The organism is Pseudoalteromonas sp. S3785 (assembly GCF_005887365.1).
Lineage (GTDB): Bacteria > Pseudomonadota > Gammaproteobacteria > Enterobacterales > Alteromonadaceae > Pseudoalteromonas.
The window spans coordinates 1-57,671 of the sequence record NZ_PNCT01000001.1; the positions used below are offsets into that span (position 1 = coordinate 1).

A 57,671-nucleotide genomic window follows, 5' to 3' on the forward strand; every position below is an offset into this window, starting at 1 on the left:
CCTTCACCAATATCGGGTAATATAAAATCTTTAGCCATGGTATCCCCTAAAAATCCATTGATTGTTTAATTGCGGCCATTACTTTTAGCGCATCAGGTACATATTCTTTTTCAAGCGCAAGTGGATAAGGTGTATCTAAACCACAAACCCGCATAATGGGTGACTCTAGGTGTAAAAAGCATTCTTGCTGAATAGTCGCCGCAATTTCGGCGCCAAAACCATTGGTAATAGGCGCTTCGTGGCTTATCACTAAACGTCCTGTTTTAGTGACAGACTTAGCAATTGTCTCAACATCCCACGGTAATATGCTTCTAAGGTCAATCACCTCACAACTAATGCCTTGTTCATTGGCTTGTTCTGCAGCGCTTTCAACAATTTCCATTTGCGCACCCCAAGCAAGCACGGTGATATCTGTGCCTTCTTGTACGACTTCGGCTTTACCAAGCTCAATGCTGTAATCACCCTCTGGTACTTCGCCGGTAGAAGCGCGGTATAAGCGTTTAGGCTCAAAGAAAATGACGGGGTTATCGTCTTTAATGCAAGCGCGTAGTAACCCTTTTGCTTGGTAAGGGTTACGCGGCACCACTATTTTTAGCCCTGGCGTATGGGCAAAATAGGCCTCTGGTGATTGTGAGTGATATAAGCCCCCCGCAATACCGCCACCATACGGTGTGCGAATCGTTAAATTGCCCACATTAAATTCATTACCACTACGGTATCTAAATTTGGCAGACTCATTCACTATTTGGTCAAATGCCGGAAAAATATAATCAGCAAACTGTATTTCGGCAAGTGCAGGTGCGCCAAACGCAGCTAAGCCATTGGCAAAACCTAAAATACCTTGCTCTGTAAGCGGGGTGTTAAATACGCGGTGTTTACCGTACTTTTCTTGCAAACCTGAGGTCGCTCTAAAAACCCCCCCAAAATAGCCAACATCTTCACCAAAAATACACGCCTGAGGGTGCTCATTCATGGTGATATCGAGTGCAGAATTAATTGCGTGTAGCATGTTCATTTTAGCCATTACTTAATTCTCCCTGCTGTGATTGGGTACGCATCTGGGTGCTGCTTTATATGTGCTTTTAAATCGTTATATTGGCGCTCAAGTGAAGGAATTGGCGTATCGTAAACATCTGATATTAGCTCTTCAAGCGCTGGCTTTTGCACTTTTTCAGCACGTTTAAGGGCGGCTAAAATATCTTCTCGAATAACCTCTTTCGCTTTAGCATCGTCCTCTTCGTTTAACCACTCTTGTTTGATCAACCATTTTTTAAATTTATCAATTGGGCAAACTTTATGTGTAGCTTCTTCATCTTTTGAGCGATAGCCACTTGGATCATCTGAGGTTGAGTGAGCGCCTAATCTGTAGGCTATTGACTCAATTAATACCGGCTCACCTTGCGTTGCTGCAATGTCGCGAGCCTTTTGTGTTGCTGCAAACACAGCTAATGCGTCTGAACCATCAACACGTATGGTTTTAATACCATAGCCCACACCGCGAGAAGCAATGCCATCACCTTTAAATTGCTCATCAGCAGGCGTTGAAATAGCATAACCATTATTTCGTGCAAAAAATATCACAGGGGCTTTGTGCACCGCAGCCATATTTAACCCCGCATGAAAGTCTCCTTCAGATGCCGCGCCTTCACCAAAGTAACATATCGTTACATTATCTATGGTGCTTGCAAGCTCGCCGGTTTTTGCGTCAATGTGTTTTACTTTTTGGCCATAGGCATACCCTGTCGCTTGAGGGATTTGCGTACCGAGAGGCGATGATATGGTCATATAATTTAATTCTTTTGAACCATAATGAATCGGCATTTGGCGCCCTTTTCCTAAATCTAATTCATTAGAAAACATCTGATTCATAAATTGATCAAGCGTAAACCCGCGGTAATGCAAAGCGGCTTGTTCGCGGTATTGCGCCATAATCATATCGTTTTGGTCAAGTGCAGCAGCAGACGCTGTAACAGCAGCCTCTTCGCCTAAACACTGCATATAAAAGCTTACGCGGCCTTGGCGCTGCGCGCCTTGCATACGCTCATCAAGTAAGCGAATAAAACGCATTGTTTCATAGAGTTTAAGTGCTGTGTGTTTAGAAATAGTCGGTGCGGTAGCACTAGGATGAATGTCGCCGTCCTCAGTTAAAATACTAAGGGTTGGAATAGTTAGCGCATGACCGTCTATAAACTCGAGGTCGTGGTTAATATTCAGCGATACGTTATTTGGATTACTCATAACCTACCTTCTCTTGTTGTCTGTGATACAGCACCCCTTTTAAGTTTTTGTTATGGGTGAGGCTTGCGAATAAACTTTGCAGCATCTGCGCTGTATTTAATTAAAGCTGCCACCACCTTACGTTAACGTAAGCTGTTATTCAACACGTGTAAGACGAAACAAAAGTAAAATACGATTAAAAATATGGAAAGTTAACTGTACGCATTTATTAAACCAATAAAAACATACAGTTAAACATTTGAGGCGAGTGGTCTGATGAGCTTTATTAGACGAAATTACTATCTACTTGCATAGGAGTAACGGTAAGCAATGCCCTTTGCCCAAGCGCAACGTGCGCATTTGGAAAAATAATCGCTTCCCCTTCCACATCGGCATAATAAGGGGTATCGCCGTCTGTTGCTAGCAACTCACCTTTAGCAAACCCTGTGAAATTTTCTGCATCATCAGAAAACGGAAAGCTAAAGTCCTGCTGCGTTCTATTAATTGTGCGATGCACGGCAAACAGCTCAAAGTCACTTGCATTAAAATGTGGGTATTGCACTTCTTTTTGGCTAATTAATGCAGTTAGCGTTTGCTTAGTTTTTGCAAAGCGTGCCATGTCGTTTTCACCAAACGGTTTAACTTGACCTAATTCAACCGTAAATGAATCTGCGCCGTGCACATACGAAGAATAATAACTAAATGTGGTTGCTGGTGATTTCATCATCAATACGGTATTTACACCGCAGCTAAGTAAAAATTGTAACTGCGATTTTTTCCATGGTTTACCATGAAGATAAGGATACACAGCAAATTTTTCATTTTTTGAGCCACGAATAGCAGTATGCAAATCATAATGGTATCGAGCACTGCCATGCTGACCACGAGCAAAGAAGTCAGTTACATATTGCTCTAGTTTTGCCGCACGTTTGCGCTCGTCATTCATTGGCACACCTTCAACAGTGTGGTGCCCGTTAAACAAACGATTTAAGTTTTCTTCTACAAAACGCAGGCCAATATTTATTGATTTTGGGTTACCAAAAATAAAGAGCACACGCTGATTTAATTCAAGCTCACCTTTTATTATTGTTTTTATTAAATCGTCACATATTTCTATGGGTGCGGTTTCGTTACCATGTACCGCACTTGACAGTACTATATCTTTTGACGTTGTAACCTGTGGTTGAAACTCAATAACACCTGTATCGTGAACAGTAACGCCTGTGCCATTCTCTAACGTAAATTCACTTGCCTCTAAATGCCATTCATTATTACGACTAAGCGTTAAAAAATCACCGGTATTTTTTAAATCATTTAAATAATTTGGTTTGGCTAACATGATAAGCCCTTTTCTAATGTGAGAGATACAAACAAAAACGGCTGAATAAATCAGCCGTTTTAAACTAGTTTTACTTGTTTTAGCTGATCACAGAATCAACTAATTGTTTAGCTTCTTTTTCCAGTAGCGCCAAGTGTTCTTCACCTTTGAACGACTCAAGGTATATTTTATAAATATCTTCGGTTCCTGAAGGGCGAGCTGCAAACCAGCCATTTTCAGTCACTACTTTTAAGCCGCCGATCGCTGCATCATTACCTGGAGCATGCGTCAGTTTTTGTAAAATAGGTTCGCCAGCCAGCGTATCCGCTTTTACATCACTTGCACTAAGCGCTTTTAAGCGTGACTTTTGTTCACTGCTAGCAGGGGCATCTAAACGCTTGTATAGCGGAGAGCCAAATTCTTGCTCTAACTCTTTATAAAGCGCTGATGGTGTTTTACCCGTCACAGCTAGTATTTCAGCTGCAAGTAAACCCATAATAAAGCCGTCTTTGTCGGTACACCACACGCTACCATCGAAACGCAAAAATGCAGCGCCAGCACTTTCTTCTCCACCAAAAGCAAGTTTGCCTTTATTCAAGCCATCTACAAACCACTTAAAGCCAACCGGTACTTCTTTAACTTTGCGCTCGTTGCGAGCAACAACACGGTCAATCATAGAGCTAGAAACCAGCGTTTTACCAATTTCTACACTGCTGTCCCAGTCGCGGTGCTTTAATAAATAATCAATCGCTACAGCTAAAAAATGATTAGGGTTCATTAACCCATCTGGCGTAACAATACCGTGGCGGTCGTAATCTGGGTCATTGCCTATGGCAATATCAAAGTCGTCTTTTAACTTAATTAAATTTGCCATTGAATACGGTGATGAACAATCCATACGGATTTTGCCGTCTTTATCAAGGGGCATAAATGCAAAACGCGGATCAACACTGTCGTTTACTACGGTTAAATCTAAATTATATTTTTGCGCTATTACCGGCCAAAAGTTAATACCAGAGCCACCAAGCGGGTCAATACCCACTTTAATACCCGCATCGCTAACAGCTTTTAAATTAACAATATTTTCTAAGTCATTAATGTATGGCGTCATTAAATCTTCGTATTTAATAAAACCAGAGCGAGATGCTTTAGCAAATGGAAATAGCTCAACTTCGACTAAATCTTCTAATAGCAATTGATTTGCTCTATCTTCAATCCATTTAGTTACATCGGTATCTGCTGGGCCGCCGTTTGGTGGATTGTATTTAAAGCCACCGTCTTCTGGCGGGTTATGTGAAGGTGTTACCACAATACCATCGGCTAATTCGTTAGGGTTTAATTTGTTATGGCAAACAATCGCATGGCTAATAACAGGGGTCGGAGTGTAATCGTGATTTTGCTGGGTGATTACTTGCACCTCATTAGCGACTAATACTTCTATGGCAGAGTTAAAAGCAGCTTCACTTAACGCATGTGTATCTTTACCTAAGAAAAGCGGACCAAAAATATCGTTTTGCTTTCTGTAGTCACAAATAGCTTGTGTAATGGCTAAAATATGAGATTCGTTAAACTTAACATCGTAAGAGCAACCACGGTGACCCGACGTACCAAAAGCAACACAATGCTCTGGGTTTTGTTCTAAATCTGGCTCATTTAAGTAATAAGCCGATACCAATTTTGGTACGTTAACTAAAGATGATTGTGGCGCAGATTTCCCAGCACCTGAATGAATAGCCATGTTTATTTCCTTACAAGTAATCGCGAATTTCTTCTGCTTGCTCTGCTGAATAACCTAAGCACAGTGCAACCTCGTGTAGCATCATTTTTTTACGTGTTGTGTTTGAATTCGTCATAACCCAGTACTCACTGTCAGTAATATTTTTAGGATTCATACTACTGCCGCTATTAATTAAGTCTTCTTTGCTGGTGGCAAAGTAAACGCGGTCACGCCCTTTTATATCAAGCACAGCACTAAATTCTTTTTTATGTGTTCTATAAAAAGCACTTAAAATAAATAAAAACCTACCGACAACCCCTTTTTGCATTGCTAGTTCTTCTTTATTTAAGATATTAAATACATTAGCGTTTGTTTGCTTCACGGGTGTGACAACCTCTTGCTCTTGGCTGTCGTCGTTAGCTGGCGTGTCATCAAGTGGGGCTTGAGTCGTTGTTTGGTTGTTTTGATTGTTGTTAGCAACGGGCGTGTTGTCAGTGCCGTTTAGATTTAATAAACGACGTAAAATAGTGGATGCGCTTTCGCCAATACTTTGTGTATTGCTAGCAATATACTGATATAACTCGTCGTCTATGTCGATTTGTTTCATGTTGTTCCTGTCATTACGGGCCACATTTTTCTTTCCCCGTGATTATACCCAAACCAAATATAAATGCGAGTTACAACAAGCACTCGCATAAATATATCCGTTAAGCACGTGAATTAAAGTGTGTTGTTTATTTTTTCATAAACCCAATGTAGTAAATATCAGTCACTAAAAATTTAAAGTGTTTACTTTGTTTATTTATAAACCGCTTTGGACTGATATCTCTAAATAGCAAAAGTGGCGTAAAAATAAACTTTCTGTCGTTTAAAAACGCGTACAACAAAGTTAGCCGCTATATTTTTTGCTTTTTAAAGCAATGCTCGGCAAACTAAGCCAAAATTTGAGGAGACGGTCATGCTTTTAAACTATAAACAATATGGTGAAGGCCCTGATGTAGTGATTATTCATGGTTTATTTGGCTCTTTAGAAAACCTAAATGTGATTGCAAAACCATTAAGCGAGCACTTTAGGGTAACTAATGTGGACTTACGTAACCATGGCGCGTCACCGCATAGCGAAGAAATGAACTACCCTGCAATGGCGGCGGATATTGTTGAGCTGTTGAACGCATTAAATATTAATAATGCGCACCTGATTGGCCACTCAATGGGCGGTAAAGTGGCGATGGAAGTGGCGCTAATGCATAGCCAAAAAGTAAATAAACTGGTGGTACTTGATATAGCCCCTGTGAGTTACCCTGCCCGCCACACACAAATTATTAGCGCACTTAAGGACGTAGCAACCAATCATATTACTGATAGAAAACAAGCCGATGTAATTATGAGCGAGTACATTAATGAGCTAGGTGTTAGGCAGTTTTTGTTAAAAAGCTTGGTTAAAAACGAAGATGGTGAGTACCACTGGCGTTTTAATTTAGATGTACTTGATAAAAAATATTCGACGATCACAGCCAATGTTAATGAAAACAATTCTTGTTTGTGCGATACTTTATTTATCAAAGGGAATGACTCTGATTATATACTGCCAGAATACCGCGATGAAATAACAAAGCGCTTTAAAAATACTCGAGCAAAAATTATACACGGTGCAGGACATTGGCTTCATGCACAAAAACCTGTTGCGGTTAATAAAGCAATAAATGACTTTTTAACAGGGCTTTAATGCAATTTTAATCATGTGTTTTTGGTTATCCGTACTAAATTAATGCATATTTATATGCTATAGTACGCGCCGTTTAATTTAAAGGTTATACGTTGATGGTCAGTCAGTTTATTAACGAATTTGATACCCTAGGGTTGTACTTTGGCTTAGCCGGTATTTTTGTATTCATCGGCTTGGCAATTAAAGACGTACTTAATAGTGGTAATGTACCTAAGTTTGGTCGCTACATTGTGTGGGGCGTCCTCTTTTTAGGTTGTTCTGGCTTTATTGCGAAAGGGCTTATACAAGTTTTTTGGCAAGGTGCAGGTGTAGGTTAGGCATGGCGAAGTCAGAAACAGATAGAACAACTCCCGATTTATTTGAATACGAAAAGCGCCCTGGTAGGCCGAAAACAAACCCTTTACCAAGGGATATGCAGTTAAAGGTTAATAAACGTAATCAAATAAAACGAGATAAAGCACGTGGTTTAAAGCGTGTAGAATTTAAAGTTTCATCACAGTTATATCAGGCACTGAGTGATATGGCGGATGCACAAAATATTAGCCGTAGTGCGCTGATTGAAACAATTTTACAAGAAAGATTGGCTATTGATAGATAAAAGGTTTGAAGTCCATGGCAAGTGTAGGCATTTTTTTCGGAAGTGACACAGGTAATACAGAGCACGTAGCAAAAATGATCCAAAAAGAATTGGGTAAAAAGCTAGTGGCTGTTCACGACATTGCAAAAAGCTCTAAAGAAGAGATTGCAGAGTTCGATTTAATCTTATTCGGTATTCCTACTTGGTACTACGGTGAAGCACAATGTGATTGGGATGATTTTTTCCCTGAACTTGAAGAGGTAGACTTTGAAGGTAAGCTAGTGGCTATTTTTGGCTGTGGCGACCAAGAAGACTACGCTGAATACTTCTTAGATGCTATGGGAATGATTAACGATATCGTTACCGAGCGTGGCGCTATTGTTGTTGGACATTGGTCAACTGAAGGATACGATTTCGAAGCATCTAAAGGCATGGCCGATGACACCCATTTTGTAGGTTTAGGCATTGATGAAGACCGCCAACCAGAACTGACAGAGCAACGTGTTAAAGCATGGTGCGCGCAAGTGTATGACGAAATGTGCTTAAGCGAACTAGCAGACTAACCTCCCCCCCTTTTTATCGCTAACTGTTTAAATATTTATCAAACAGTTAGCGACTTTAGATTTAATAGCAAAATTGATCAATTGTTCTTTGCACTCAGTGCTTAGGCGCGTTATCCTTGTTATTGCTAATGTGTCGTGTGCATCTGTAAGAGATGTCTAGTATAACCAAACAAATTTGAGACAGATTTAATGACTGATCATAACTTGGAACTTAAAAAAGCCGGTCTAAAAGTAACTTTACCGCGTATTAAAATCTTAGAAATTTTACAATCTCCAGATAACCAACACATCAGCGCTGAAGATGTATACAAAATTCTATTAGATTTAGGTGAAGAAATTGGTCTTGCGACTGTTTACCGCGTACTAAACCAATTTGACGACGCAGGTATTGTAAGCCGTCACCATTTTGAAGGCGGAAAATCAGTATTCGAACTTTCTGGCAGCACTCACCACGACCACCTTGTGTGTTTGAAGTGTGGGAAGGTTGTTGAATTTGAAGATGACCTAATTGAGCGTCGCCAGTTAGAAATAGCCGAAGAAAACGGCATCACGTTGACGAACCACTCTTTATACCTATACGGTGAGTGTCAAGATAAAGTAGCGTGCAAAGCATTTAGCGATTCAAATAGCTAACAACAACGCTTAATGAATTATAAAAAAACCTGCAACTGCAGGTTTTTTTATGTTCTAAATTATGCACTTACACTATGTTAAATACCAATTTGCAATAATGATATATTATGCAAATTGGTATTTTAAAGCGTTACTGCTTCTCGATTTTAGCCCAAGAATCTCTAAGGCCAACCGTTTGGTTGAATACTAAATGTTCTGACTTAGTATCACGTGAGAAATAGCCGGTACGCTCAAACTGAAAACCTTGTGCTGGTTCGGCTTTAGAAAGCGACGCTTCTAGTTTTGCATTTTCAAGTACAACTAACGAATCAGGGTTTAATGTTGATTCGAACTCTTCAGCCGCAGCTGGGTTTGGCACATTAAATAAACGGTCATACAATCTAACTTCTGCATTAACCGATTCAGGCGCTGAAACCCAATGAATAACCCCTTTTACTTTACGGCCATCACTTGGGTTTTTACCTAAAGTTTCGCTGTCGTAAGTACAGTAAATAGTGGTGATTTCACCACTTTCGTCTTTTTCTACACGCTGAGCTTTAATTACATAAGCACCACGTAAGCGTACTTCTTTATCGAGTACTAAGCGTTTAAATTTATTATTCGCTTCTTCGCGGAAATCTTCACGCTCGATGTAAAGCTCACGAGTAAACGGTACTTCACGACGCCCCATTTCTTCTTTATTCGGGTGGTTAGCTACCGACAATGTTTCTACTTTATCTGCATCAAAGTTTTCTATTACCACTTTAACAGGATCGAGTACTGCCATTGCCCGTGGTGCATTTTCATTTAAGTCTTCACGGATACATGCTTCAAGCATGCCCATTTCAACCATGTTTTCTTGCTTAGTCACACCTATACGTAAACAAAACTCACGAATAGAAGCCGGTGTATAACCACGACGACGTAAACCAGCAATCGTTGGCATACGTGGGTCATCCCACCCTTCAACATAGTTATTCACAACTAAATCGTTTAGCTTTCGCTTAGACATAATTGTGTATTCAAGATTTAAGCGCGAAAACTCAATTTGTTGTGGGTGGCATTCAAGGCTAATGTTATCAAGTACCCAATCGTATAAACGGCGGTTATCTTGAAACTCAAGCGTACACAATGAATGGGTTATGCCCTCAAGTGCATCAGAAATACAGTGCGTAAAGTCATACATTGGGTATATGCACCACTTGTCACCTGTTTGATGGTGGTGAGCAAAACGAACGCGATAAATAATTGGATCGCGAAGCACCATAAATGAGCTTGCCATATCAATCTTAGCGCGCAGGACACACTCGCCTTCTTTGAATTCACCCGCACGCATTTTTTCAAATAATGCCAGGTTTTCTTCTACTGAAGTGTCTCTGTATGGGCTGTTTTTTCCTGGCTCTTTCAACGTACCGCGATACTCACGTGCTTGATCGGCAGTTAAAAAACACACATACGCTAAGCCTTTTTCAATAAGCTCAACTGCATAGCCGTATAGAGTATCAAAATAGTTTGACGAGTATTTTATCTCGCCACTCCAATTAAAGCCTAACCACTGTACGTCTTCTTTGATTGAATTAACGTAGTTAATATCTTCTTTTTCTGGATTTGTATCATCAAAGCGTAGGTTACATAAACCATCGTAATCTTTTGCAATGCCAAAATTCAAACAAATTGATTTTGCATGGCCAATATGTAAAAAGCCATTTGGTTCAGGTGGAAAACGTGTATGCGTAGTTGCATGTTTGCCACTTGCTAAATCTTCATCAATTCGAGTTCTTATAAAGTTACTTGGGCGATTCTCAATTTCCGCCATAGGAGTGCGATCCTCTGAATATTCGTGATAACAAAACTAATGCATTATTACAAAAACAAACACTAACATACAGCACTAGATGCGCCTTTATTCTAGTTATTATGGCAATGCTGCATTAGTTTATTACTTAAATTTGTTTTAGCGCAATATTTGAGTCATGAAAGCCATTTATAGTACCTAAACTTAAGCACCATAAAAGGATTCTAAAATGGCCAGTTCTACACAACACAGAGTTTATATTCCAACAAATGCGCGCGCTAATCACTATTTACTCGCTGAAATTACCCCCTCTGATGACTTTTATACTAGCTTTACAAACATTGATAGTTGCTATAACCGTATTGCTAAACAGCTATTCGCAAGCTGTGATGAATACGAGCTGCATAATGTACACTTACTGGCTAACGACAAGTTACCCGTTGTGAGATTTCATGATGAGTCGTATCAATTAGAAACAGCAAAGCAAATGTTATTTTTTTACAACCCGCGTTACCACGAAGCGCATAAACTACACTACACCCCTACTTTTAAAAGTAAAGAAATTCGCTTGTTATTTTTAGCTACTGGTGATGATTTACGTGCAAGCTCGGCACAGTTTCACGGCAAAGTGCAAAAAGTGTTAGATAATTTACAATCCCAATTATTTATTGAACAACCTCAGTTTAAACTTCGCGATCACCAACATTTAACCTATGACTTATTTGCTAAGAACAAAGGCTGCAACCAAAGTTACGGCTACAAGCTAAGAAGCCTGTATCCTCGCTATTTAGCTCGCCAATGTAAAATACCCGCAGAGCATGCAGAAATGACCTATGCAACATTTTCTATACCGGTTTCTCGGGGCATTAAAACACAGTTTCAAAGCTTAATAAATAAAAATAACTACACTGATTTTTACAATTACTTTGCCACATCTTTTAAAGACTGCTGTGAGCGATACGCTTTAACTCACGGTGCTATGGTTGCCAACGGTGCAAGGCCAATAGTGCGTAATAGCCAAATAGATAAAAATGATGGGAATGCAGAATTACAAAAAATAAGTTTTGATGTAAATGGTACAGCCACACAAATACATATTTTTTTCAATGCTGAAAAGTTAGTTGAGTCTCTACATTTTGTGATTGTTGCCACTCATAAATATAAACATGAAATGGGCTATGGCCGCTTTATGAATCAAGTAGAGAAAACAATACACGCTATGTGCTCAGAATTGGCAATAAATAAAGAACGGCAAGATTTATCAGTACGATTTTTTCAACACATTAGTTACCCGTACTAATTTTTTAACTAATAACAAAAAGGCTCGCATTCGCGAGCCTTTTTTAAAGATTAAGCAAACTGATTACCAGCCTGTTTTCTCTTTAAGTGCTTTACCAATATCAGCAAGTGAACGTACAGTTTGTACGCCAGCAGCTTCAAGTGCAGTAAATTTTTCATCAGCAGTACCTTTACCGCCTGCGATGATTGCGCCAGCGTGACCCATACGCTTACCTTCAGGTGCAGTTACACCCGCAATGTAAGAAACAACAGGCTTAGTTACGTTAGCTTTAATGTACTCTGCAGCTTCTTCTTCTGCAGTACCACCGATTTCACCAATCATCACGATTGCTTCAGTTTGTGGATCTTTTTCGAACATTTCTAGCACGTCGATAAAGTTAGTACCTGGGATTGGGTCGCCACCAATACCAACACACGTAGACTGACCAAAACCAGCGTCTGTAGTTTGTTTAACTGCTTCGTACGTTAAAGTACCAGAGCGAGAAACAATACCTACTTTACCAGGTTTGTGGATGTGACCAGGCATGATACCAATCTTAGTCTCGCCCGGAGTGATAACACCTGGACAGTTAGGACCGATCATACGAACACCCGAGTTATCAAGCTTAACTTTAACGTCAACCATGTCGAGTGTTGGGATACCTTCAGTGATACAAACAATTAGCTCGATGCCCGCATCGATAGCTTCTAAGATTGCATCTTTACAGAACGGTGCTGGTACGTAGATAACTGACGCTGTTGCGCCTGTTTCTTTAACTGCATCGCGTACTGTGTTGAATACTGGAAGACCAAGGTGCGTTTGACCGCCTTTACCTGGGCTTACACCACCAACCATTTGTGTACCGTACTCAAGCGCTTGCTCAGAGTGGAAAGTACCTTGACCACCAGTGAAACCTTGACAGATAACTTTTGTATCTTTATTGATTAATACAGACATTATTTGCCCTCCGCAGCAGCTACAACTTTCTCAGCAGCGTCTGTTAGTGATTCAGCAGCGATGATATCAAGGCCTGAGTTCTTAAGAACGTCACGACCTAGTTCAGCGTTAGTACCTTCTAAACGTACAACTACAGGCACGTTTACACCTACTTCTTTAACTGCGCCAATGATACCTTCAGCAATCATGTCACAACGTACGATACCACCAAAGATGTTAACTAAAACAGCTTTTACGTTATCGTCAGAAAGGATGATTTTGAATGCTTCAGAAACACGCTCTTTAGTTGCGCCGCCACCAACATCTAGGAAGTTAGCTGGCTTGCCGCCGTGTAGGTTTACGATGTCCATAGTACCCATCGCTAGGCCAGCACCGTTAACCATACAACCTACGTTACCATCTAGTGCTACGTAGTTAAGCTCGAAGCTTGCTGCGTGTGCTTCACGAGCATCTTCTTGAGATGGATCATGCATTTCACGGATTTTTGGTTGACGGTAAAGTGCATTACCATCGATACCGATTTTGCCGTCAAGACAGTGAAGGTTACCTTCGTCTGTGATTACTAGCGGGTTGATTTCAAGAAGTGCGAAATCAAAATCGTTGAACATGTTGCCAAGACCCATAAAGATCTTAACGAACTGCTTCATTTGTGTAGGGTTAAGACCCAGTTTAAAACCTAACTCACGTGCTTGGTAAGCTTGAGGACCCACTAATGGATCGATCTCTGCTTTGTGGATAAGTTCTGGAGTTTCTTCAGCAACCGTTTCAATTTCAACACCGCCTTCAGTAGACGCCATGAAAACAACTTTGCGAGAAGCACGGTCAACAACTGCACCTAAGTACAATTCGTTAGCGATATCTGTACAGCTTTCTACTAAAATTTTAGCAACAGGCTGACCATTTTCGTCTGTTTGGTAAGTAACTAAGTTTTTACCTAACCAGTTAGCAGCGAATTCTTTTACTTCTTCGATTGTTTTAACTAGCTTAACACCGCCAGCTTTACCACGGCCACCTGCGTGAACCTGAGTTTTAACAACCCACATATCACCGCCGATTTTTTCGGCAGCTGCTGCAGCTTCTTCAGGTGTATCGCAAGCGAAACCCTGAGAAACTGGTAAACCATATTCGGCAAAAAGTTGTTTTGCCTGATACTCATGCAAATTCATGATGCTTTATCCAATTTTTTATACTAAAAGAGCTGAATATTTATGCAAATAAACAGCTATCCCAAATTGCGCACCTAGTATAGATCCCAAGGCTTAACATGAAAACCCCAGTAAGACCAAAGGCGCAAAAAAAAAGCTGTGAATTGTCATTCACAGCTTATATTTCATACTACTCGATTAAACATCCAGTAATAAGCGAGTTGGATCTTCAAGTAACTCTTTAATAGTCACTAGGAAACCAACTGATTCTTTACCATCGATTTGGCGGTGATCGTAAGATAGTGCCAAATACATCATTGGAAGAATTTCAACTTTACCATTTACAGCCATAGGACGCTCTTGGATTTTGTGCATACCCAAAATTGATGACTGTGGTAAGTTGATAATAGGCGTAGAAAGTAACGAGCCAAATACACCACCGTTAGTAATGGTAAAGTTGCCACCTGTCATATCGTCAAGTGTTAGTTTACCGTCACGGCCTTTAAGGGCTAATTCACGAATACCTTTTTCGATTTCTGCAACAGACAGCTTGTCACAATCTTTAAGTACTGGTGTAACCAAACCACGTGGCGTAGATACAGCGATGCTGATATCAAAGTAATTGTGATAAACAATATCATCGCCATCAATTGATGCATTTACTTCAGGGAAGCGTTTAAGTGCTTCAGTTACTGCTTTCACGTAGAAAGACATAAAGCCTAAACGAATACCGTGACGCTTTTCAAATACTTCTTGGTACTGCTTACGAAGGTCCATAATAGGCTTCATGTTTACTTCGTTAAACGTAGTTAACATTGCTGTTGAGTTTTTCGCTTCTAATAAACGATTAGCAATGGTTTTACGTAAGCGCGTCATTGGTACACGTTTTTGTGTACGGTCACCCATAGGTGCAGCTGGTGCTGAAGTATCTTCTTTCTTAGCCGCTGGAGCAGGCGCTTTTAGGAAAGTATCAACGTCTTCTTTCGTTACGCGGCCATTTTTACCTGTGCCTTTAATTTTAGACGCATCAAGACCTTTTTCAGCAATTAAACGACGTACAGAAGGCGTTAACACATCTGAGCTATCGTTAGACTCACTTGCAGCAGGCGCTTCTTCTGCTTTAGCTGTAGGTGCTGCTGGAGCACCGCCCGCTTTAACGTTACCAATAACTTGTTCACCAAGTACAGTATCGCCTTCTGCGTTTAGTTGCTCGCCCATGATACCGTCTTCTTGAGCTACTACTTCAAGAACAACTTTATCAGTTTCAATATCTACCAAGTTTTGGTCGCGAGTTACCGCTTCACCTGGTTGTACATGCCATGTAGCAATTGTTGCGTCTGCAACTGATTCTGGAAGTACAGGTACTTTAATGTCCACTTCTTTACCTTCTGATGCTGGAGCTGATTGCGCCGCAGGCGCGTCTTCTGATTTTTCAGGTGCGGCTTCTTCTTTTGCCGGAGCACTGTCACTTGCTGGTGCTGCATCAGCATCACCAAGTAAACCGATAACTTGATCACCAAGTACCGTTGCACCTTCTTCTTGTGATATTTCAGTAATTACACCGTCATTTTGTGCAACCACTTCTAAAACCACTTTATCTGTTTCAATGTCTACTAAGTTTTGGTCACGGCTTACTTTGTCGCCTACACTTACATGCCATGTAGCAACGGTAGCATCTGCAACCGACTCAGGAAGAACAGGAACTTTAATTTCTGTGCTCATTGCTTATCCTTTCTTTTGTATAGTAAGCGCGTCTGCAACGAGCGCTTGTTGTTCTTTAGTATGTACTGACATGTAACCACACGCTGGAGATGCTGATGCCTTACGTCCCGCGTAAGTTAATTTAGCACCTTGTGGGATTGCATCAATAAAGTGATGTTGCGAACAGTACCAAGCACCTTGGTTTTGTGGCTCTTCTTGACACCAAACAAAATCAGTAACGTGCTGGTAACGCTCCATAATCGTGTCCATTTCTGCATGTGGGAACGGGTAAAGTTGCTCCACACGTACAATAGCAATGTTGTCTTGCTCAAGCTTACGACGCTCTTGTAATAGTTCGTAATAAACTTTACCACTACAAAATACCACGCGCTCTACTTTCTCAGGATTAATATCATCGATTTCGTCGATCATATTATGGAATACACCCTGTGAAAGTTCTTCGAGCGAAGATACCGCAAGTGGATGACGAAGTAATGATTTTGGTGTCATTACAATCAGTGGTCGACGAAGTGGTCTAACAGATTGACGACGTAGCATAGCGTAAACTTGTGCAGGTGTTGAAGGAACACACACTTGCATGTTGTGATCAGCACATAGTTGTAAAAAACGCTCTAAACGTGCAGAGCTATGCTCTGGACCTTGTCCCTCGTAGCCATGCGGCAGTAAACACGTTAGGCCACATAAACGACCCCACTTTTGTTCGCCAGAACTTAAGAATTGGTCAAATACTACCTGTGCACCATTAGCAAAGTCACCAAATTGGGCTTCCCACAGTACTAATGAAGTAGGTTCAGCTGTTGCATAACCATACTCAAAAGCAAGCACGGCTTCTTCAGATAATACTGAATCGTATACTTCAAACGTACCTTGTTCTTCACTTAAGTGCTGAAGAGGTAAGTACGTTGAACCATCTGATTGACTATGCACTACAGCATGGCGGTGGAAGAAAGTTCCACGGCCTGAATCTTGACCCGTTAGACGAATATCAGTGCCTTCATAGGCAATTGTTGCATATGCAAGTGTTTCTGCCATACCCCAATCTAGTGGTTTTTCGCCATTGGCCATAAGCTTACGGTCATCGTAAATCTTTTTAACACGAGACTGTGCTTTATATTCTTCAGGGAACTGCGCAACTTGTTCGCCAAGTGCTTTTAGCTTGTCTACCGGTACGCTTGCGTCGTAGTCAACGTTCCACTCGTGTCCTACATACTTAGCCCAATCAGATGAGTGTGAAGTCTCTGGCTGGATTTCTTCAACAACACAGTTACCTTCATCTAAGCCGTTACGATATTCATCGGCTAAAGCTTTCACCTCATTCTCTGTGAATGAACCTTCAGAAATAAGTTGATCAGCGTAGATAAGGCGAGGTACCGCATGTTTTTTAATTTTTTGATACATAAGAGGCTGTGTAGCATTAGGCTCATCAGCTTCGTTATGGCCATGGCGGCGGTAACATACTAAATCGATTACTACATCACGTTTAAACTGATTTCTGAAATCAAGTGCAAGTTGAGTAACAAATGCAACGGCTTCAGGATCATCAGAATTAACGTGGAAGATTGGCGACTGAACCATTTTTGCAATGTCAGTACAGTAATCAGTAGAACGTACGTCATCTTGTTTTGAAGTTGTAAAACCAACTTGGTTATTTACAACTATACGGATACTACCACCGCATGAGAAGGCGTTTGTTTGTGACAAGTTAAATGTTTCTTGTACAACACCTTGGCCTGTAATTGCCGAGTCACCGTGGATGGTAATTGGTAATGCTTTACTACCTGAGCTGTCACCTAAGCGATCTAAACGAGCTCTTACAGAACCCATAACCACAGGATTAACAATTTCTAGGTGAGATGGGTTGAACGCAAGCGCCATGTGAACATTGCCACCTTTGGTTGCAAAGTCAGAAGAATAACCCATATGGTATTTAACATCACCCGAGCCTAACGTATCGTTGTGTTTGCCAGCAAACTCATCAAACAACTCAGATGGGTTTTTACCTAACACGTTAACTAGTACGTTTAGACGCCCGCGGTGAGCCATACCAATAACAGCTTCTTTTTGCCCGCTTTCGCCAGCACGGTGAATAAGTTCTTTAAGCATAGGAACTAACGCATCACCACCTTCAAGTGAGAAACGCTTAGCACCAGGGAACTTTGCACCTAAATATTTTTCAAGACCATCTGCTGCGGTTAATCCTTTAAGGATACGCAATTTTTCTTCTTTAGAAAAAGTAGGTCGTGATTGAACAGACTCTAAACGCTGTTGTAACCAACGCTTTTCTTCTGTTGATGTGATGTGCATATACTCAGCACCGATAGAACCACAATAAGTAGTTTTTAGTGCTTGGTATAGTTCACCTAAAGGCATAGTATCGCGGCCTACGGCAAACGATCCTACATTAAATTCGCGGTCAAAATCAGCTTTAGATAAGTCGTGGTACTCTAGCTCTAAATCTCGAACACGCTCTCGTTGCCAAATGCCTAGCGGATCTAGGTTAGCATTTTGGTGTCCTCGAAAGCGGAAAGCATTAATAAGTTGTAGTACTTTGACCTGTTTAAGATCACCGCCACTACCCTCAGCTACCACTACCTCTCTATGCTTGTTTTTAGCAAGCGCCGCAAACTGTGAACGAACTTCTGAATGCTTTACTTCAACATCCACACCATCTACTTTTGGTAATTGTTCGAACACTTCTCGCCATTCTTCTGGCACAGAAGTCGCATCATCTAAATACGCTTCATAAAGCTCTTCTACATAAGCAACGTTGCCGCCGTTTAAATGTGAAGATTCTAGCCATGCCTTCATCACACCTTCGTGCATTTATAAGCCCTTTTCTTTAGCGCAGAAATTAATAGTTGTTATAACAAGATGGCTAATAAAAATATTAGCCATCTTACGTTACTAAGTGATTAAACCGCGCGGTTTAATAACATAGATTTGATTTGTCCAATTGCTTTGGTCGGGTTAAGACCCTTAGGACAAACGCTAACACAGTTCATGATACTGTGGCAACGGAACACACTGAACGCATCGTCTAAGTCTGCTAAACGCTCTTCAGTTGCCGTATCGCGGCTATCAGCCAAGAAACGGTAAGCATGAAGAAGGCCTGCTGGACCAATGAACTTGTCTGGATTCCACCAGAACGAAGGACACGATGTAGAACAACATGCACATAAAATACACTCGTAAAGCCCATCTAATTTATCACGTTCTTCAATAGATTGAAGACGTTCACCAGCCGCTGGCTGATCGTTAATTAAGTATGGTTTAACTTTTTCGTACTGAGTGTAGAACTGACTCATGTCAATAACAAGGTCACGTACCACAGGTAAGCCAGGTAAAGGACGAATTACAATAGTACCTTTGCCACCTTTTTGCAGCGTAGATAATGGTGTAATACATGCTAAACCATTTTTACCATTCATGTTAACGCCATCAGAACCACACACGCCTTCACGACATGAGCGACGGAATGATAAAGTAGGATCTTGCTCTTTTAATAATAAAAGTGCGTCCAATACCATCATGTCCTGACCTTCCTCTGTTTGCAAAGTGTATTCTTGCATTCGAGGTGCGTTATCAACGTCCGGATTGTAACGATAAACTGAAAATTGTACTTGTGCCATCGTCTCGCTCCTAGTAGGTACGTGCTTTAGGTGGGAACGCTTCACGCGTCTTAGGCGCGTAGTTTACTTCACGCTTGCTCATTTCATCCGTAACAGGATTGAATACTGAGTGACATAGCCAGTTTTCGTCATCACGATCTGGGTAGTCAAAGCGAGAGTGTGCACCACGGCTTTCAGTACGGAAGTTTGCAGCAACTGCAGTCGAGTATGCTGTTTCCATAAGGTTGTCTAGTTCAAGACATTCGATACGCTGCGTATTAAAGTCAGATGATTTATCATCAAGACGCGCATGTTGCAGACGTTCACGAATCTCTTTAAGCTCTTTAAGACCTGTCGCCATAGAGTCACCTTCACGGAATACCGAGAAGTTAAGCTGCATACATTGTTGTAAGTCTTTTTTGATTTGTACTGGGTCTTCACCTTGACCAGCCGTTGAATTTTCCCAACGATTAAAGCGAGCAAGCGAAGCATCTATATCAGATGCAGAAGGCGCTTTAGTAATTTCAACTTCGTTTAGGTATTTACCTAAGAAGTTACCAGCAGCACGACCAAATACAACTAAATCAAGTAATGAGTTACCACCTAGGCGGTTTGCACCATGCACAGATACACAGGCAATCTCACCAACTGCAAACAAGCCTTCTACTACTTTTTCGTTACCATTAGCATCGATTTGTAGCGCTTGACCATTTACGTTAGTTGGAACACCACCCATCATGTAATGACACGTAGGTATTACCGGAATTGGCTCTTTAGCAGGGTCAACGTGAGCAAATGTTTTAGCAAGATCACAAACACCTGGTAGGCGTAGATTAAGCGTCTCTTCACCTAAGTGGTCAAGTTTCAACTTAATATGTGGGCCCCACGGACCATCACAACCACGACCTTCACGGATTTCAGTCATCATTGAACGTGCAACTACATCACGAGACGCTAAGTCTTTTGCGTTTGGTGCATAACGTTCCATGAAGCGTTCGCCATCTTTATTTAAAAGATAACCCCCTTCACCACGACAACCTTCTGTTACAAGTGTACCAGCACCTGCTATACCCGTTGGGTGGAATTGCCACATTTCCATATCTTGCATAGCAACGCCAGCGCGGGCTGCCATACCAACACCATCACCCGTATTAATGTGGGCATTAGTTGTCGATGCGAAAATACGACCAGCACCGCCGGTTGCAAGCACAACAGCTTTTGATTTGAAGAAAGTGATTTCACCTGTTTCAATCTCAATTGCTGTACAACCTACTACATCACCATTATCGTTTTTAACTAAATCAAGTGCATACCATTCAGAGAATACATTGGTTTGGTTTTTTACGTTTTGTTGGTATAGAAGGTGTAATAAAGCATGACCAGTACGGTCAGCTGCTGCTGCAGTACGTGCAGCTTGTTCACCACCAAAGTTTTTCGATTGACCACCGAAAGGACGTTGGTAAACACGGCCATTTTCAAAACGCGAAAATGGTAAACCCATGTTTTCTAATTCAGTAATAGCTTCTGGGCCAGTTTGACACATGTATTCGATAGCGTCTTGGTCGCCGATAAAATCGGAACCTTTAACGGTATCGTACATATGCCATTCCCAGTTATCTTCGTGCGAATTACCTAGCGCTACTGTAATACCACCCTGTGCAGATACAGTGTGAGAGCGTGTTGGGAATACTTTAGATATTAACGCACACGTTTTGCCTGATTCAGTAATGGCAAGAGCGGCGCGCATACCTGCACCACCTGCACCAATTACAACGGCGTCAAATTCACGAACAGAATATTTCACTTAAACACCCCATAAAACGATTAGACCAATAGCTACGTAAGCAACGGCCATCAGGTTTAATACAAAGCCTAAAACAGCGCGTAGTTTAGCGTTTTTAACGTAATCCGTTAAAACTTGCCAAAGGCCAATGCGGGTATGAACCATCATGCATACTAGGGTAATTAGCGTAAAACCCTTCATAGCAAGATTAGAGAATAGGCCTGTCCAGGCTTCGAAAGTGACTTCTGGCATTGCTAAAAAATAGCCGATAATAAAAATCGCATATGCGGTGATTACTAGAGCCGTGGTACGTAAAGATACGAAATCTTGTACACCATCACGTTTAAGAGTTGCTTGATTTAAGACCATATCCACACCCCTGCCAGTACGGCAAATACAACGCCAAGTGCCATTGCAACTTTAGCGCTCAGGTTACCCGATTCAAGTTCTTCCCAGTGGCCCATATCCATAATGATGTGACGGATACCACCAATAAGGTGATAACCCAATACAGAAAGTGTGCCCCAAGCTATGAATTTGGCAATGAATCCGCTAAACAGACCCTTGACGAATTCAAAACCTTCAGCTGAAGAAAGAGACTCAGACCAAGCCCAAATGACAAACGTTAAAGCAAAAAATAATGCAACACCGGTGACGCGGTGAAAAATTGATGCTTTAGCCGTTGCCGGCATAGATATAGTTGTTAGATCTAGATTTACAGGTCTTTGCTTTTTCACAGTTACTTGCCCATCTTGCTCACATTGGAGCTCATCTACTTGTTTTTCTAAAACCCACCAAAATTTCTGGTGGAACTATCAAAGTAAACGTGTCAATACAGCAAAAGTTCACAAATCTGCAAAAATTACGCTGTAAAAATATGTTTACCTAAATACAAAGCGGTTTAAAACCTCCGATAGTATATATACCCAAAGGTTGTTTTACAATTCTTGTTTAGTTAGAGACGTTTGCGAATTAGCCGATAGTATAATATTTAATTGATGGCGAATATTTATTATACATATGTGCATAATGTTTATAAAAATTGACTTTAACCCCCTCTTTCACGTTAAAATGCGAAGATGTGCTTAAAACAAGATTTCAGAACTTTAAAAATCTAAAAATCAGAATAGATATCTTAATAGGAGATACATAGATGGCAGATAAAAAAGCCACAGTCCATATTGATGGACTAGATCCAATCGAACTTCCAATTTATCAAGGCACTGCTGGCCAAGATGTAATCGACGTACGTACGTTAGGTTCACACGGTCACTTTACTTATGACCCAGGTTTCATGTCGACTGGCTCTTGTGAATCTGCAATCACCTACATTGATGGTGGTAAAGGTGTATTACTTCACCGTGGTTACCCAATTGAGCAATTAGCTGAAGACTCTAACTACATCGAGCTTTGTTACTTACTATTAAACGGTGAGTTACCAACTAAAGAGCAATACGATTCATTTGCAAAAGAAATCACGCATAACACCATGCTTGATGAGAAAATTGCTAACTTTTTCCAAGGTTTCCGCTTCGATGCTCACCCAATGGCCATGCTATGTGGTGTAGTAGGCGCATTATCTTCTTTTTACCACGAAGATCTTGATATTACTGATGCAAGCCAACGTAAAACAAGCGCTATTAAACTTGTCGCTAAATTACCGACTATTGCAGCTATGGCGTACAAAACAAACATTGGTCAGCCGTTTGTTTACCCACGTAACGATTTAAGCTACGCAGAAAACTTCTTACACATGATGTTCTCTGTACCGGCTGAAGAATACAAAGTTAACCCTGTAACAGCTAAAGCAATGGACAAAATCTTCATGCTTCATGCTGATCACGAGCAAAACGCTTCAACGTCAACAGTACGTTTAGCCGGTTCTTCAGGCGCTAACCCATATGCATGTATTGCAGCGGGTATCGCATCTCTTTGGGGTCCTGCTCACGGTGGTGCTAACGAAGCATGTTTAAACATGTTAGAAGAGATTGGTTCTGTTGATCGTATTGATGAGTACGTTGCAAAAGCAAAAGATAAGTCTGACCCGTTCCGTCTTATGGGCTTTGGCCACCGTGTTTACAAAAACTTCGACCCACGCGCTACGGTAATGCGTCAAACATGTCATGAAGTTTTAGCAGAGCTTAACATTCAAGATCCACTTCTTGATATCGCTATGAAGCTTGAACAAATTGCCCTTGAAGACCCATACTTTGTAGAGAAGAAACTTTACCCTAACGTTGATTTCTACTCAGGTATTATCTTAAAAGCGATTGGTATTCCAACAAGCATGTTCACTGTAATTTTTGCAATGGCACGTACAGTTGGTTGGATCACTCACTGGGATGAGATGCTATCTCAACCTGGTCATAAGATCAGCCGCCCTCGTCAAATGTATACTGGTTACACGCAACGTGACTTCGTATCAACTGACAAGCGCTAAACTTAGTTAGTTAAAAAAGGCCGCTTTTGCGGCCTTTTTTGTGCGCTTTGCTTGTCAATTTTATGAAACCGATTACAATTCCTGCCTAAATTTATAGATGTTGAATAGCCATGCCTTCTCAAGAGTTTGATATAACAAAAATCCGCAATGACTTCCCTACTTTAAACCAAACCCTTAATGGCAACCCTTTAGTTTATTTAGACTCTGGCGCAACGTCGCAAAAGCCACAAAGCGTGATTGATGCAACCACTCGTTTTTATAATTTAAGCAACGCAAATGTTCACAGAGGCCGCCACACCTTAAGCGAGCGCGCTACTGAGCAGTATGAAGCAGCAAGATTAAAAATAGCAGATTACTTTAACATAAAGGCTAATGAAATAGTCTGGACAAAAGGTGCAACAGAGGCGCTAAATTTACTTGCTCATGGCCTACAAAGTCAAATTACTCACGAAGATACGGTATTAATTACGCCACTTGAGCACCATGCTAATATTGTTCCTTGGCAGGTATTAACGCAAAATACGGGGGCAACACTATCTGCACTCCCCCTTGAGCAAAACGCGACGTTTAATATAGCGTGCTGCATAGACTTTATCACACAGACTAAAGCAAAGGTGCTGTGTATCAGCCAAGCCTCTAACACATTAGGTAATATTACCAATTTAGCCCCATTAATAGCTGCAGCGAAAGCAGTCGGCACGTTAGTTGTTGTCGATGGCGCACAAGGAGCTATGCATTTACGCCCTAATTTAAAACAGCTCGGGTGCGATTTTTATGTTTTCTCAGCACATAAAATGCTTGGTCCTACGGGTATTGGGGGCTTATATGGTCGCTATGAATTACTCAATGAGCTTACCCCGTACCAAACGGGTGGTGAGATGATTGATACTGTTACCCTTGAAAAAAGCACCTACCGAGCCGCTCCTGCAAAATTTGAGACTGGCACCCCAAACATAGCCGGAGTAATTGGCTTTAGTGCAGCAATTGATTATTTATCAGCCCTAAACATACAACAATTACAGCGCTATGAGCGGACAATTTTTAATTATGCAGCGACACAGCTAAGCAAAATTGATGGGGTTACTATCTATAGTGACCTAAACAATAATATTGGTACCCTTAGTTTCAATTATAAAGCTGAACACCCTTACGATTTGGCAACTTTGCTTGACGGATTTGGCGTTGCAGTGCGCAGCGGTCACCATTGTACGCAACCATTAATGCATCATTTAGGGGTAAAAGGCACTGTTAGAGCAAGCTTTGCATTTTACAATACTCATCAAGATGTAGATAATTTCATCCATGCCTTGAAAGAATCGATTGATTTATTAGACTAATTTAGGATAACTCATGACAAATACGTTTAACAGCGTAATTAAACCTATACAACATGCGCAATCTTGGCAGCAAAAATATCGCGAAATAATGCTTTTGGGCAAAACACTTCCCGCTTTAGCGGATGTACTTAAAACCGATGACGCACTTGTTCCTGGGTGTGAGAGCAAAGTGTGGATGTTTATGGAGTTTGACGATAGCGAGAATCGTTTAGTGGTTATTGGCGATTCAGACACCCGCATTGTAAAAGGCTTATTAGCGATAATTTTAGCGCTTTATAATGGCTTAACACCTGAAGAAGTCGTGAATATTAATGCGTATGACGAATTTGAAAAGTTAGGCTTGATTAAACACCTTAGTGCATCTCGTGGGAACGGAATAAAAGCCATGGTAGAGGCAATTCAAAGCATGGCAGCAAACAAGCTCAATTAAACTATTGAGCTTGTTGTAAACGCTGTTTTTTATCTAAATATTTACGTACCGCTTTAGCCGCTACAAAAAAGCCAAAACTTCCTGTGATCATAGTGACCGAGCCAAACCCGTTATTACAATCCATATTCATTGTACCATCAGCATTTTGTTTAGCATGGCATACACTGCCATCACTGCCTGGGTAAACTAGTTGCTCAGTTGAGTACACACAATCAATATTAAATTTGCGTTTTGGGTTGTTACTAAAATTATATTGTTTGCGTAAAATATAACGCACTTTAGCAAGTAGCGGATCTTGCGTGGTTTTAGCCACATCGCCAAATGTTATTTGGCTAGGATCAGTTTGCCCGCCCGCGCCGCCTGTAGTAATAATAGGCATTTTATTGCGCTTACAATGAGCAATAAGCGCTGCTTTTTCCTTAACTGCATCAATACAGTCAATAACGTAATCAAAACCTTGAATATGCTCACGAATATTTTCAAGTGTAATAAAGTCATCTATCACAGTTACTTTACACTCTGGGTTTATCAGTACGCAGCGACTTTTCATTGCATCTACTTTGGCTTGGCCAATACTGCCGCTAAGCGCATGAATTTGCCTATTTACGTTCGTCGCGCAAATATCATCTAAGTCAATTAAAGTGATCTTACCCACGCCTGTACGTGCTAAAGCTTCGGCGGTCCAACTTCCTACACCGCCTATTCCCACTACACAAAAATGGGCTTGTTGTAGCCAATCAAATTGTTGGTTACCGTATAGGCGTTTAATTCCGCCAAAACGAATATCGGTTACTTTTTCGCTCATTTACCAATCCAGTTCCCACGGCGATTGCCATGCTTGAAATTCTTGATGATTAATTAATTGCTGGTACTCATCACCCTTAGTAGGCAGCAAAGTGCAATTAATTTGCTCCCCATGCCATACAAAACTTAACGCATAGGCATGAAGATACGCTCGCTCAGCTGCGCTACCGCTATAGAGTGAATCGCCTAAAATTGGCGTCCCTAAACTTTTTAATGCCACTCTAAGTTGGTGAGTTTTACCCGAATATGGCTTTAATATATACGCCCTAAACCCCGGCTTATAACTAAAAGAATAAAAGCGGGTAATGGCTGGGTTTTGCATGGTCGGTAAAAGCTTAAACATGCCCCTGCGAGACTTAGCCATATCACCTTTTATCCACCCTTGCTTTTTTTTAGGTTTAGCATTGCTTATTGCTAAATAAAACTTGTTTATTGCATGCTCAGTAAAAAGAGACGTAAATTTAGCAGCGGCTTCTTTATTGCGACTAAGAATAATAAGGCCAGAGGTCACTTTATCAAGGCGGTGAACAGCAAATAATTTTTCGCCCGTTTGCTGCTCAGCTAATACCACAAACCCTTTTTCACCTTCTGAGTGAAAATTAAGCCCCGCTGGTTTTTCAAATATGTAAAAATCAGCGTGGCTAAACACGATGGGTAATTCTCTTTTTACCATTATTAAGCTTGCTTAGCTTTTAGGTAGGCAATCACTTTTTCTAGATCCTCGGGCGTATCAACCCCAGCATGTGGCGTTACTTTAGCCTGCTCAATTTTGATAGCGTAACCATGGTACAACACCCTAAGTTGCTCTAGCGACTCAAGTACTTCAAGCGGCGATACACTTAGCTCAATATACTGCTTAATGAAGCCCGCGCGATAAGCATATATACCCACATGGCGATGAAAAGGCGTTATATCTAACACACTGTCGTTATTTAGCATTGCGCTTCTGTCAAACGGAATACTGGCACGTGAAAAGTACAACGCATTTTTATTAAAATCACTAACTACTTTCACTGCATTAGGATTAAATACTTCCTCTTGTTCTTCAATGGCTACACTTAATGTTGCCATTGGCGCGCTCGAATTATTGAGTAAAGTGGCAACTTGAGATACGTTTTCGCTGGCAAGTAATGGCTCATCGCCTTGTACATTTACCACCACGGTTTCAGCATCTAGCTTAAGTAAGTCAACCACCTCTGCCAAGCGCTCAGTACCCGATTGATGATCTTCTCTTGTCATGAGCACATCATTTGTGAACGATTTAACAGCATCAAACACTTTTTGATGATCGGTTGCAATAACCACTTTACTTGCACCTGACAAACACGCTTTTTCATACACATGTTGAATCATAGGTTTACCGCAAATGTCGGCTAATGGTTTGCCAGGTAAACGGGTAGACGCGTAACGTGCAGGTATTACAACTATGAATTCCACTTATCAACCTCATCTTGAGATAACTCGCGTGCTTCATTTTCTAAAAGTACTGGTATATCGTCGCGTACAGGGTATGCAAGTTTAGCTGCGGTGCTGATAAGTTCTGCATTGTCTTTATCAAAACGAAGCTTTCCTTTACACACAGGGCAAGCAATTATTTCAAGTAATTTTGTATCAAAGGCCATTGAGGATCCCTTTTTGTTTTAATAATAAATCTAATTTATGTATAACAGCGTCTGTAGGTTTTGCATTAACAGGTAGGTAGTACCAATTATCTTTTGCAAAGTCTCTACATTTTACCGCATCTTTTTCTGTCATTAATACGTTGTCGTCATTAAATTGAGTAAAATCAGCCAAGCTATAAGCATAGTGATCTCTAAAATGATGCGTTGAAAGCAGCTGAATATTTTGATCTTCTAGTGTATTTTCAAAACGCTTCGGGTTACCAATAGCACTGACCGCATGGCCTTGTTCAATTGTTTTATTCACTGGAGTATTGTCAGCAACGTGCCTGAGCCCACTCGTTTTTAAAACGTAGCTATGTGGTGCGCCTCCACCATTTTCAATCACTAAATCAACGCTATTTAATCTGTGTTTTGTTTCACGTAATGGTCCTGCGGGCATAACAAAGCCATTGCCAAACCGCCTTTGGCTATCAACAATGCAACACTCTATATCGCGCGCCATTTTATAATGTTGCATACCATCATCAGAAATAATGACATCCACACAAAATTGCTGCTCTAATAATGTAATATTGGCTTCTCTATCCGGCCCAACAACTAGAGGACACTTTAAACGATTAAATAAAAGTATTGGCTCATCACCGGCTTGCGCACTTGTTACACCGCGCTCTACCACCAGCGGGTAGCTTTTTGCTTTACCGCCGTAGCCACGGCTAATAATACCCACTTTTAGGCCTTGCTCTGACAAGTATTCGTACAGCCATAATACAAATGGGGTTTTGCCATTTCCACCTACACTTATATTGCCCACCACAATCACTTTAGATTTAGCTTTAAAAGATTTAGCAATACCACATTGATAAAACCCTTTTCTAATACTGGCAATTAACCAAAAAAGTGCAGCTAACGGCAATAAAAATAGTGTTATAAAACCAAATGGTTTATACCAGCTTTGCTCGATTTTACTCACCCGTGTTCACCAAATTGCATTTTGCAAAGCGCAGAATACGTGCCGTCTTTGGCAAGTAAACTTTGGTGATCACCACTTTCAATCACCCGACCGCCGTCGATAACGTATATTTTGTCGCTGTTTTCAATTGTTGATAAACGATGCGCAATAACAATCGACGTTTTGTCTTGCATAAGGGTATCTAGTGCTTGTTGAATAAGCTTTTCTGACTCGGTGTCTAGTGCTGATGTTGCTTCATCTAAGATCAAAATAGGCGCATCTTTTAATATAGCGCGCGCAATTGCGATACGTTGACGTTGACCACCAGAGAGCATCACCCCGTTTTCACCAACCATGGTATTGAGCTGTTCAGGTAGATCTTTAACAAATTCCCATACGTGGGCTTGTTTGACCACCTCTTCTAACTGCTGCGGTGTTATTTTACGGGTTAGTCCATAACAAATATTGTTAGCAATTGTGTCGTTAAATAACACCACTTGCTGAGATACCAAAGCAAACTGGCGGCGTAAATCTGCCAGTTTATATTTATCAAGTGCAACGCCGTCGAGTAATATTTCACTGGGTGCTTCTAAGTCATAATAACGTGGTAATAAATTAGAAATAGTTGACTTACCCGAGCCAGAACGCCCTACAAGTGCGATGCTTTCTCCGGCTTTTATACTCATTGATAGGTTATTTAAAACAGCTTCATCTTTAGTGGGGTATTTAAAGGTCACGTTTTTAACCTCAATTTCGCCCTTCACTTTATCTACGCTGTAAGTACCTTTATCTTTTTCTATTTCTTCATCTAAAACTAAAAAAATACTTTGCGCTGCAGAAATACCACGCTGCATATCACTGTTCACGTTTGCTAATTGTTTAAGCGGACGTAAAAGCATCATCATAGATGAAATAAGTACAACAAAATCGCCAGAGCTGATGGTATCTATCATAGAGGGCATAGAAACGACCCACAAAATAACAGCCATTGCACTGGCCGCTAGTACTTGAATGACCGACACGCTTAACGCTTTAGTGGCATCCATTTTTATACGTTGCTGGCGATTATGATTATTGATTTTTGAAAACTGGTCGACTTCCTGTTGTTGGCCACCAAACCCATGAATAACCTTATGGCCACTTAACATTTGCTCAGAGCTTCGGGTAACTTGGCCCATCGCAGACTGTATGTTCTTCGAAATATGGCGAAAACGTTTAGATACAAACGTAACAATGATTGCCACTAAAGGAATGATCACTAAAAATATCAGTGAAAGCTTCCAGCTGGTATAAAACATAACGCCAAGTAAAAAAACCACAAAAGCGCCTTCACGTACTACAATTAATAATGCTTTAGTAATTGCTTGCTGAACTTGTTCTGTGTCAAAGGTGATCTTTGAAATTAAATCACCTGTTGAGTTTTTATCATGAAACGACACAGGCAAATGTAATATGTGTTCAAATAACTGCTGGCGTAAAGCGCGTACTACTTGCGAGCCTACATAGCTTAAGCAATAAGAAGACATAAAATTAAACAGGCCACGCCCTATAACTAACGCAATAACTACAAAAGGAGCATAAGCTAACACTTCGTTATTTCGTTGATTTAAGCCTTCATCAATAAAAGGTTTCATTAATTGAATAAATAAAGCATCCATACCCGAGTAGCCGATCATTCCAATAATAGCAACGAAGGCAACGCTTTTATAATCACCGACGTAAGAAATCAACCGCTTATAGATTTGTGTAGTACTTTGACTCATATTACTCTCGTTATACAATTTCAGCCCTTATTGTATCCTTCAAACAGCCAAAACTAAACGTCAATCTTCTATAAACCAATAACTTTCGTGTTTGCGAGCCGTTGTCACTTCAAAGCCATCTTTATATATACTCACAGTAATTTGCCCATCACGTGCAGTCACATATTGTTTAGCATTTATTGCTTTGTAGCGCGAAACCACGCTTTCACTAGGAAATTGCCACTGTCCTTCAAAGGCTGTTGAGTGAATAACGGTGTGCGGATTAACATGGTCGATAAATTCCAGGCTAGAAGACGTATCACTGCCGTGATGAGGGCTTAAAATCACATCGGCTTGCAATGATTGAGTTTTAATAAGGCTCAGCTCACGCGCTTTAGAAATGTCACCCGTTAATAGCATCGTAAATTGTGGCGATTTAACTAATAACACACAGGAGTTATCGTTTTCATTATCATATTTATCACTCGAAAAACTACTGATATGCAAGTCATTAAAGTTATAGTCCAAAGAGTTACATCGCGTGGTAATGCCATGTGGATGAAACCGTTTAAAGCTATGACCAAACCCCGCTTTAATAAAATGCGCTGCCCCTCCTGCATGATCATTATCTTGATGGCTTATTATGGAATCACTAACAGTTAAATTGTGGGCTTTTAAATACGGAATTAACACACTGTATGTACGGCTAAATCGGTTGAAGTAGCTAGGTCCAAAGTCATAAACCAATGCTTGATTATCTTTTTCAAGTAATGTCATTAGCCCGTGCCCCACATCAAACACATGTAACTGCCAAAGCGGTTTAGGTAAAAACATGTAATCCACCAAGGCAACACACAAGGGAATAATTGCCAAGCGTTTAAACGGGCTAAACCACGCTATTAAAATAAATATATAAGCCGCAATTAAATACAGCGTGCTTGGTTTCGCTATATCTAACCACCTGTATTGCCAAGGTATAGTATCCATATAATCAAGTAAAATGCGCAGCATATTATCGAACAACACTATAACAGGCGTTATATCTACCACCGTACTAATAATCGTAATTAGTAGCAAACATGGCATAATTACTACGCTTAATAATGGAATGGCTACTAGGTTAATAATAAGCCCTACAATACTTACACCGCTAAAATAAATAAGGGTAATAGGCATAAGCGCAATAAACAAAGCAACCTGAATAATACACAGCGCCAATAGCACGTTAAGCCAATTATATTTCGTTTTAGGAAGTCGTTTTATAACTAGATAAATAATTGCTACAGCAATAAAAGAAAAATATAACCCGGGGTTTAAAACATTAAAGGGGTTAATAAGTAATACCGCGACCAGGGCATATAATATGCTTCTCCATCTTAATGGCTGTTTAGCCACAAAGTACAGCACCCAAGCGCATGTTAACATTATAAAAGCGCGAGTGGCTGAGAGTAAAAAATCACTTAAATACACATAAATAAATGCTGCAAACCAACCGGTAAAACTATAAAAAAATGTTAAGTTGATGGACTGTGCTACTCTAACTTTCAAAATGTATGCTGTGTACTTACATAATAAATAAAAACAGCTGAATATAAGCCCTATATGTAACCCTGAAATCGCTAATAAATGGCTCAAGCCTAAGCTTTGCATTGTTTGCTTATTTTCAAAGGACATAAGGGACTTGTCACCACTTAATAGCGCATAATAAAGCCAGTTAAGTGATGTTTTTTGAAATGTGCGTTTTAAAAATTCTCTATACTTAATAATTATTGAAGGGGAAGCCCCATGCGAAATACTGATTTGTTTATTCAGTACTTTCCCTTTAAATAGTATGCGCTGTTTAAATGCATGCACGTTGTTATCAAACACGTTGAAATTTTTTATTGTTCTAAATTCTTTCAACACTATTGCTGCATCAAAGGTATCACCGTGCTTAATGAGTTGCTCAGAATCGACACTTAACATCGCTTTTGGCGCTTTAAATTTATGTATTTCATCCCCATTAAGCTTTAATAACGTTGCTTTTATATACTGTGGTTGCTTTGCTGAGATGACTTCATCAACATAGATTGTGGCTGGATAAGCGTAGTTATTTTCAACATTTGGCAACTTATAGTTATAAAACAGGTAAAAGTGCACAACAATGCAGCAAATAGCTAAAATAAACCCTAACAAAACATTTAAAAACGGCTTAAAATAGGCGCTCGCAATAAGGACAGATATTGTGATGACTGTAAACTCAAGGGTTTGATAATAAAATACGGTTGAAATACAGCCAATTACAAATCCAAGACTAATCCACACTGAAGTAAATGGTTGCTTGAAATGCCTAAGAAAACGATTCAACGATTTTTACCTGATCCTAATAAAATTAGGCATCATAAAACACTTAGAATATTCGGCCGCCTATTACAAGACGCCAATCTATGGCATTTGAACAGACGCTCTGCAAGAGGCGCATTTGCAGTAGGTTTATTTTTTGCGTTCATCCCTGTTCCTTTTCAGATGGTTTTAGCAGCCGCAGCAGCTATCGTTTTTAGAGTAAACTTACCTATTTCTGTTGCATTAGTATGGCTTACCAACCCACTAACAATGCCGCCAATATTTTATGGCTCATACCTTGTAGGTACGCTCGTTTTAAACCAACCAGAGCAGCATTTTGCATTTGAAGCCAGTTGGGCATGGTTTTTAGAAAGCCTTTCTACCATAGGCCCTGCATTTTTAATTGGCTCATTGGTCTGTGCTTCTATCGCTTCTGTTATTGCTTATTTTAGTATTGATATTATTTGGCGCCGCTCTGTACGAAAAGCATGGCTTGCGCGTAATCAGTAAATTATAGCCGAAAAAAAACCAACTTTTATAAGTTGGTTTTTTTATCGACAGGCTTAAGCTTAAAATCTAAATACTCTTCGTAAGCCAAAAAGCGGTAACAACAGTAGTGTATACCATGGGAAGCTTGCAGAGCTTCTTTCATAAAGCTCTTCTTCAATAGCGGCACAGTCTTCTACTTCGCCATCAATAGGTGTAAGTTTTACTGCAACAGCAACACTTTCGTACTCGATATTACCTTCAAGATCAGTTTCTACATTACCAAAGGTATCGCGCTTTTCAACGGTTTTAGTAGCTACACCAAAGATTTCATTATCTTCATTAATAACCTTTGCTTCTGCCATCGTGTAGGCGTAGTCTGTTTCACCATCTGTTTCGTAACAAGGGAGCAAATCATTTAGGTTGGTAATCTTATCGTCACCAATTTTATAGATAAACGCTTCTTTACGGCGGCTGTTTTCAGATGTACCCACTTCGCCTTCACCAACAACATACCCTTGGTTATTAATGTCATTACCATAAGCACTTGAGCTATTAAAGTAACCAGTAGGGAAAACGGTATTGCCCGTACTTATATCATGATAGAAAAACTGATCACGAAGTGTGGTTTCAATGCGTTTTGATGCATAACCAACAATTATATCGTTGTCGTTTACTGCAAGTGCTTTACCTGAAAGCCAATCGTCTTCTTGGTCTATAAAATTAAACACGTCACCATTTTTAAAATACACAGGCATTGTTAAAATCGTGTCGTCATTTTTATAGTAGCGAGCATTAGACGAACCTACAATTGTGCCATTGTTATTAAGTGCAAGCGCAGTGCTTGTAAAGGCAAAATCGTCATCATCTTCTGGCGTTAAGGCCAAACCCAGTATTTCAGTAGAAGTGATATTAAATGCTTCATCAAGCTCCCACTTTACCGCACGCTCATCAAATACGCCTGTAGTAACACTCGAATTTAATAATTGTACACATGTAGAGGTTGGTTCGTCTTCGTTATCACAGTTATCTTCAATGTTATCAAGACGATCTTCAGGAATACCTGTAGAAACATAGCCAACTACCGTATAGCCGTCGTTTGTTTTTATAATATCGTTAGCGCGGCTAGTACCGCCGTAATCGTCAAAATCAGGAACTAGCTCAACCTTTTGCGTGCCATCTTCAGAAATAACAATACCGCGTTCTATAAAGTCATGAGTAAACCATGTTTCTTCTTCATCTTCACCATCTGGGGTAAATGAAACTTTATCGTATGGTGCTGCACTCCAGCCAACACTCACGCCATCTTCGCTTACCGCGTTATAAAAGTTACTAATAGAACGTGTTAAACCATCGTAATCAACCGACTCTTCGTCAAATAAAACTTGCTCAGTAACAATGCCATCGTCAAATTTAATACCCACTACCGCACTTAGTTTTTGGTATTCAAAATCAGTGGGCCTGCCAGCTAAAAAGCTGACCATAAATGAATGTGCATCGGCGTTATTAAAAACAGCATCGTTATTTTCTATATCATCAAGTGTAAACGTGATTTCTTTATCACTTAATTCAAAATTGTACTCTTCACTGTCGTATGCATTTTCAATCACGCTTTCGGTAAAGTCGATATAGCTTATGTCGATTGGTAAATTATACAATCCGTTGGCAGTACCAATAATGTGCCCGCTTTCGCTTACGTCAGTTACGTAAGAATGTTTAGCGCCGTCAAGAGTACCTAGTTCTGTTAATTCATAGGTTGCACTTAATGCAGATGTACTCAATGTCGCTAAAATACTGGCAGCGAGTAATTTATATTTCATTTTAATCCTTACTACTGATTCTGTAATTCTTCAAGTTCTTCCCAGCGCTCAAACGCGGCTTCAAGGTCAGACTCAAGTTTTGCTAAATGGTTCAATGCATTAGTGGTAACGTCACTATCTTGTTTGAAAAAGTCAGGATCGCTCACTACAGCTTGCTGCGCTTCTACAGCGGCTTCAAGTTGTTCCATTTTATTGGGTAGTTGCTCTAATTCAAGTTTTAATTTGTAAGAAAGCTTAGTGCTTTTGTTTTCAGGTTTTTTAACAGAAACAGGCGCAGGTTTTACGTCTTTTTTTGGTGCTTGCTGCTGTTTTTCTTGCTCGGCTAAATAACTTAAATAAGCTTGGTAATCGGTATACCCCCCCACCATATCAGTTATTTTACCATCCCCTTCAAACGCCCATACACTGCTACATGTATTATCAATAAACTCACGGTCATGGCTTACTATAAGCACAGTTCCTTGATACTGATTAATAATTTCTTCAAGTAACTCTAATGTTTCAATATCCAAATCATTGGTTGGCTCATCGAGTACTAAAATATTGGAAGGTTTTAAAAATAATTTCGCGAGTAAAAGTCTATTTTTTTCACCACCAGAGAGTGCTTTTACAGGTGTACGTGCACGTGCCGGTGGAAATAAAAAGTCTTGCAGGTAACCTAGTACATGACGAGAACGCCCGCCCATCATTACCTCTTGTTTACCCTCGGCAACATTATCTTGAACAGTAGCCTCTTCATCAAGCTTTTGTCTGTATTGGTCAAAGTAAGCAAATTCAAGGTTCACCCCTTGCTTAACATGCCCACTATCAGCTTCTAACTCACCAAACAGCAGCTTAAGTAGTGTTGTTTTACCAATACCATTTGGGCCGACTAAACCAATGCGATCTCCCCGCATAACAAGGGTAGAGAAATCATCAGCAATTACTTTATCTTTAAATGCATGACTCAAGTGCTTTGCTTCAAATACTAACTTGCCTGATCTGTCTGCCGTTTCAATATTAAAATCAGTTTTACCTACTTGCTCTACGCGGGCTTTGCGTTCAACACGTAACTGTTTTAGTTCACGTACACGGCCTTCGTTGCGTGTACGACGCGCTTTAACCCCTTGACGGATCCATGCTTCTTCTTCAGCTAAGCGTTTATCAAAAAGCGCATTTTGTGTTTCTTCTACTTTTAAGTCGTGCGCTTTTTGTTCAAGGTAGGTTGCGTAATCACCTGGGTAAGATATAAGTTTACCGCGGTCTAAATCTAAAATACGCGTTGCAACAGCACGAATAAACGCACGGTCATGAGATATAAATACAATACCGCCTTTAAACTCTTTTAAAAACTGCTCTAACCATTTAACGCTGTCTACGTCTAAATGGTTAGTTGGCTCATCGAGCAACAGTAAATCAGGCTCGCTGACTAATGCCCGAGCTAAAGCAACTTTACGCAACCACCCACCCGATAGTGATTCTAACTTAGCATCTGGGCTAAGCTCTAAACGCGTTAATACTAGTTGAATTCGCGAATCAAAGCGCCAACCGTCACACGCTTCTAATTCGTTAGATAATCGCTCAAGTTTATTTAGTAATTTGTCGGTACAATCAGTTTGTAGTTGCGTGCTCACATGATGATAATCAATTAATAAATTGGCTATATCAGGCATGCCTTGCGCTACGTAATCAAATACTGAGCCGTTTGCCCCTTTAGGTGGATCTTGCTCTAAACGAGAGATTTTAATGCCACCTAATTGGTTAATTTCGCCATCATCTAAAATTACTTGGCCATCAAGTACTTTTAAAAGTGTTGATTTACCTGCGCCGTTTCGCCCTACAATACAGACGCGCTCGCCACTTTCAATAACCGCATCGGCATTATCTAATAGTGGGTGGGTGCCATAAGCTAACTGCGCTTTTTGTATTCTTATTAAATCCATAAATACTGCTCTTTTATTCTTGCGCTAAAAATTCATGCACTGTTTGTGCATCAAACGGCCAATACAAAAGTTGGCCAGTTTTGCTCTCAAATACAGGAATACTTAACTGAAAACGCGCTAATAATTGCTCATCAGTCATAATATCGGTTAATTGAAGTGTGTTTTTATTACCTAAAACTGATAATAAAACCTGCTCCGCTTGCTCACATAAATGACAGCCATCAGTGTGGTACAAAACATAACTAGCCATGGGTAATCAACCAGCTGTTGTGTATTTTTTTATTACGTTTGAAGTCAGGTGATAACGTTTTGTCTGAAATATTTTCAGCTTTTAACCCCAAGCCCATTAAACCCACTTCATCCATTACAAAACCACGTTTGTTATTAGAAAAAATTAATGTACCCGACGGGCTCAAGATTTTTTTAACCCAAGTAAGTAATTTAATATGATCGGTTTGCACATCAAACGCATCTTTCATTCGTTTAGAATTAGAAAACGTTGGGGGATCTAAAAATATTAAATCGTATTGGCCTTGAGCGTATTCTAGCCATTTTAAACAATCAGCCTGCTCAAAACGGTAACGGGTATTGCTAATATCATTTAACGCAAAGTTATCTTGGCCCCACTTGAGGTAGGTTTTTGATAAATCAACAGTGGTAATTGCTTTTGCACCACCAAGTGCCGCGTGCACAGAGGCTGTACCAGTGTACGCAAATAAGTTTAAAAAGCGTTTGTCTTTTGCATTTTGCTGAATATAACGACGCGCTAAACGATGGTCTAAAAATAGCCCTGTATCAAGATAATCAAACAAGTTTACTTTAAACTTAGCGCCAAACTCTTCCACCACCATAGTACGGTTTTGTTTAGCCATTGGGGTATACTGCTCTTCCCCTTTTTGTTTTTTACGCACTTTAACGGCTATGTTTTCAGGCGCAATGTTTAGCTGCTGTGCAGTTAAGCTAATCACATCTTGAAGACGCTTTTCTGATGTTTTTTCATCAATTTCTTTCGGAGCTGCGTATTCAAAAATAACAGCAGAGTCGCCATAAATATCAACCGCTACGTTGTACTCAGGAATATCAGCATCATAAACGCGATAAGCTTGTACTTCGTTTTGTTTAAGCCAATTTTTGAGGCTCTGCTTATTCTTTTTTAGACGATTAGCAAACGACATCGAGCCTTCAAAATTAAGCGCCGGTTTGTCGTCACTTGTCAGGCTTACTTGTTTATCATCTAACTGATATAAATTTAGTTCTACATCTAATGGGCCATTTTTAAATTTATAACGCTTTTGTTTAACCAGTTTTAACAGCTTAAATAGGCTTTCATCCATGCCTAGTAACGCAAGCTTCCAATGATTAAAGTGCTTTTTAAAACCCACGCCCATGCTGCGGTGTAAATTTACCAGCTCGGCCATAGAACCAATACGCTCACCGTACGGTAAGTTAGAAATTACTACGCCAGGTAATTTAGCGACAGAGGTAAGCTTAGTCGCATCACTTTGCTTAAACTTAATAACATTACCCAGCTCTGCTCGCTCAGCATTGGCAATGGCTTTATCAAGAACTTGCGCATCGTAATCATGGCCAATTAACCACAATTTAGGATCGGTAATTTGTGCAATTAATTCCTCACGCAGTTGTTTAAATTTAGCCGCTCTAAAACTTGGTAAACGCTCAAAGGCAAACCCTTCTCTAAATAAACCAGGTGCTTCATTGCGAGCCATGCCCGCCGCTTCTATTAAAATAGTGCCGGCACCACAACATGGGTCAAATAAAGGTTGATTTACATTTTCAAGCCAACCACTGCGTTTAATAATCGCTGCCGCTAAATGCTCTTTAATTGGGGCTTTACCTTGGCCTTGGCGATAACCACGCTCGGATAAACGAGGACCCGAGTAATCAATATACAGAGCAACACCATGACGGTTTAAACGCGCAACAACACGCACGTTGGCATCTTGCTTATCCACATTTGGGCGCTGTTCGTATAAATCATTAAAATAGTCAACAATTGCATCTTTAATTACCAAGCCTGAGAACTGGGTATTTTTTAAAGCGTCGTTGGTACCAGTAAAATCAACAGCAAATGTTTGTGTTGGTCCAAACCATTCTTGCCATGGCTGAAATCGAGCAAATTTATACAGGCTATCTTTATCATTAACGCCTTCTTTTTCTTCAATAAGCATCAGCACACGTGTTGCATAACGAGTTGATAGACAAACCTTTTGCGCCAATGTTGAATCTGCCTCAAAGCGAACAGAACCCACAGTTTGTTTAGACACAGCAGCGCCTAGTTCTGTTAGTTCATCAACAAGTAAATTTTCGATTCCGATAGAAGTAAGTGCGATAAATTGCAAAGTAATAACCCTTAATAGCTAATTGCGCAGGATTATAACATAGGTTGGCTGACAAACACTTGATAAACGCAGCTCGATTTATAAATTAGCTAAGCTGATTTACTCTGGTATTGCTCAAGTAATAGAGGGTGAACGCGGTTGTTTAAAACGCGGATAACTTCAAATTGCTCAAGAGACAAATTATCATCAAGTTTGAATGTTTCGTTAAGGTTTAGGCAAATTGACGCATCAGGGCAATGTTCAACAATTAAAAACTCACCGGTTTGTGCTTTTGAGGTAAGTTTAACGATGGCTTCTGTACTTGGCTGGGTGCCAGTGTACTCTTCAAAAAACCAACTTTTAGCCAGAACCGGTTTTAAGTGAAATTTTACAGCAGTGGCATTGAGCGCAATTTGGCAAATTTGTGCAGGCTTATACAGCTCAAAACCATCTAAGTAATTGTATACTTGCTCATAAAAAGCAGCATCTTCTAAGCTAAAACGCGGGTTTTCAAATACACAGTCGGTGAGTTGTCTTAATTTATACGGTGTGCATAGTTGCATATCGTCATTTAAATCAAGTAGTAAGCGGTTTTTATTTGCACATGCAATCCACTGCCATTGTTTTGTTGCTTGTAACATTTGCCTCCTCCTTGTTTAAAAATTTATTTTTAATTAAGACATTAATATTAGATTATAACGGCTTTTGACCATTTTTAAAACATTTGTTTAGAACATTTATTGAACGATCAAAAGCTTACATAACTGATCCTTATAAGGAATCAACGATTGATTTTACCAATTGTGGCCCTTTGTAGATGAACCCAGTATAAACCTGCACTAAATTTGCGCCTGCATTTAGCTTTTCTTGAGCGGATTTCGCATCATCAATACCACCTACACCAATAATTGGCAATTTACCTTGTGTTAAACGCTTAAGTTCGCTAACTACCTGCGTAGAGCGCCCTCTTACCGGGCTGCCAGATAAACCACCGGCCTCATCGGCGTATTGCTGACCCATTACTGCACTGCGTTCAAGCGTAGTATTTGTGGCAATAACACCATCAATTTTATTATTTAAAAGTGACTCGCTTACCTGCTCAATTTGTATTTCATCAAGATCTGGCGCTATTTTAACCAGCATAGGTACTTGCTTATTATGTTTGGCAATTAAATCGAGCTGCTCATTTTTTAAACTTTGCAATAGATCATCAAGTGCAGTGCCATATTGTAAATCACGCAGACCTGGCGTATTAGGAGAGGATATATTGACAGTAATATACGAAGCATGCTCAAACACTTTACGCATACAATGAATGTAGTCGTCTTTGCCTTGCTCATTTGGAGTATCTTTATTTTTACCAATATTAATACCTAAAATACCGGTGTATTTAGCATTTTTTACGTTATTAACTAAATTATCAACCCCTTTGTTATTAAAGCCCATTCGGTTAATAATGGCATTTGACTGAGGTAACCTAAAAATACGCGGCTTATCATTGCCTGCTTGCGGGCGCGGGGTGACCGTGCCTACTTCTACAAAACCAAAACCCATTTGGCTAAAGGCATCAATACATTCAGCGTTTTTATCTAAACCTGCAGCTAAACCTACAGGGTTTTTAAACTCAAGGCCTAAAAAGTTGACTGGTTTATCTTGTAATTGTTGAGACCAAGCTGCGTTTAAAGGGGTGTGAGCAAAACGGCGTAAGTTATTAAGTGCAAACTCATGTGCCCATTCAGCATCTCGGGTGAACATAAAACGGCGTGCTAGATCGTAAAACATGAATTGTTCCTCTTAAAATTACAGACAAAAAAATACCTCAGACTAGGCTGAGGTATTGTATAACAATTTTAACAATTAACTGATTATTTACTGAATAAATAACCCATTAAAGCTAAATTATTTTCCTGAAGTATCACAGTTGTGGCTTAACAACATCAATTCGCGCAGTGCAACTGAGAACTTAGCAAAGTCATGGCTTTGTGACGTTTTAAACTCAGCTAACATTTGCTTCCAACGCTGTAACAATAGATCTTGGCTTGCCATCCACTGATCAATTTGATTATCAACATCGTTTTCGTCACCTTCAAAGCTGTTTAGCACAACATGAGAAAGTGTACGTTGTTGCCAATCAAGCTCTTCACGATACGACGCTCGAGCTAGTGCTTGCCAATGGTTAGAGACAGGCTGATTAGTAATTTGGTCTAAGAACCAGTGTAAGCCCATACGCGAGCCAAGTTTAAAGTAGGTATTAGATACCATCGCCACGCTGCGGCCTGAATTATGCGCTATTTCAGCAATATCCATAACAGAAAACAGGCTAGAAAGGTCAATAATACGCTTAGCAATTTGCTTAGGCACACCTTTCTCTGCTAGCTCGTTAACCTTACCCGCAAGGCATTCGTGCTCTTTATCTTGCATGTACGTATTTAAGTTTTCGCTTAAATCTTTAAACGTAGGTGCAAAGAACTCGATTGCTTGTTCAATTGTTTGTGATTTATTACGATGACGTAAGAACCAGCGTGTTGCACGGCGAACAGTACGACGTAGTTGGTACAACATTTCTGTTTGAACTGCAGCTGGGATTTTATTATCTAGCGCGCTGATTGATGACCAGGTTTCACGCATTTCAAAAATCTCACTCGCAATTGAGTAACACATAGCGATTTCAGCTTCGTTAGCACCGGTCTCCTCGTTCATGCGTACCATGAAATTTAAGCCCATGTCATTAACGATATTGTTCGCCAGTTTTGTTGCAATGATTTCTTTGCGCAGTGGGTGGTTATCCATCGCGTCGTTAAATTTTTCACGTAGTGGACGCGGGAAAGACTTAACTAGTAGCTGACGGTAATAAGGGTTTTCAGTAATTTCATCTGTCACTAAAGACTCTTTAAGCACCATTTTTGCGTACGAAACTAATACAGAAAGCTCTGGACGTGTTAAGTCTTTACCTGCTGCAGCGCGCTCTGCCAACTCTTCATCAGTTGGTAAAAACTCAATTGCACGGTTTAGCTTGCCTTCTTTTTCAAGGGCATGAATAAAGCGGATCTTTTCTTTAAGCGTTGATGCACCTTTAGACTGTGTAATCGACAATGTATGTGTTTGACGGTAACAATCTTTAAGTACAAGCTCAGATACTTCGTCGGTCATAGAGTAAAGTAACTCGTCACGTTGTTTACGTGTTAAATCACCTTCTGAAACTAAGCCGTTAAGTAAAATTTTAATATTTACTTCGTTATCTGAACACGCAACACCGCCTACGTTATCAATAAAGTCGGTATTTACACGCCCGCCTTTGGCTGCAAACTCGATACGCCCTAATTGGGTTGCACCTAAGTTACCACCCTCACCTAAAATTTTAGCGCCAAGGTCTTTACCGTTTATGCGCAGCGCATCGTTTGCCCGATCGCCTACATCAGCGTCTGTTTCGTGGCTGTTTTTAATGTAAGTACCAATACCACCGTTCCACAGTAAATCAAATTCCATCATTAATGAGGCTTTGATTAACTCGTTCGGTGTCATGCTTGCTTTTTTAGTACCCAACATTTTTTTCATTTCTGGGCTTAAAGAAATCGACTTAGCTGCGCGCGAGAAAATCCCACCACCCGCTGAAATCAGATCTTTATTGTAATCTTCCCATGATGAACGTGGCAGATTAAACAAGCGCTCACGTTCTGGGTAAGACGTTGCTGCATCTGGTGTTGGATCTACAAATATATGCATGTGGTTAAACGCAACTTGCAAGCGAATGTGCTTAGACAATAACATGCCATTACCAAATACGTCACCGGCCATATCACCAATAGCAACCACAGTGAAATCGGTAGTTTGACAGTCAATATCCATTTCACGGAAATGACGTTTAACAGACTCCCATGCACCTTTTGCTGTTATGCCCATTTTCTTATGGTCATAACCTACTGAACCACCTGATGCAAACGCATCACCTAGCCAGAAGTTGTATTCGTTTGCAATACCGTTAGCAATATCAGAGAAGGTAGCTGTGCCTTTATCGGCTGCAACTACTAGGTATGGGTCGTCTTCATCGTGACGTGTTACATTAGCTGGCGGTACAATTTCACCTCGCTCAATGTTATCGGTAATGTCTAATAAACCACGGATGAAAATTTTGTAACACTCTTGACCTTCTTTAATAAAGGCTTCGCGCTCACTTGGTAGTTGCTTACATACAAAACCACCTTTAGAACCTACAGGAACAATTACAGTGTTCTTAACTTGTTGCGCTTTTACTAAGCCCAATACCTCAGTACGGAAATCTTCACGGCGGTCTGACCAACGAAGACCACCACGCGCAACTTTACCACCACGTAAATGCACACCTTCTACACGCGGAGAGTATACAAAAATCTCAAATGCTGGCAGCGGAAGCGGCATATCAGGAATTAAGCTAGGCTGTACTTTAAACGACACGTAAGATTTAAACTGACCTGATTCATCTTTTTGGAAGTAGTTTGTACGCAGTGTTGCCACAATCATATCTACGTATAAACGTATAATACGGTCATCATCAAGGTTCGCTACGTTTTCAAGCTCTAAGTAAATTTGTGCACTTAATTTCTCAAGTGTTTTAGGGCTTGCAGGGCTTTTTACTGAGAATTTTTTAGCAAATAAGTTAACTATTTGCGCAGCAATATGCGGGTAGTTTGCAAACGTGCTCTCAATGTAGGTCTGTGAGAAAGTAACCCCAATTTGGCGCATATATTTTGCATAGGCACGTAATATAGAGGCTTCACGACCTGTTAAACCACCCATTAATACTAAGCGGTTAAAGCCGTCGTTTTCAAGGCGGTTGCCCCATACATTAGTTAATGCAGCGCGAAAACGAGCAGAAATCTTATCAAAGTCGGCCATCCCTTTGCTGTCAATCAGCATAGAGAAATCCATGATCCAATTGATACGACCATCACTTGTTTTAACAGAATATGGCGTTTCACCTACAACGCGTAAACCAAAGTTCTCTAGCATTGGCATAACATCAGATAAGTGAATTGGCTCATCTTTATGGAACAAGCTTAGGCGTACAATATTGCTGTTAGCTTCTTCTTGCGGACGGTAGAACAGCATTTCTAGTTTGTTCTCGTCGTTTAACAATTCTAGTTTTTCAATATCGACAACCGCAGCACTCGGTAGTACTTCATCTTTGTAAGAGCGTGCAAACGCGTTGCAATATTTACGATTTAGCTCATTACCGCGGGCTTCCCCTGCTGACTCTAACAGTGCAGATTGTAATTTATCTTCCCATGTACGAGCAGCTTCTACTAGGTTGTTTTCGATGTCTTTCACGTTATATTCGATATTGTTATCGGTCACACGAACGGTGTAATGTGTACGCGCCAGTGTTGACTCAGAGAAATAGGTAGTAAATTCGACTTTTTCGTCAGAATTAAAGGCGTTAGCTAAAATGTCTTGTGTTTCTCGGCGCAGCGCTGTGTTGTATCGCTCACGTGGCACATACACCATGCAAGAGAAGAAACGTCCATAGGCATCTTTGCGAACAAATAAGCGACACATGTCACGTTCTTGTATTTGTAAAACACCCATTGCAACTTCAAGTAACTCGCTCTCGCGAGCTTGAACTAATTCATCACGTGGGTAAGTTTCTAAAATATTTAGTACCGCTTTGTACGCATGTGTTCCTTTAGCAAAGTCACACATATCCATAATACGGTTAATTTTAGTTTTTAGAACTGGCACATCTGCTGCGCTGTTGTTGTAAAAACTTGATGAGAACAAACCAATAAAGCGGTCTTCACCGACTACATTACCTTCGTCATCAAAGCGTTTAATACCAACGTAGTCAATGTACGCTGGGCGATGCACGCGAGATACAGAGTTAGTTTTCGTTAACACCAATAAATTGCTGCTTAGTGCTTCTTGACGGGCAAATTCTGGTAATTCAGACAATAAACGTGTGTGCTCATCTGTTGAGTTTTTCATCAAACCAAGGCTTGTGTCCATTTTACCTTTTAATTGGTAATCACCTTGCACTGGTGTTAATTCATACTCGCGATAACCCATTAATGTAAAGTTATCTTTAGCTAGCCAGTCTAAAAATTCAACGGCTTCAGATACTTCGTTTTTATTTTTATTGTGCTTACGTTTAGGTACTTCTTGAGTAACTGACACAAGCTTTTCGCGAATTGGCTGCCAATCATCTACTGCAATAGAGACATCAACTAACACAGATTCTAATTCTTTTTTAAATGATGAAATAACAGACGCGTCTGTTTGACGGTCAATTTCGATAAAGAATACTGTTTTAGTCGAGGTAGATTCTTGCTCTGCTTTTAAATTTGACAAGCCAGAAATTTTAGCGTTTTTGTCACGCTGAATTTTAAGTGGGCTGTGAAGTAACAAGTGAGAAGCTATATTTTCACGGGTCATAGCCATACGAACAGAATCAACTAAGAAAGGCATATCTTTAGCGATGATTTCTACAATTGTATGCGATGACTGCCAGCCATCTTTTGCTACTTCAGGGTTGAAAACGCGAATTACTGCGTCGTCCGTGGTGTTTTTTTCTAGTGCATTCCAAAGGCTGAGTGCAGCACCGTATAAGTCACTGTCATTGCGATTTGCCAAATCCTCTTTAGACATGTTGCTGTACAAGGCTTTGGCGAATTTCTCAACGAGTAACACATTATCAGCGTGAACTTTTTTCTGGATAAGCTTACAGACATTATCTAGGATAACCGAGGCTTGGCCTTCATTTCGTGTCATTGTATGTTCCTTAATCTATTACTGCTTTTAGTTAAGCAGAATATTTGTACAGCCATTTATTAGCGTGGAGTCAGTTAAATTCTAACCCTTTTAGCGCTAATAAACAGCCTTTTCGATGAAAACATTTTAAGCATTTCAGCTATTTGGTCATCTATTCACAAAATATAGATATAAATGACCATTACTGGTCATTTAGGAGCACAATTATTCACTTTATTTTTTCTGGTCGGTCCACAGTAAGCTACCTATCGCAGGTAAAAGCAGCACTGCACCTAACATATTTACTAAAAACATGAAGGTAAGTAGTATTCCCATATCTACTTGAAACTTAAGATCAGAGAATATCCACGTGCTTACACCTATCGCAAGCGTAATACCGGTAAATAATACTGCACTACCACGCTCAACAAGCGCGTTACGGTAAGCCACACTAAGCGGTACATTTTGCTTAAGCTGCCCCATCATAGATGACAAAATGTAAATGCCGTAATCAACCCCAATACCTACACCAAGCGCTATAACAGGCAATGTAGACACGGTTAGACCAATTTCAAGCTGTACCATCAAGGCTTGCGCGAGTGTTGATACAATATAAAGCGGTAATACCACAGCAATTGTTGCTTTAACACTTCTAAAACTCATTAAACATAACACTATTACGGCGCCGTAAACGTAAAGCATCATCGGAATTTGCGCAGCAGATACCGACTCATTTGTAGCAGCCATTACCCCAACAGGGCCCGAAGCTAATTTAAAGGCAAGCTTATCTGTGCCCTCTTCTTGTGCAAATTGCTTAACACTTTGAATTACAGTATCGATAGTTTGCGCTTTGTGATCATCTAAAAAGATAATCACCGGCATAACAGAACAATCACCATTAAGTAAACCGGTGCTGGTTTCTACTCGTGCGGTAGATTGTACTAAACTTGCCGAATTACGCGGCAAGCTTTGCCATTTTAAGTTACCTTCGTTGTAACCTGCATTCACCGACTGCGCGACCGAGCTTAAACTAACCGCCGATTGCACCCCAGCTACATTTTCTACTTTGTATTGAAAACGACTAATACGCTCCATTACATCGTGCTCTGTACATGCTGCTGGGTAAGCTTCAACAATCACTTTTAAAATATCTGACGAAATAGTGTATTTGTCCGATATTAAAAATGTGTCTTGGTTATAACGCGCATCTTGATGCAATGAAGGCGCACCTGCGTGTAAATCACCAATACGCATTTTATCTGCTTGCCAGTAACCTAATGCAAATAAAACTAACGTAAAGCCGATGATCACTTTAGCGGTTTTAGGGTCTGTTGCCTTAACTAATAAATTACGAATTGCATCAAGCATATTTGGTTTTTGAGCATCACCAGCTTGAATATGCACTGTATTTGCAAAGTTTAAGTACGATGCCCACACAGGTAGTAAAATTAAATTAGTAAATATAATTACAGCCACACCTAAACTGGCCGTTATAGCAAGTTCACGAATAATACCAATATCTATGGTAAGGAGTGTTAAAAAGCCAACTGTGTCAGAAAGAAGCGCAATACCACCTGGCACTAATAACGCTCTAAAGCTTGATTGACAACAAACACGCGTACTTTTACCTTCGCCTACTTTTTTGCCAATCGCGTTTATCATTTGCACGCCATGGCTTACACCAATCGCAAACACTAAAAATGGGACCAAAATAGACATAGGATCAAGGCCAAACCCTAAGCTTGAAAGTAAACCCATTTGCCAAATTACGGCAATAATAGAACAGGCAATTGGTAAAATAGTGAGCTTAAGGCTGCCACAAAATAACCAAACCATAATAAATGTAAATGCAATTGCGATTGCAAAGAACAGCACAACACCTTTAGCACCTTGTGCTATATCTCCTGCCATTTTTGCAAAGCCAATAATATGAATGCTCACTTTGTCTGTACTTAGTGGCTCTCTTAGTTGGCTTTCGAGTTTTTCAGCAAAAGCGAGTGTATCTAACTTTTGCTGTGTTTGCGGATCGGTCTCTAATAGCTGTGCTGTCACCATGGCACATGAGTAGTCGCTGGCAATCATACGCCCTACTACTTTTGCTTTTTCGATATTTTCTTTAACGATGCCTAAGCCGCGTGCATCAGCTTTAAAGTTTGCAGGTATAATTGGACCACCTGCAAAGCCATCTTCTACCACTTCAACAAAACGAGCACTTGGCGCAAAAATTGAGTTAACTAAAGGGCGATTTACACCAGGAATAAAATAAAGCTGATCGTGTACCGCTTTTAACTGAGTAAAAAACTCAGGGTTAAAAATATTACCGCTATCATCACACACCGATATTAAAATACTGTTAGCACCACCAAATTGCTTTTCATGCTTAGTGTACACTTTCATGTAGTCATGATTGAGCGGGATGTTTTTATTAAATGATGCGTCTAATTCAATATGGGTGGCTTTGTAGCCTAAAAAACATGTTATAAACGCAAATACGATTAACATGATTGTACGGTGTCTAAATACCGCTTTTTCTAAAAAATCTAAAAACGTATGCATTAAGGGGTCAACTCCTTCACTTTAATGCCATCTTCTGTTGCCATGACCAATTTATTATTAATTATTACGCCATCTAGTATCGCTTTGCCATCGGGACGTTGTTCATGAGTCAGTAAGCCATCTTTTAAATGAAAAATAACGCCACTGTTAGCAAGTAATAACCACTGCTCGTTATTATAATTTATGATGTTGTTTACTGTGGCTGTTTTCACATTTTCAAAATGTTGCCACTGCTGCTCGCCTTTACTTTTAGCAAACACATTACCTCGTAAACCTGCCACTATTTCTTGTTCGCTATCAGATGCAACGGCAAAAAAAGAGCCAGGATAAATCTCATCAAGGCGTTGCCAAGTGACGCCGTTATCTTGGCTGCGTGCCATTAGCCCCATTTCGCCAACCAACATTAAGCCATTATCTGTTTTTTCAATGCGATTAAAGTGCGGCAAAATAGAAGCGGTTTCAGCTTCGTAACCCTCAGGGTCATTTTCTTTTAAGCCGTTTAAATACTCTCTGTCTTCGCTAAATAATAAAGAGTCTAAAAAGCGTTTTTGCCAATGTTGTCCGCCATCGGTTGTTTGGTAAAACATCCCGTAAGCACCAACAGCAAAACCTGTTGTGTTATTTTCAAAATATATATCTAAGCAAGGCTTATCAAGCTCTGGCTTAGCTTGTTGTAACTGCCAATTTTGCCCGCCATCAGTGGTATTGATAATTGTGGCATCGTGCCCGCATGCCCAGCCGTTAGTCTCGGTGCTAAAATCGACGGCAGTTAACAAAACTTGCGTAGGTACACTTTGTGCCTGCTGCCACTTTTCACCATTAATGCTTTTTATAACAGTACCGTGTTTGCCAACTGCAACAAGGCCAGCGCCTGTATTTGTAATATCGGTGAGGAGAGTTTTATTTGCGTTAAGTGCGCTAATAGCTTGTAAAGGTGCATCTTGTGCAACACTTGCACCGCTTATAATCAGGCTGGCATATACCAAATACTTCATAAATTTTAATCGCCTTGAACTGAAGAAATGTTTGTCTTGTTTACTGAGGAAAAACCTGCGCGTCATAAAGACAAACGCGATGAGAAAGAAAAAGCAGCTAACGGGCTGTTAGCTGCATATTAGGATATTACCTACCTTCACGGCGCAATGCGCTTGAAGTGAACTCGTTATCGTTAAACGATTCTGAAAAATCGTACATTTTTTCTTGGTTATCTAAACCAATTGCTAAATAACGACGCGAATTTAAATCGTGATAAACTTCAAGTGTACTCCACTGCGTAGGTACTTCGTAGTAGTTAAGACCATAAGCCATAGCTACACGGTAAAGTTGGTCGCGATTATCATAAATATCGGTCACTTGTACTTGCCAGCTATCTTCGTCAATGTAAAACACCCGTTTTTTATAAATATGACGAGTATCATCTTTTAAGTTAGCTTCAACAACCCATACACGGTGCTTTTCATAGCGCGTATGTTCTGGGTTAATGTGCCCTGGTTTTAAAATATCATCGTACTCTAATTTATCACTGTGTAACTTGTAGCTATTGTACGGAATATATAGCTCTTGCTTACCTTTTAACGTCCAGTTATAACGGTTAGGTGAGCCATTAAACATATCAAAATCATCGGTAGTACGTAAGCTATCTGCCGCTGTACCTGGTGCGTCATATGCAACATTTGGTGCACGACGAACACGACGCTGACCTGAATTATATGTCCACGCTTGGCGAGGCGTTAAAATTTGATCCATGGTTTCGTGTACAAGTAGCGCTGTACCGGCAAGGCGTGCAGGCTCTGTCACCTTTTGTTTAAATTTAAACAAAATGTTTGAGTCTTGAAGCTCTGCAGGCGTCGCTTTAGGATCTGAATATTTAACCAATAGTTGTTCATCAAAGCCCACATAATTGTACGAACCCGATGCGGTGGGTGCAGCTTGTCCACCAAAACGCTCTATTGATTGTCCACGATAGCGTAATAAGTGATTCCAAATAGCCTCTAAGCCAGATTTAGGAATAGGAAATGGAATACCAATTGCGGTATTTTTTATTCCGTTGCCACCTTCAATAAGCTCAGCCGTTGCAGCAAACTCTTTTGTTGCATCGTATACAAACTGTGGATAAGAGGCAGAGCGGCGCGTTTCATAAACAGGCATTTTAAACGTATCTGGGTATGCTTCAAATAAAGCAATTTGACCAGGGCTTAAGTTAGCTTTGTATTTATCAAGGTTTGTTTTATCAATAGTAAACAACACTTTGTCCGCTGAGTAAGGGTCAATGTGGTGCATACCAGGCTCGTAACCTTCTGGTGCAGTTGTAATACCGCCATTCCACGCTGGAATAGACCCATCAGCATTGGCTGCTTTTTCTGCGCCAAACGGCGTTAAGTCTTGTCCTAAACGTGCAACTTCTTCAGCGCTCATTTTTGCCATTGCCGCTGAACTTAAAAACATGCTACACAAAGCGGTAGCGATGAGGGTAGGTTTTTTAATCATACTAATATTACCCCTAAATAGAATATTTTAAATTGAAAGAAACGTAGTCACGATCTGAGAAAGTATTGATATCGCCACCACCCCAAAATGAGTTGTAGCTCACATCAAGTGACCATGCATTTTGGTAATTAAAGTTCATCGTTACACCCAGCGATTTACGGTCTTCAATAAACAAGAACATAGGATCAGGTGTGTTACCGTTTACATCATGAGAAAATACAAATCGTGGAGAGAAGTTAATACCGTTGTAAAGGTTAAAGTAATCACCTTTAGCAATTAGGCGGTAACCCCAAGACGAGGCCGTAGCAAACGACTTTTCTTCTGGGCCATTAGAAAGGCCTAGTTGTAATGTTGTGTAGTCAGTAGTGCCTGGACCTGTGATCACACCGCTTCGACCTGTACCCGACACATTTAAACGCATTTCGTCGTAATCAGGCATATCATGAATTTTAACAGCGCCGACTTCGCCTACTACAGCCCAACTATCAGCACCTAATGACGGGCCAAATAAATGTGTTGCAGTAAATTGAATTTGTGATGTGTCGCGTTCAATATAACCTTGCGCAACTTCACCTGCAGCCACTGAGCTAACTGCATCACCAAAGCTCATTTGCGAAATACCCGCAAAGTCTGGGCGAATGCCAGCCAGTGCTAATTGTTCAGGCATGGCGGTGTAAAGTAGCTCTACATCGTCTATTTGTAATGGCTCATCTTGACGGTAGGCAAACTCACCCGCAAATGCGGTTTCGCCAATTGTGGTGTTAAAGCTTAAACCGTAAAGTTTAATATCTTCTGGGTATTCATTTTCGGCTTTAGAAAACGCGACGAGATCTGCTACGTTGTCATCAGTAATTTCGGTTGTTGCAATCATTGCTAAATCTTGTGCAATTGCAGCTTGTGAAAAGTTCGATACACGACCAGAAATAAGCGGACGACGACTGTGATAATTAACATGATATAAAGCGACCTCTGTGTCGTTCCACTCAGGTAAAAATACACCTAAACGTAAACCGTATTGACCGCCGTCATCTGGCTCTGTTTTACCGTTATCGCCTTTACCTTTAAGCGCCACTTTAGTGGGATGCGCTAGATACATATTTGCTAGTAGAGCTTGACCTTCAGCACTTGTTGGATCAATGCCCTGTGCAGCCGCTACCTGTGCAAAGTTAGTGTACAGGTTATTAAGGCTATCTGTTAAAAATGCCATATCAATATCAGGGTTTGAGGTAAAGCCTAACTGTACATTTTGTTGATAGCCGTTTTCTGCCGCAAAATCATTGGTAGAAAAATAAGTACCTGCGGCTGGCAGGCGTGTTTCATGCCATTGATACTGGTAAAAACCTTCTAGGGTAATATTTTCAGTAATACCTAATGACGCCCAAAGCATACCCACTGGAATAAATGCTTCTTTAAGCTCAGCACCCGGTGCTTTTAAGCGGTCAATGTCAACTGGGTTTACGTTAATACCATGAGAGATAAGCGTACTTTCACCCCAGTTAACGACTTGTTGGCCTAAACGAATTGAAAGTGGATTATTGCCATCATTTAAATCAAAGTTAGCCCAAACGTAAGCGTCTAATAAACGAATGTCGGCACAACTTTGCTCTTTTGTGTCGTCGTCATCACATGGATCTACGCCTTGTCCTGAGGTTGGGTTAACGTAGGCTCTATCACCATCCATTAACTCAAAATCGTAAAAGTACATAAAACGCGTGAATAAGCCATAGTTATCTTTATTAATTGAAAGGTCGTGTGTGCCTTTCAACAATTTTGAAAACGAATCACCGCTATCAAAATTAAGATTACCTGCATCGCCATTATTAGAGTATGAGCCCGGTTGAGCCCAAACATCTTGAGAAGAATAAATAGTATTTAATGAAGGATTATACCCAGTCCAATCAAATGCAGGATTATTGCTTTTACCAATAATGTCGAAATCTCTGTCTTCAACACGGACGCTTTGACCATAGGAAAAAGTTGAGTCGAAGGTGATATCAAAGCCCCCTACCTCAAAATTTGCTGCATTCGCTGCTGCTGATAAACCTAAGCTTGCGGCTGCTAAACCTATAGCTATTTTGTTTTTAACAAAAAGCGATCTTCTTATCATTGTGTATCCCCCCTGTCGTGGGTAATTATGTGTGATCAAGTTATTGTTTTTAGTGTAATCTTAACGATAGAAGCGATTATAAAAAATTACAAATGGTCGCGTTCAATCAATTATTATATTTTTTGAGCTGACGTTTACGTATTGGTAAGACGTCATACCAGATATTTTATACACGTAAATTAACAATAGAACAAATTGAAATTAACAAAAAGATAATATTTTTATGTATCTATAACATAAAAACAGTAGGTTAGGCGATACGTTCGAGACGAATAAATTTATTCTCAGGGGTTAGTAAAAGTCTAAAGCGCCCTCTAATTCCAATAGATGAAATATAAGGGCGTAGGTGTGACGCGGCAAAACGTATTGTTTTGCCATTGTCCTCAACCACTTGTACAGAGCTATAACGGCCATGATAGTAATCCATGCATTTGTTATAGCTCAAGTTTAGGTAAAAGTAATACTCAATCATTTATTTAAGTGCTTTTTCAACCTTCTCATATAAGTCAGCACTCAGTCCTTCAAGGCTTGCTAAGCGTTGCAATTGCGCTTTCATTGCTTGAGCACGTGTTGCATCAAATCGTTTCCACGACATGAAAGGCGTTAACATTCTAGAGGCATTTTGCGGATTAATCGCGTTTAGCTTAATGAGTAAGTCCCCTAATAATGCGTAACCTTCACCATCTTTTCGGTGAAATTGCGCGGTATTAAAATGACTAAAGCTGCCTACTAGTGCACGGACTCTATTTGGGTTTGAAAAGTCAAAACTAGGATGCTCATAGAGCGCTTTAATATTCTCAATAGTACCAGCACCGGACTGCATAGCTTGTAGTGCAAACCATTTATCCATTACTAAAACGTCATGACGCCACTGGCTATCAAAATGATCTAACAACGCATCTCTTAATGGGTGCGATGATTTTACTACCGCACTCAATGAGGCTAAAACGTTGGTCATATTCGGTGAATCTGCCGATTCTTTAATAAAGCGGTCAACTTGCTCAGAAGGTATTTTAGCTAAGTAATGTAAACAAACACCTTTAAGCGCTCTTATAGCCACTGCATCTGGATTTATACTGCCATCATCTACTAACGAACTATAACAATGTAAAAGCTCATTAAATAATTCTTCAGCAATTTGCTGTTCAAACAGTTTTGTAACAGTGATAATTTCATCCACAGGTATCGTGTCAAACTCAGCAGCAAACGTGTCAAAACTTGGGAGTTTAATCAGTTCAGCAATTAATGCTAAATCACCACTTTTCTCGCTAATTAAAACACGTAATGCATTGATAACGTTATCACTAAGTGCGGCATGTTCAGGTGCATTAACGCCCTGCTTAACTGCCTTAATAAATAACTGTTGCTGTGCGTCCCAACGCGAAAAGTCGCTGCGTGCAAAACGCATTATGTGCAGTAAGTCATGCTCTGAATTTTGCTGACTTAAAATACACGGCGCTGAAAAATCTTCAAGTAACACAGCCACTGGACGAGCAGGTATTTGATCAAAGTAAAACGTTTGCGTTGGCGCAGTTACGTTAAGCACGTGGTCGCGTTTTTCACCTTGATAAGTAAGTGCAATACTTTGCCCATTTTCATCTAATAATTCGATGGCAAATGGAATGTGAAGGCTCTTATTATCTGGCTGATTTAGCGGAGATGATTGCTCAATTGTTAAAGTATAAAGTTGCTTATCGTGATCATAGTGCTGTGTTGCATTTAAACGAGGTGTACCTGATTGGCTATACCAGCGTTTAAATTGTGATAAATCTATGCCTGAAGCATCACTCATTGCAGCAACAAAATCATCACAGGTAACCGCTTGACCATCATGACGTTCAAAGTAAAGCTGCATCCCTTTTTGAAAGTTAACCTCACCTAACAGGGTGTGCATCATTCTGATAACTTCAGCCCCTTTATCGTAAACCGTTACGGTATAAAAGTTATTCATTTCGATAACTTTTTCAGGGCGAATTGGGTGCGCCATTGGCCCCGCATCTTCACTAAATTGATGTGTACGCATTACTTTAACGGCATCAATGCGATTAAGTGCACGTGAGCCTAAATCGCTACTAAACTCTTGGTCTCTAAATACAGTAAGCCCTTCTTTTAGCGATAATTGAAACCAGTCTCTGCAGGTAACGCGGTTGCCTGTCCAGTTATGAAAATACTCATGCCCAACAATCGACTCTATAGTATGGTAATCTTTATCCGTTGCGGTTTCTTGGTTAGCCAATACACATTTACTATTAAATACATTTAGCCCTTTGTTTTCCATTGCGCCCATATTGAAAAAATCCACGGCTACAATCATATATATGTCTAAATCGTATTCTAGGTTAAAGCGCTCTTCATCCCATTGCATTGCTTTTTTTAATGAGCTAATTGCATGCGGCGTTTTAGATAAATTGCCTTTATCAACAAATAACGCAAGTTCAATTTCGCGTCCGCTTTTTGTAGTGTAGGTGTCTTTTAGTACATCAAAATCGCCCGCTACTAATGCAAATAAGTAACTTGGTTTTTTAAATGGGTCTTGCCATTTAGCAAAATGGCGGCCATCAGCTGTTTCGCCGCTGTCAATTTGGTTACCATTTGATAGTAAATGCCTAAAGTTTTTATCTGCAATAATTGTTACATCATAGGTACTTAGCACGTCAGGGCGATCTAAAAAGTAGGTTATTTTTCTAAAACCTTGCGCTTCACATTGGGTGCAATACGCCCCGCCAGATAAATACAAGCCTTCCAAAGAGGTATTGGTTTCAGGAGAAATTACTGTAACTATTTTCAGCTGGCATGTGTGAGGTAAATCATTAATGATTAAGTGCTCACCTTCAATCTTATAATTTGTGTAAGCAATATTGTCTACGTGTAGTTCCAGTAATTGTAAGTCTATACCGTCTAAAACAAGTGCAGAGTTTTCATTAGTTGTTCTTTTAAGCGTAAGTAGCGCAGTCACTTTTGTATTAAGGGGTTGTAAGTCAAAAGTGAGTTCTGTGTGCTCTATTGAAAAATTAGGCGCCGTGTAATCTTTTAGATATTGCGCTTTTGGCTTTGCCGAAACAGTCATAGTTACTCCCACGAAAGCCCCTTAAAAAAGGGGCTATTAAGATTTAAGCAGGTTGCTTAGGTTCAATGCGTAAAATTTTAATACCTACGTACGCATAAATAATAGCTAAGAAAGGATTAATTAAATTAAAGAAAGCATACAAAGCATAGTCAAATGGATTTATTAATAAAACACTTTGCATGTACGCACCACACGTATTCCAAGGAATTAACGGGCTTGTTATTGTTCCGCCATCTTCTAAAGTACGCGATAAATTAACCGGTTTTAATCCTCGATTCTTATACTCTTCTTTAAACATACGACCAGGGACTACAATAGCGATGTATTGATCCGCTGCAATTAAGTTTGTACCCACACAAGTTGCAATGGTTGATGTAATAAGCGAACCTGTGCTTTTAGCTATTTTTAAAATACTCTTAACAAAAATATCCAGTAAGCCGGTTTTCTCCATTATGGCGCCAAACATAAGTGCCGTCATGATCAACCAAGTTGTGGTTAACATACCTGCCATACCACCACCACTGAGCAATGAATCCATTTTTTCATCGCCCGTATCGATACTAAATCCATCGAAAAAAGTCGTCCAAATAATTTTAAAATAACCAACCAGCTCACCTTGAGACAAGTCAATTTGTGTCGCGATTAAATCTGACTGAAACAGCATTGCCCACACAGCACCAATTACAGCGCCAATCGAAATAGCCGGAAACGCTGGCATTTTTTTAATAGCTAAAACTAGGAGCACAATTAATGGAATTAACATTTCAAAGCCAATATTAAAGCTTTGCTCTAAAATTACCGTAATTTCGTCAATTCTACCGGCTTCGTTAGAAGCTGTTGCATTAAAGCCCATAAAAATAAAAATGATCAGTGCAATGACAAAGCTAGGAACAGTCGTCCATAGCATATGGTGAATATGTTCGAATAAATCAGCGCCTACAACAGCCGGCGCTAAATTAGTCGTTTCAGAAAGTGGGCTTAGTTTGTCTCCAAAGTAAGCGCCCGAAATAACCGCCCCTGCCGTCACCGTTTGGTCTAATCCAAGGCCAGTAGCAACACCTAAAAGCGCAACACCTATGGTGGCAGCTGTAGTCCAAGAGCTGCCGATACTCATTGCAACAATGCCACAGATTAAACAGCTGGCAGCATAAAACCAACTAGGGTTAATAACCTGTAAGCCATAATAAATAAGAGTTGGCACGGTGCCCGACAACAGCCAAGTACCAATTAAAGCACCCACCATCAATAAAATTAAAATTGCCCCCAATGATAAAGTAATACCTTCAATCATGGCTTCTTCAAGCTTTTTCCACGTATAGCCATTTTTAAGCCCTATTAGTGCCGCCGCAAAAGTGGCAAATAATAACGCTATTTGGTTGGGGCCTGACGACGAGTTATCGCCAAATAAATAGACCGCTGCGCCTAATAGGCAGATAAGAACAGAGATAGGAATAAGTGCGTCAAAAAACGAGGCGGGTTTAATCGGTTTTTCTAAAGGCTTC

The 57,671-nt window shown here is 40.2% G+C and carries 45 protein-coding genes (1 of these 45 running past the window's edge); 10 read left to right on the plus strand and 35 right to left on the minus strand.

The genetic code is table 11. From position 1 onward, the window contains the following. Nucleotides 1-46: 46 nt before the first annotated feature. From CWC17_RS00005 to seqA, 5 genes are all read right to left on the minus strand, one after another. Nucleotides 47-1,024 (minus strand): alpha-ketoacid dehydrogenase subunit beta, encoded by a 978-nt coding sequence (locus CWC17_RS00005; protein ID WP_138541136.1) that lies wholly within the window; start codon nt 1,022-1,024, stop codon nt 47-49. Continuing rightward, nucleotides 1,024-2,238: a thiamine pyrophosphate-dependent dehydrogenase E1 component subunit alpha gene (locus CWC17_RS00010; RefSeq protein ID WP_138541137.1), complete on the minus strand. Its 1,215-nt coding sequence runs from the start codon at nt 2,236-2,238 to the stop codon at nt 1,024-1,026. Before CWC17_RS00010 ends, CWC17_RS00005 begins: the two co-directional genes overlap by 1 nt. Nucleotides 2,239-2,503: 265 nt before the next feature. Next, nucleotides 2,504-3,556, minus strand: a complete 1,053-nt coding sequence (gene astE / locus CWC17_RS00015; protein ID WP_138611757.1) for a succinylglutamate desuccinylase — start codon at nt 3,554-3,556, stop codon at nt 2,504-2,506. 79 nt (nt 3,557-3,635) lie between these two features. Beyond that, on the minus strand, nt 3,636-5,273 hold the full coding sequence (gene pgm / locus CWC17_RS00020; RefSeq protein WP_138541139.1) for a phosphoglucomutase (alpha-D-glucose-1,6-bisphosphate-dependent): 1,638 nt from the start codon (nt 5,271-5,273) through the stop codon (nt 3,636-3,638). Nucleotides 5,274-5,283: 10 nt separating this feature from the next. Continuing rightward, nucleotides 5,284-5,859 (minus strand): replication initiation negative regulator SeqA, encoded by a 576-nt coding sequence (seqA, locus tag CWC17_RS00025; RefSeq protein ID WP_138541140.1) that lies wholly within the window; start codon nt 5,857-5,859, stop codon nt 5,284-5,286. A 351-nt stretch (nt 5,860-6,210) separates the two neighbouring features. Between seqA and CWC17_RS00030 the strand changes: the two genes are divergently transcribed. The 5 genes from CWC17_RS00030 to fur all read left to right on the plus strand — a co-directional run bounded on the left by CWC17_RS00030 (nt 6,211) and on the right by fur (nt 8,751). After that, entirely contained in the window at nt 6,211-6,978 is a 768-nt protein-coding gene (locus tag CWC17_RS00030; RefSeq protein ID WP_138611758.1) for an alpha/beta fold hydrolase, read from the plus strand. Between the two features lie 95 nt (nt 6,979-7,073). After that, nucleotides 7,074-7,295 (plus strand): DUF2788 domain-containing protein, encoded by a 222-nt coding sequence (locus CWC17_RS00035; protein WP_004586672.1) that lies wholly within the window; start codon nt 7,074-7,076, stop codon nt 7,293-7,295. A gap of 2 nt (nt 7,296-7,297) precedes the next feature. Then, nucleotides 7,298-7,576 carry a LexA regulated protein gene (gene ybfE, locus CWC17_RS00040; RefSeq protein ID WP_004586673.1) on the plus strand — a complete coding sequence of 93 codons (279 nt, stop codon included), beginning with the start codon at nt 7,298-7,300 and terminating at the stop codon, nt 7,574-7,576. A gap of 14 nt (nt 7,577-7,590) precedes the next feature. Continuing rightward, the gene (gene fldA / locus CWC17_RS00045) at nt 7,591-8,118 is read left to right on the plus strand and encodes a flavodoxin FldA (RefSeq protein WP_138541142.1); all 528 of its coding nucleotides are present in this window, start codon (nt 7,591-7,593) and stop codon (nt 8,116-8,118) included. A 189-nt stretch (nt 8,119-8,307) separates the two neighbouring features. Next, nucleotides 8,308-8,751, plus strand: coding sequence for a ferric iron uptake transcriptional regulator (fur, locus tag CWC17_RS00050; protein WP_055015979.1), 444 nt, complete (start codon nt 8,308-8,310; stop codon nt 8,749-8,751). 130 nt (nt 8,752-8,881) lie between these two features. On the opposite strand, the gene glnS is transcribed toward fur, so the two are convergent. After that, nucleotides 8,882-10,546, minus strand: a complete 1,665-nt coding sequence (glnS, locus tag CWC17_RS00055; protein WP_138611759.1) for a glutamine--tRNA ligase — start codon at nt 10,544-10,546, stop codon at nt 8,882-8,884. A 208-nt stretch (nt 10,547-10,754) separates the two neighbouring features. Here glnS and CWC17_RS00060 point away from each other — a divergent pair, with 208 nt between their 5' ends. After that, nucleotides 10,755-11,825 carry a DUF3083 family protein gene (locus CWC17_RS00060; protein WP_138611760.1) on the plus strand — a complete coding sequence of 357 codons (1,071 nt, stop codon included), beginning with the start codon at nt 10,755-10,757 and terminating at the stop codon, nt 11,823-11,825. Nucleotides 11,826-11,888: 63 nt separating this feature from the next. On the opposite strand, the gene sucD is transcribed toward CWC17_RS00060, so the two are convergent. The 8 genes from sucD to sdhC all read right to left on the minus strand — a co-directional run bounded on the left by sucD (nt 11,889) and on the right by sdhC (nt 21,756). Beyond that, the gene (sucD, locus tag CWC17_RS00065; protein WP_138611761.1) at nt 11,889-12,761 is read right to left on the minus strand and encodes a succinate--CoA ligase subunit alpha; all 873 of its coding nucleotides are present in this window, start codon (nt 12,759-12,761) and stop codon (nt 11,889-11,891) included. Then, nucleotides 12,761-13,927: an ADP-forming succinate--CoA ligase subunit beta gene (sucC, locus tag CWC17_RS00070; RefSeq protein ID WP_004586679.1), complete on the minus strand. Its 1,167-nt coding sequence runs from the start codon at nt 13,925-13,927 to the stop codon at nt 12,761-12,763. Before sucC ends, sucD begins: the two co-directional genes overlap by 1 nt. Nucleotides 13,928-14,104: 177 nt before the next feature. Continuing rightward, a complete protein-coding gene (gene odhB / locus CWC17_RS00075) occupies nt 14,105-15,628 on the minus strand; it encodes a 2-oxoglutarate dehydrogenase complex dihydrolipoyllysine-residue succinyltransferase (RefSeq protein ID WP_138611762.1) in 1,524 nt (507 codons plus the stop codon). 3 nt (nt 15,629-15,631) lie between these two features. After that, nucleotides 15,632-18,451, minus strand: a complete 2,820-nt coding sequence (sucA, locus tag CWC17_RS00080) for a 2-oxoglutarate dehydrogenase E1 component (RefSeq protein WP_138611763.1) — start codon at nt 18,449-18,451, stop codon at nt 15,632-15,634. An 89-nt stretch (nt 18,452-18,540) separates the two neighbouring features. Next, nucleotides 18,541-19,257, minus strand: coding sequence for a succinate dehydrogenase iron-sulfur subunit (locus CWC17_RS00085; RefSeq protein WP_004586682.1), 717 nt, complete (start codon nt 19,255-19,257; stop codon nt 18,541-18,543). 10 nt (nt 19,258-19,267) lie between these two features. Next, nucleotides 19,268-21,040, minus strand: a complete 1,773-nt coding sequence (gene sdhA, locus CWC17_RS00090) for a succinate dehydrogenase flavoprotein subunit (protein WP_055015984.1) — start codon at nt 21,038-21,040, stop codon at nt 19,268-19,270. After that, complete coding sequence (sdhD, locus tag CWC17_RS00095; protein WP_055015985.1) at nt 21,041-21,388, minus strand: succinate dehydrogenase, hydrophobic membrane anchor protein; 348 nt, start codon at nt 21,386-21,388, stop codon at nt 21,041-21,043. Continuing rightward, entirely contained in the window at nt 21,379-21,756 is a 378-nt protein-coding gene (gene sdhC / locus CWC17_RS00100; RefSeq protein WP_082429331.1) for a succinate dehydrogenase, cytochrome b556 subunit, read from the minus strand. The genes sdhD and sdhC overlap by 10 nt, the downstream gene beginning before the upstream one ends. Before the next feature lie 416 nt (nt 21,757-22,172). Here sdhC and CWC17_RS00105 point away from each other — a divergent pair, with 416 nt between their 5' ends. The 3 genes from CWC17_RS00105 to CWC17_RS00115 all read left to right on the plus strand — a co-directional run bounded on the left by CWC17_RS00105 (nt 22,173) and on the right by CWC17_RS00115 (nt 25,226). Continuing rightward, the gene (locus tag CWC17_RS00105; RefSeq protein ID WP_138541147.1) at nt 22,173-23,459 is read left to right on the plus strand and encodes a citrate synthase; all 1,287 of its coding nucleotides are present in this window, start codon (nt 22,173-22,175) and stop codon (nt 23,457-23,459) included. Nucleotides 23,460-23,569: 110 nt separating this feature from the next. Beyond that, nucleotides 23,570-24,796: an aminotransferase class V-fold PLP-dependent enzyme gene (locus tag CWC17_RS00110; RefSeq protein ID WP_138611764.1), complete on the plus strand. Its 1,227-nt coding sequence runs from the start codon at nt 23,570-23,572 to the stop codon at nt 24,794-24,796. 13 nt (nt 24,797-24,809) lie between these two features. Next, the gene (locus CWC17_RS00115; RefSeq protein ID WP_055019756.1) at nt 24,810-25,226 is read left to right on the plus strand and encodes a SufE family protein; all 417 of its coding nucleotides are present in this window, start codon (nt 24,810-24,812) and stop codon (nt 25,224-25,226) included. Between the two features lies 1 nt (nt 25,227). Here CWC17_RS00115 and tcdA read toward each other — a convergent pair whose 3' ends face one another. From tcdA to CWC17_RS00150, 7 genes are read right to left on the minus strand one after another with little or no spacing between them, the layout of a single operon-like run. Continuing rightward, the gene (tcdA, locus tag CWC17_RS00120) at nt 25,228-26,031 is read right to left on the minus strand and encodes a tRNA cyclic N6-threonylcarbamoyladenosine(37) synthase TcdA (protein WP_138611765.1); all 804 of its coding nucleotides are present in this window, start codon (nt 26,029-26,031) and stop codon (nt 25,228-25,230) included. Further along, on the minus strand, nt 26,032-26,703 hold the full coding sequence (locus CWC17_RS00125; protein ID WP_138611766.1) for a TIGR01621 family pseudouridine synthase: 672 nt from the start codon (nt 26,701-26,703) through the stop codon (nt 26,032-26,034). A 2-nt stretch (nt 26,704-26,705) separates the two neighbouring features. Beyond that, nucleotides 26,706-27,467, minus strand: a complete 762-nt coding sequence (kdsB, locus tag CWC17_RS00130; RefSeq protein ID WP_138611767.1) for a 3-deoxy-manno-octulosonate cytidylyltransferase — start codon at nt 27,465-27,467, stop codon at nt 26,706-26,708. Beyond that, nucleotides 27,455-27,652, minus strand: a complete 198-nt coding sequence (locus tag CWC17_RS00135) for a Trm112 family protein (protein WP_055015993.1) — start codon at nt 27,650-27,652, stop codon at nt 27,455-27,457. Before CWC17_RS00135 ends, kdsB begins: the two co-directional genes overlap by 13 nt. Continuing rightward, nucleotides 27,642-28,622 carry a tetraacyldisaccharide 4'-kinase gene (gene lpxK / locus CWC17_RS00140; RefSeq protein ID WP_138611768.1) on the minus strand — a complete coding sequence of 327 codons (981 nt, stop codon included), beginning with the start codon at nt 28,620-28,622 and terminating at the stop codon, nt 27,642-27,644. Before lpxK ends, CWC17_RS00135 begins: the two co-directional genes overlap by 11 nt. Beyond that, entirely contained in the window at nt 28,619-30,364 is a 1,746-nt protein-coding gene (gene msbA, locus CWC17_RS00145; protein WP_138611769.1) for a lipid A export permease/ATP-binding protein MsbA, read from the minus strand. Before msbA ends, lpxK begins: the two co-directional genes overlap by 4 nt. 60 nt (nt 30,365-30,424) lie before the next feature. Continuing rightward, nucleotides 30,425-32,689 carry a DNA internalization-related competence protein ComEC/Rec2 gene (locus CWC17_RS00150; protein ID WP_138611770.1) on the minus strand — a complete coding sequence of 755 codons (2,265 nt, stop codon included), beginning with the start codon at nt 32,687-32,689 and terminating at the stop codon, nt 30,425-30,427. Here CWC17_RS00150 and CWC17_RS00155 point away from each other — a divergent pair. After that, complete coding sequence (locus CWC17_RS00155; RefSeq protein WP_055016018.1) at nt 32,669-33,175, plus strand: DUF2062 domain-containing protein; 507 nt, start codon at nt 32,669-32,671, stop codon at nt 33,173-33,175. The two genes, CWC17_RS00150 and CWC17_RS00155, sit on opposite strands and share 21 nt — an antisense overlap. Nucleotides 33,176-33,234: 59 nt before the next feature. Here CWC17_RS00155 and CWC17_RS00160 read toward each other — a convergent pair whose 3' ends face one another. From CWC17_RS00160 to nhaC, 14 genes are all read right to left on the minus strand, one after another. Then, nucleotides 33,235-34,971, minus strand: a complete 1,737-nt coding sequence (locus CWC17_RS00160) for a DUF3466 family protein (protein WP_138611771.1) — start codon at nt 34,969-34,971, stop codon at nt 33,235-33,237. 11 nt (nt 34,972-34,982) lie between these two features. Further along, nucleotides 34,983-36,893 carry an ATP-binding cassette ATPase Uup gene (gene uup / locus CWC17_RS00165; RefSeq protein WP_138541155.1) on the minus strand — a complete coding sequence of 637 codons (1,911 nt, stop codon included), beginning with the start codon at nt 36,891-36,893 and terminating at the stop codon, nt 34,983-34,985. A gap of 13 nt (nt 36,894-36,906) precedes the next feature. Next, nucleotides 36,907-37,143, minus strand: coding sequence for a glutaredoxin family protein (locus CWC17_RS00170; RefSeq protein WP_138541156.1), 237 nt, complete (start codon nt 37,141-37,143; stop codon nt 36,907-36,909). Beyond that, on the minus strand, nt 37,136-39,253 hold the full coding sequence (gene rlmKL, locus CWC17_RS00175; protein ID WP_138611772.1) for a bifunctional 23S rRNA (guanine(2069)-N(7))-methyltransferase RlmK/23S rRNA (guanine(2445)-N(2))-methyltransferase RlmL: 2,118 nt from the start codon (nt 39,251-39,253) through the stop codon (nt 37,136-37,138). The genes CWC17_RS00170 and rlmKL overlap by 8 nt, the downstream gene beginning before the upstream one ends. Nucleotides 39,254-39,342: 89 nt before the next feature. Continuing rightward, entirely contained in the window at nt 39,343-39,873 is a 531-nt protein-coding gene (locus CWC17_RS00180) for a cell division protein ZapC (RefSeq protein ID WP_055016001.1), read from the minus strand. A 130-nt stretch (nt 39,874-40,003) separates the two neighbouring features. Further along, nucleotides 40,004-41,014, minus strand: coding sequence for a quinone-dependent dihydroorotate dehydrogenase (pyrD, locus tag CWC17_RS00185; RefSeq protein ID WP_138611773.1), 1,011 nt, complete (start codon nt 41,012-41,014; stop codon nt 40,004-40,006). A 117-nt stretch (nt 41,015-41,131) separates the two neighbouring features. Then, a complete protein-coding gene (locus tag CWC17_RS00190; protein ID WP_138611774.1) occupies nt 41,132-45,973 on the minus strand; it encodes an NAD-glutamate dehydrogenase in 4,842 nt (1,613 codons plus the stop codon). Between the two features lie 213 nt (nt 45,974-46,186). Beyond that, nucleotides 46,187-48,508 (minus strand): efflux RND transporter permease subunit, encoded by a 2,322-nt coding sequence (locus CWC17_RS00195; RefSeq protein ID WP_138611775.1) that lies wholly within the window; start codon nt 48,506-48,508, stop codon nt 46,187-46,189. Next, nucleotides 48,508-49,503 (minus strand): WD40/YVTN/BNR-like repeat-containing protein, encoded by a 996-nt coding sequence (locus CWC17_RS00200; RefSeq protein WP_138611776.1) that lies wholly within the window; start codon nt 49,501-49,503, stop codon nt 48,508-48,510. The genes CWC17_RS00195 and CWC17_RS00200 overlap by 1 nt, the downstream gene beginning before the upstream one ends. 127 nt (nt 49,504-49,630) lie before the next feature. Beyond that, complete coding sequence (locus tag CWC17_RS00205; protein WP_055016006.1) at nt 49,631-50,995, minus strand: DUF1329 domain-containing protein; 1,365 nt, start codon at nt 50,993-50,995, stop codon at nt 49,631-49,633. 13 nt (nt 50,996-51,008) lie between these two features. Continuing rightward, complete coding sequence (locus CWC17_RS00210) at nt 51,009-53,102, minus strand: DUF1302 domain-containing protein (RefSeq protein WP_138611777.1); 2,094 nt, start codon at nt 53,100-53,102, stop codon at nt 51,009-51,011. A 250-nt stretch (nt 53,103-53,352) separates the two neighbouring features. Then, the gene (locus tag CWC17_RS00215) at nt 53,353-53,574 is read right to left on the minus strand and encodes a DUF2835 domain-containing protein (RefSeq protein WP_055016008.1); all 222 of its coding nucleotides are present in this window, start codon (nt 53,572-53,574) and stop codon (nt 53,353-53,355) included. Continuing rightward, nucleotides 53,575-56,169: an aminopeptidase N gene (gene pepN / locus CWC17_RS00220; protein WP_138611778.1), complete on the minus strand. Its 2,595-nt coding sequence runs from the start codon at nt 56,167-56,169 to the stop codon at nt 53,575-53,577. A gap of 43 nt (nt 56,170-56,212) precedes the next feature. Continuing rightward, nucleotides 56,213-57,671, minus strand: the 3' portion of a protein-coding gene (gene nhaC / locus CWC17_RS00225) for a Na+/H+ antiporter NhaC (protein WP_171037636.1). It continues 2 nt past the right edge of the window; the window shows 1,459 of its 1,461 coding nt (coding positions 3-1,461); the start codon is cut by the window's right edge — 1 of its three bases falls inside, at nt 57,671; its stop codon occupies nt 56,213-56,215.

What these genes read in the sequence shown, in the direction of transcription:
- CWC17_RS00005 (WP_138541136.1), bottom strand. Translation starts at nt 1,024, where the DNA reads ATGGCTAAAATGAACATGCTACACGCAATTAATTCTGCACTCGATATC.
- CWC17_RS00010 (WP_138541137.1), bottom strand. Translation starts at nt 2,238, where the DNA reads ATGAGTAATCCAAATAACGTATCGCTGAATATTAACCACGACCTCGAG.
- astE (WP_138611757.1), bottom strand. Translation starts at nt 3,556, where the DNA reads ATGTTAGCCAAACCAAATTATTTAAATGATTTAAAAAATACCGGTGAT.
- pgm (WP_138541139.1), bottom strand. Translation starts at nt 5,273, where the DNA reads ATGGCTATTCATTCAGGTGCTGGGAAATCTGCGCCACAATCATCTTTA.
- seqA (WP_138541140.1), bottom strand. Translation starts at nt 5,859, where the DNA reads ATGAAACAAATCGACATAGACGACGAGTTATATCAGTATATTGCTAGC.
- CWC17_RS00030 (WP_138611758.1), top strand. Translation starts at nt 6,211, where the DNA reads ATGCTTTTAAACTATAAACAATATGGTGAAGGCCCTGATGTAGTGATT.
- CWC17_RS00035 (WP_004586672.1), top strand. Translation starts at nt 7,074, where the DNA reads ATGGTCAGTCAGTTTATTAACGAATTTGATACCCTAGGGTTGTACTTT.
- ybfE (WP_004586673.1), top strand. Translation starts at nt 7,298, where the DNA reads ATGGCGAAGTCAGAAACAGATAGAACAACTCCCGATTTATTTGAATAC.
- fldA (WP_138541142.1), top strand. Translation starts at nt 7,591, where the DNA reads ATGGCAAGTGTAGGCATTTTTTTCGGAAGTGACACAGGTAATACAGAG.
- fur (WP_055015979.1), top strand. Translation starts at nt 8,308, where the DNA reads ATGACTGATCATAACTTGGAACTTAAAAAAGCCGGTCTAAAAGTAACT.
- glnS (WP_138611759.1), bottom strand. Translation starts at nt 10,546, where the DNA reads ATGGCGGAAATTGAGAATCGCCCAAGTAACTTTATAAGAACTCGAATT.
- CWC17_RS00060 (WP_138611760.1), top strand. Translation starts at nt 10,755, where the DNA reads ATGGCCAGTTCTACACAACACAGAGTTTATATTCCAACAAATGCGCGC.
- sucD (WP_138611761.1), bottom strand. Translation starts at nt 12,761, where the DNA reads ATGTCTGTATTAATCAATAAAGATACAAAAGTTATCTGTCAAGGTTTC.
- sucC (WP_004586679.1), bottom strand. Translation starts at nt 13,927, where the DNA reads ATGAATTTGCATGAGTATCAGGCAAAACAACTTTTTGCCGAATATGGT.
- odhB (WP_138611762.1), bottom strand. Translation starts at nt 15,628, where the DNA reads ATGAGCACAGAAATTAAAGTTCCTGTTCTTCCTGAGTCGGTTGCAGAT.
- sucA (WP_138611763.1), bottom strand. Translation starts at nt 18,451, where the DNA reads ATGCACGAAGGTGTGATGAAGGCATGGCTAGAATCTTCACATTTAAAC.
- CWC17_RS00085 (WP_004586682.1), bottom strand. Translation starts at nt 19,257, where the DNA reads ATGGCACAAGTACAATTTTCAGTTTATCGTTACAATCCGGACGTTGAT.
- sdhD (WP_055015985.1), bottom strand. Translation starts at nt 21,388, where the DNA reads ATGGTCTTAAATCAAGCAACTCTTAAACGTGATGGTGTACAAGATTTC.
- CWC17_RS00105 (WP_138541147.1), top strand. Translation starts at nt 22,173, where the DNA reads ATGGCAGATAAAAAAGCCACAGTCCATATTGATGGACTAGATCCAATC.
- CWC17_RS00110 (WP_138611764.1), top strand. Translation starts at nt 23,570, where the DNA reads ATGCCTTCTCAAGAGTTTGATATAACAAAAATCCGCAATGACTTCCCT.
- CWC17_RS00115 (WP_055019756.1), top strand. Translation starts at nt 24,810, where the DNA reads ATGACAAATACGTTTAACAGCGTAATTAAACCTATACAACATGCGCAA.
- tcdA (WP_138611765.1), bottom strand. Translation starts at nt 26,031, where the DNA reads ATGAGCGAAAAAGTAACCGATATTCGTTTTGGCGGAATTAAACGCCTA.
- CWC17_RS00125 (WP_138611766.1), bottom strand. Translation starts at nt 26,703, where the DNA reads ATGGTAAAAAGAGAATTACCCATCGTGTTTAGCCACGCTGATTTTTAC.
- CWC17_RS00135 (WP_055015993.1), bottom strand. Translation starts at nt 27,652, where the DNA reads ATGGCCTTTGATACAAAATTACTTGAAATAATTGCTTGCCCTGTGTGT.
- msbA (WP_138611769.1), bottom strand. Translation starts at nt 30,364, where the DNA reads ATGAGTCAAAGTACTACACAAATCTATAAGCGGTTGATTTCTTACGTC.
- CWC17_RS00155 (WP_055016018.1), top strand. Translation starts at nt 32,669, where the DNA reads ATGCCTAAGAAAACGATTCAACGATTTTTACCTGATCCTAATAAAATT.
- CWC17_RS00160 (WP_138611771.1), bottom strand. Translation starts at nt 34,971, where the DNA reads ATGAAATATAAATTACTCGCTGCCAGTATTTTAGCGACATTGAGTACA.
- uup (WP_138541155.1), bottom strand. Translation starts at nt 36,893, where the DNA reads ATGGATTTAATAAGAATACAAAAAGCGCAGTTAGCTTATGGCACCCAC.
- CWC17_RS00170 (WP_138541156.1), bottom strand. Translation starts at nt 37,143, where the DNA reads ATGGCTAGTTATGTTTTGTACCACACTGATGGCTGTCATTTATGTGAG.
- CWC17_RS00180 (WP_055016001.1), bottom strand. Translation starts at nt 39,873, where the DNA reads ATGTTACAAGCAACAAAACAATGGCAGTGGATTGCATGTGCAAATAAA.
- pyrD (WP_138611773.1), bottom strand. Translation starts at nt 41,014, where the DNA reads ATGTTTTACGATCTAGCACGCCGTTTTATGTTCACCCGAGATGCTGAA.
- CWC17_RS00190 (WP_138611774.1), bottom strand. Translation starts at nt 45,973, where the DNA reads ATGACACGAAATGAAGGCCAAGCCTCGGTTATCCTAGATAATGTCTGT.
- CWC17_RS00195 (WP_138611775.1), bottom strand. Translation starts at nt 48,508, where the DNA reads ATGCATACGTTTTTAGATTTTTTAGAAAAAGCGGTATTTAGACACCGT.
- CWC17_RS00200 (WP_138611776.1), bottom strand. Translation starts at nt 49,503, where the DNA reads ATGAAGTATTTGGTATATGCCAGCCTGATTATAAGCGGTGCAAGTGTT.
- CWC17_RS00205 (WP_055016006.1), bottom strand. Translation starts at nt 50,995, where the DNA reads ATGATTAAAAAACCTACCCTCATCGCTACCGCTTTGTGTAGCATGTTT.
- CWC17_RS00210 (WP_138611777.1), bottom strand. Translation starts at nt 53,102, where the DNA reads ATGATAAGAAGATCGCTTTTTGTTAAAAACAAAATAGCTATAGGTTTA.
- CWC17_RS00215 (WP_055016008.1), bottom strand. Translation starts at nt 53,574, where the DNA reads ATGATTGAGTATTACTTTTACCTAAACTTGAGCTATAACAAATGCATG.
- pepN (WP_138611778.1), bottom strand. Translation starts at nt 56,169, where the DNA reads ATGACTGTTTCGGCAAAGCCAAAAGCGCAATATCTAAAAGATTACACG.